The following is a 47,764-nucleotide window of genomic DNA, read 5'->3' as shown; positions in this document are numbered from 1 at the left end:
TGCAGTTTGCAGTTTGCAGTTTGCAGTTTGCAGTTTGCAGTTTACAGTTTTATAGCTTAGAAGGCTGGGATAATAGCCCCTTTGTATTTTTCATCAATAAATTTCTTGATTTCAGGAGATTCTAATGCTTTTATAAGCTTTTGAATTTCTGGACGGTTTTCATCGCCTGCACGAACAGCTACGATATTAGCATATGGAGAATCTTTGTCTTCAATAAGTAAAGCATCTTTTAATGGATTGAGGCCTGCTTCAAGAGCATAGTTTGTATTGATAACAGCGATAGCTACATCATCAAGGCTTCTTGGAAGTTGAGGTGCTTCAAGCTCTACAATTTCCAAATTGCGAGGATTGTCAGTAATATCAGCTTTAGTTGCGCCAATATCGCTAGCATCTTTTAATTTAATGAGGCCAGCTTTTTCTAGTAGAATTAAAGCGCGTGCACCATTGGTTGGATCGTTTGGAATCGCTACTTTAGAACCATTTGGAAGCGCTGATTTTAAATCTTTATCAGTCACTGTTTTAGAGTAAATGCCCATTGGTTCAACATGTACTTTGCCAGCAGAAGCAAGTTTTAAATTGTGCTCATTAGCAAATTTTTCTAAATATGGCACATGTTGGAAGAAGTTAGCATCTAATTCCTTATCATTTAAGGCAATATTAGGTGTTACATAGTCAGTGAACTCAGTAATTTTTAAGTTGATGCCTTCTTTTTCAAGTAATGGTTTTACTTGTTCTAAAATTTCTGCATGAGGCACAGGGGATGCACCCACTGTAATAGTTACTTTGTCGCCACTGGCAGCACCACCTTTGGCAGAATCATTGCCGCAGCCTGCTAGAAGAAGTGCACTACCTAAGACAACTGTAGCGGCTAGAGAAAAAATTTTTTTCATGGATATACCTCCTTAACACAAAAAAATGATGGCCTCCAGTATATAGCCATCAGTCCTTGTAAGTTATCTCTCGGCCTATACCGCAGGATTTAGCACCATCGAATGGTTGCCGGATTTCATAGGGCCAGTCCCTCCATCACTCTTGATAATGTAATATGTAATTCCTTTGTAAAGTATACCATCAGAGAGGACAAATGTAAAGATGGAGCCCTCTATTTGATGGAGATATTGAGATGTATTCCTACTATTAAGTAAAAGCCTCTTTGCTACTAGCTCGTTAGTTCCTGGATAGCAGAGAGGCTTTTGACTTATAAAGATAGAGTGTTTAGACTATAGTCTAATTATTAAAAGGCAGGAATAATAGCGCCTTTGTACTTATCTTCAATGAATTTTTTAGTTTCAGCAGATTGAAGCGCTTTAATTAATTTCTGCACTTCTGGACGATTTTCATCGCCTTTGCGAACTGTAATAATATTAGCATATGGAGATTTAATATCATCAATAGCTAAGGCATCGCGAAGTGGATTTAAATCAGCACTTAACGCGTAGTTAGCATTAATAACGGCTGCGTCTACATCAGGTAATGTGCGCGGTGTTTGCGCTGCTTCGACTTCGACGATTTGAAGGTTTTTCGGATTAGTGGCAATATCTTCTTTAGTAGAGTAAATATTATTAGGATCTTTTAAGGTAATAAGACCGGCATGCTCTAAAAGAAGTAAGGCGCGCCCTGTATTAGTTGGGTCATTTGGAATAGCAATTTTAGCGCCATTAGGAATGGAGTTCTTTACATCTTTATCCTTGATGGTGTTGGAGTATAAGCCCATTGGTTCAATTTCAACAGGGCCTACAGAAGCTAAGTCCATTTTATGTTCTTGCGTAAATTTATTCATATATGGAATATGTTGGAAGAAGTTGGCATCAAGTTCTTTGTCGTTTAAGGCAATATTAGGTTGCACATAATCATTGAACTCTATAATTTCTAGCTTAACCCCTTCTTTAGCAAGTTGATCTTTTACACTTTCTAAAATTTCTGCATGAGGTACTGGTGATGCCCCCACTTTTAATGTAACTTCTTTTGATGCAGAACTGCTGGCACCATTATCGCTACCACAGCCTGCAAGCAATAAAGCGCTACCTAGAATCGCCGTAGCGGCAATGGATAAAATTTTCTTCATAAATAAATGCCTCCTCTTTTTTCTCAAACTTTGTATAGGTGAAATGTTCACACTATGAAGTCTCTCTCAGACTTGTTTTTGATATGCATGAATTGTAGCACGAAGAGGAGATAAGTGTAAAGTGAGGAGACACAAAAAAGACCTATTTAGCTTATAGGAAATTATATAACTTGTATATAGATTTTACCTATAACTAAAAGTGTAAAAATAAAAAGCCCGATATATCGGGCTTTTTTCGTTTCATTTGTTGTTGTGTGTATTGTATACGATGCAATCCTGATGAAATAGCTTTTTTAAGTTCTTGTAATGTCCTAGTGGACGATATGATTTAGATAAAATAAGCTATAACTATACCGATACTTATTAGCAGATGATATAAGGTGACGCTAATGGAGGTAAATTTCATAGCTTGATTTGTCATGAGTGGATCGGCATAGCGATTTAAAATGGAAGCACTTTTAAATGCTGGGATTAAGGAGATAATCCCAAGTGCACTCGCATAAGGCAAGTAACCTAGGAGTATCCACAAAATAAGCCAAGCTGAGCAGAATAAGAATAAGCTACGCAATAGCTGAATGCCTTTGTCCTTGCCTAATAAAATAACTAAGGTGCGGCGTCCATATTGTTGGTCATTACTAAAGTCACGCAGATTATTAGTCATCATAATATTGCCAATCAGTATGGTGGAGGGAATGGCGGGGATTAAAAAGTCTCCATATACTTGTCCCGTAATTGTATAGGCCGTAATGCATACAATGGAAAAACCCATGGCCACACCTGAAGCGAGCTCACCATAAGGGGTACGCGAAATAGGTTTTGGACCACCAGAGTAAAAAAGGCTAATTAAAATACAAATAGCTCCAATGGGGATAAACCACCAAGTAATGGCGGCAGCCAAGAGTATGCCAAGGACTAGAGGCGCTATAGTAAATATATAGCCTAGTCTTTTTATGTGGGATGGTGAAATGCCTTCCCGCACAATGGCGCCGCTATTACCAATCACTTGGTTCAAGTCGAGACCGGATTTAAAATCAAAATATTCATTCCAAATATTGGCGGCAATTTGCGCGCTCATGACACAGAATAAAATCATTAGCACATAGATTAGCGTTAGCCACCAAGGATGGATGGACTCATGCATAATGCTAGCATAGGCGCTACCTAGGATAACAGGACTAAACGCAGCGGTAAGAGTGCGTGGCCTAGATAAACGATAAAATTGAGCAAATGTCATACCATACTCCTCAAATATATAAAAACGCAGTACATTTTTTAGTTTATTTACTAATATATATATAAATATATGACCTATTTAGCTAGTATTAGAGTAATAGGCACTAACAATTATAAATAAAAATTAGTATAATGTAAATTAAGTAGGTTATTTATTAATATCCGTAGTAATCCCATGAAAGGGTGAGACGATTCCGTGATTAGTAAAGCATTACTAACTGACTTGTATCAATTTACTATGATGCAGGGGTTATTTAAGCAGAATTTACACCGTACAAAATGTGTGTTTGATCGATTTTATAGAAAGAATCCATTTGATGGTGCCTATACTGTTGTAGCCGGGCTTGAACATGTAATTGATTATCTTAAGAATTTATCATTTAATGAAGATGATTTAGCGTATATGCGCAGCACCGGAATATTTGAAGAGGACTTTTTAACATATTTAAAGGACTTTAAGTTCACTGGTACTGTCTATGCGGCGCCAGAAGGGACTATAGCATTTCCTGGAGAAGTTTTACTTCGCGTAGAAGCGCCTAAGGATGAAGCGATGTTAATTGAAACGGCCTTATCTATGTATTTAAATCATGAGTCTTTAATTGCTACTAAAGCGCGACGCATTCGCAGTGTGGCTGGCAAAGATAGTTTGGCAGAGTTCGGTATGCGCCGGGCTCAAGGCACTAATGCTGCTGTATATGGAGCCCGTGCCACTATTATTGGTGGTTTCAATGGCACCAGTAATGTCTATTCAGCGGCACAATATGGCATTAAGCCAGTGGGGACGATGGCGCATAGTTGGATTATGAGTTTTTCTGATGAGGTGAGCGCTTTTAGAGCCTATGCAGAGCAATATGAAGATATGCTCGTTCTTCTTGTGGATACATACGATACCCTTCATAAGGGCATGCCAGCGGCCATTCAAGTGTTCAAAGAGGTGCGCGATCGCCGCGGTGGCACAATGCCAAAGGGGTATGGAATCCGTTTAGATAGTGGTGATTTAGCGTATTTGTCTAAAGAAGTAAAGCAAATGCTTGATGCAGACGGCTTTCACGATGCCACTATTTTTGCATCCAATGATTTAGATGAATATCGTATTGCTGATTTGAAAAATCAACACAGTGCCATTAATGCTTGGGGCGTAGGAACTAAGCTTATTACGGCAGACGAAACACCGGCCTTAGGCGGTGTATATAAATTGGCAGGGCAATGGAATCAAGATGGCACATTCGTACCAGCCATAAAATTCTCCGAAAATATTGAAAAAGTAACCAATCCAGGAATTAAGAAAGTATTGCGTTTGATTAGTAAGCGCAATGGTAAACTTATAGGTGATTTAATTTGTTTAGATGATGAGCAGATTGATGAAACTAAGCCATATACATTTGAAAATGCCATGTATCCTTGGAAATGTACACATTTAGAGGCGAATACATTTAAAGTTGTACCTTTACTCGTGCCTATTTTTGAGGACGGTCAGCTAGTATATGAATTGCCAAGTTTACCGGATATTGTTGCCTATGCAGAGGAACAAATCAAATTGTTGTGGCCAGAATATTTGCGCCTCAATCGTCCACCAGTAGTAAAGGTGAATATTAGTCAACGTTTGTACGAATTGAAAAAAGAATTATTGCTGCGCAAAGCAGGGCGTGATAAGAAGTTTGACGAGAAATCGTAATAGATTACGTTATTGGACAGATTGGTAAAGGAGGACATGTATGAAAGTTAATTATAAAGCAAAACTGGCGGTGGCAGCATTAATTGCTGGTCTATGGGGCCATACTTGGGGCGTAAATGCAGCGGCACTAGGACCTATGGATTTAGTGGCAGCAGATCAAGTCATGGTAAGTGCTCAAACAAATGAAGAACATGGAACAGAGTCCGCAAAAGAGGCATCTTCTGATTCAGCATCACGTCCTGCCTATATGGGGATTTTAGAGGAGAGCAAAAAGTCTGAAGCCTTACATAATGGTGTGCGCCCTGAATTAGTACGCAAAGAGATAGTGACGGCGGACAACAAGCTCATTAAATTGCCAAAGAATATGACTGTATTTGATTTTAAACGCATTGTTACGCCTAGTGGCATTGTAGATGGTAGTCGTTTTATGCCAGGGGCTTCTCAAAATGAGGCCTTTCAAAATCAAATTCGTTATTTAGCAAAATCGAAAGATGCGAATTTGCCTGAATATTTGCAATTTGAAGGGCAAGTATATCGCGATTGGAATGCGTACCAATTGCAAGGTGTAACAAAAGATGCCCATCATACGGCCTATGTAGTAGAGTTTGCTTTAGGCCCTGATTTCATCAGAGGTCAGCGTGCTGAATTAGCCTTACAAGAGTCTATTTATAGAAATGCATTAGCAAAAAATAAGGATCCTCAATATGCAAATACGAGTACAGAGGCTATGGCAGAAAGTGCTGCAGTAGGTTCGGTGGGGACGAGTACAAATTATATCAGTGTATTAGGGGAGCTGAGTAGTATAGGGATTCCATGGGAAGTCCGTCAGCAAATGCTTCGTAATCAAACAAATCGTGAAGCTACAGAGGCAGCTCTTATGACTTTGATGGAGGCTAATTTTAAGCAACGTACTGATTTACTAGCGCCGTACCCAAATACATATACAGCCGAGGGCTTCTATAAAGCCACTGTAGAGAGTTTAGGTCAAGCTGAATATATTAGTGATGCAGCAGCAAGTAATGGCCTTATTAGCATGTATAAAAATACTTTGTCATCCGCTATTTCGTTAGAACTGTCTAATATAATTGCAAACATGGAGGCTAAGCCGTCTTTGACTGCAAAAGAGCAATCTCAATTAGTCAAATTAAAGAAATTTAGCGTAGCTTTTACTAAGTTCTTTAACACATCTCATATTTACTTTGATGAGATTAAGAATGAAGAAGTAAAAAGTGAAATGTTTGGTCCTATGATTCGCTCTATTAGTCGTGGGGGACTTTATTTTGATAGCTATGAAATCCCATTTAATATAGAAAGCTTAGTTCGTTTTGATGAAAAAGGGCCAGTGGTTACTACTATCTTTGCTAATGATGGAGATGCCAAGTACTGGGAAAAACAAGTACAGGATATTTGGCAAATTCAAGATAAAGGCCAACGCATTGAAGCGGCGTCTACAGCTAAATCTGGAGATTCTTCTAACGATGTTAGCAATACAATGGAGCCATCAATTGGCGAGTATTCTAAACTTGTGAATGAACAAATGGCGGCATTAAAATCTACTTCCGTTAAGTTACCTGGTATCAATCCTACAGAGATGACTGTAAAAAAACTATCCTTTACGGTGATTGTGCCCTATCTTTTAGAAGCATATGAAAAAGATATGGAAGAGGCTGTTAAAAAAGGGCCAGAGCTTCGTCATTGGTACACTAATGAATTACTTACTGGTCAAGCGTTAGAACAGAGTCAGAAGGATTATGCTAATGTTGTAAAGCGTTCTCAACAAATAAAGGACTATCGCTTAGGTGAAAAGACTGAAGTATATCAATGGCAAATAGAGGATAAAGAAGGTCGTAAAACGGCGACTGTATTGGCCTTGGCTTTAACGCCAGAGACAACTAAGAAATTAGCTGGTATGTGGCAAGAGTCAGTGTTAGACAGTCAACTTCCGGTACTAAATGAACAATGGCTACAAAGTGAAGGGCGTTTAAATAAAAAAATCACAGAGTGGGCATCTTTGGTTCGTGCGAATGAACATGTATATCATGATGTGAAACTTGAAAAGCAAACACCATTGCGCAAATTGACTCAAAGTAAGGCCCCTGTGTATACGGCAAGCACTAAAGTGTATGTAAATATTAATGGCTTTGAATTGCCTTATTATTTACAAGGTGCCATAGTTTTATCTAAGGACATGCCAGTAGCTTATGTGATGTTTACATCGGATAAAGAAGGCCATACCTTTGCAGAAAAATTTGAAGACTTTGTAAAAGCTATAAAATAAATTGGTACAGTTTTTTAATATAGTAATGAAAGGAGTATGTGTATGAAGTGGAATAAAGCAAGAGTCTTTTTGGCAGCTTCGGCAGTAACATTGGGGCTATCTTTGGCACCAGGGATGGCACAAGGTGCAGTAATGACTGGAGATTACCAAAGTAATAGTGCCATGAATATGAATCAAGTTATGGATACGCAAGCTATGGGCGCAGCGTCTGTAGATCATACGATGTTAGGCAATTCTATGCCTATGTCAAAGGCACCGTATAATGAGCAAGTATTTACTACTATAGAGGGTCAGTCTGTTACTTTGCCAGCAGGGATTAAAACACGGGATTTAAAACATGTGGCTTTCTCTAAAGGCTATGTAGATGGGCAAGGTGAATTCCACCGCACAGAAACCTTGACTGGTAATGCGTTAGCAGTGGGCATTACACCAGCTGATTATAATGAATTGTTAAATAGTCAGATTCGCAGCATAGCCAGTGCAGAGAAGCTTAATGTTCCTGAATTGCAGAATTTTAATGCTCCTGTATGGCGTGATTGGAATGTACATCAATGGACTAAGGTTGATGCTAAAGGGTGGCACTCTGCTTATGTGGTAGAATTAGCTTTATCATCTCAATATTTAGAGTTTGGCAATGCAATGCGTATATTAAATGAGAAGGGCAAAGCTCAAGCTACACCAGATAAGCCATTTAATTTGCAAGCTGCCTTGATGGAAGAGACCCAAGCGCGCATTGAGAGTCAGATTTCAAACACCACTGAAGTGAGAAAACCAGTGAATGATCGGGAAAATGTAAAAATGCATGATTTGATGTCTAATATGCAGACTCTTAATTCCTATTGGACCGATAAATTAGAAGCTGATTTAGATAAATTAGACGCTGACCTAAAAGAGTATGGAGATACTACGTATTCACCAGAGCGTGAATACGCGCGACTTCAAAAACAATTTGCTGATAAAACATATCCTAGAACTATTGAATCTATCAATAAAGAAGTTAGAGATTACAAGGCAAAATTGCTGGTAGCGTTAGGCAAAGATTTGGCACTAGATGAAATCTATTTAGGGCCAAAGAAAGTCCGCTCTTATAAGGTAGTAGCTGAACGCGAGGCACAAACCAATGCAATTCTTAAGTTTATGATGAATTCTAATTTAATTGTAGATGATGTGACGGATCGCTTAGTAACTACAAAATTTGGTAAAGGCCAATACAGTGAGCTACGTGCGGGCATGGTGATTGATGGATTTGAAGTGCCTGTTACTATATTTAGGCTAGCTTATTATACTGAATTGGGTCCTGTGATGAACACTATAGTAGTAAATGATTCAGACTATGATACTTGGAAACCAGTGATTAATGATGTTTGGGGCATTCAATAGGAGGTACTGGATGAAACAGTGGAAACAATATATATTAGCAGCTACATTAGTGGCGAGTACAGCTTTTACATCAGTGGCTCTAGGTGCTGATGGGACGGCGCAACAACAAAAAGCTATAATTGGTGGCTCAGCCACTTTGCCAGCAACTGTTAAAATGGTAGAATTGTCTAAAACCAATATGGTGCCATATTTACTAAAAGACTTTGAACAGCATGTGAAGACTATGGATACTAAATCATCAGCTAAAGGCGTAGCCGCTGGTACGGCGATGACTGGAGAAGAAGCTTATAAACAGGCTCAAGCAGATAAAGCTACATCGCAAGCTATTTTAGCTTGGCTCGATGCGTATCGTTTAGGCGAGAAATCTGATGTGTATCAATGGCAAGTAAAGGATGCTGAGGGGAGAAAAACAGCGCAAATCATAGCCGTTAAACTAGATGATGTGGCAGCGCTAATCCCTGGCATTCCGCTTCAACTTAATGGTGTTAAGCCTAAAGTTGATGAGTCAACAGTTGATGCGGGTATGTTTATGTTAAACATGCAAATCAATGAAAGTCGTAAAAATGGGCAACCATTTTTGTATAAATCAGGAACTTTAGGTGATAGCATTGTAGAGGAACAGATTGATTATACGGTGCAGGTTGATAATCTTATGCCATTACAAAAGCTCACGAGCAGTCGCTACCCAACATATACAACTAGCGCCAATGTTTTGTATGGCGTAGGTGGTTTTGAGCAAGCTTATTATGTACAACCAACGGTCGTGTTAACAAAAAATGAGCCAGTTCTATATGTTATGATTACCTCTGATATAGAAAAAACAACATTTGCACCGATCTTTACTAGCTTTATAGGCTCTTTAAAATAAAATACTAAAAAGTGCTTATCGTATTGCTGTAAGGTGGTTGTATGGTGCATTGACGTGATTTGCTTTGCAGAGTAGTGTTTATACTATATGGTGAAATGCTCATACTGTAAGATAAAGTACTGATACTTTAGACGAGAGTTTTTGCTATAAAGTGAAACGTTTATGCTGAAAGGTAACGCATTGATACTTTAGGCTGAGTGTTTTGTTATATAGTAAAGGGGTTATCCTTTTACTGTAAAATAATTATATTATAAATAAGGACTGTGAATCTTCCGGAATATATTCCGTAGGCTCACAGTCCTTTGTTTTAATTTGTATTATTTTGTTCACTCGTAATCAAATTGTCTTATTTTATGTAGGTCTAATAATAGGACAGTGTTGAGTAGTCCTAATAATACTGTTTTGTGTAGTCTAATAGGTAGACATTATAGATTCGAGTGAGACTTTTTAATCTTTATAGTCTTCAACTGGTATGCCTTCTATAGTTAATAAGGCCTTTTTTATATGTAATCCACCTGTATAGCCCGTAAGATGACGCTGCGTGCCTACAATGCGATGGCAAGGGATAATAATGGGGAGTGGATTATGACCCACCGCACCTCCGATAGCACGAGCTTGCATGCCACGGATTGTATTGGTTTTATATACGATTTTAGCAATTTCTCCATAGGTTGTGACTTCGCCATAGGGGATGTGCACTAAAGCGTGCCAAACTTTTTTTCTAAAATCAGTGCCATATAAATGAATCGGAGGAAGCTCTGATGGTTCATTGCCTTCGACATAGCTATCAAGCCAGGTAAAACCGGCGCGTAGTTCGGGGCGTATTTCTGATTCGGTTAAAGGCACGGCTTTAATTGTGGCTGGCAATACATATTGTTGTGTCGGCATAGTGAGACCAATTAAGGCTTCACCATCGCTATAAAGCGTAATCGTGCCTAGTGAGGCATAGTCTTTAGCTATACTATACACTGTTGATGGCATGTGCGTCATAGATTTTACTTGCGTAGACATATTCGTAGAGGCTCCTTGAAAATAAAAAGTAGAAAACATAAATAAAAGAGTAAAGATGAGAGCGTATCAAATAAAATAGTATAGATATAATAGTATGAATAAATGCGTGAAAATAAAAGCGTATTAAATAAGACTGCATAAATACAACCGGATTAATACAAAAAGAGCTGTTTAATTATTAGTTTAAGTATAAATCTTTAAAATTATATTGTCTAATGGGAGCTTATGAATAATAAGAAACTTATTCCTGGAGAAATTGTATTAGGCATATAACATAGCCCCCGCAAGCATTGTTTGCGGGGGCTATGTTGTGTGTTGTGTGTGTTGTGTGTTTGTGTTGATTGGAAGAGCGATAATGAGTTGTTAGAAATCGTAATCGCCCATATTTGGAGCTTTTGAATCTTTAGGCGCCTCATGAGATTTTTCTGCTGGCATCTTCTTATGATGATTTGAACCTTGCATATGAGGTGGTGGTTCAGGTGGCATCATAGGGCCCTGCTGTTGAGAGTTTGGTCTCATAGGAGGTTGACCATCAAAGTCTTGTCCTTGAGGAGGCATATTGCCATTTGGTCTTATAGGAGGTTGACCATCAAAGTCTTGTCCTTGAGGAGGCATATCGCCATTTGGTCTCATAGGAGGTTGGCCATCAAAGCCTTGTCCTTGAGGAGGCATATCGCCATTTGGTCTCATAGGAGGTTGACCATTAAAGTCTTGTCCTTTGGAGGGCATTTTGCCATTAGATTCTTGTGGAGCCTGGCCTTCATGTTTACGCATAGGTCTTCTTTGATCTAGGCGTGAGGATTCTTTAGAATCCATCTTTTGCCAGTTATCAGAAGGAGCAAATTGACCTCGTCCGCCCTGATTAGGCATTCTCTTAGAATCCCCTACATGATGGAAACCTTGTTGCGGCTCTACTTGGTGATGAGTTCCACGTTGGAATTGATTGGAGCCTTTTCGTTCAGATTGCTCTTGATAGGGCGCTTTTGGTTCATTGCGATTTGTCTCACGAGTATACTCTTGATGACGACGGCGACCTTCTTCGGCTACCTTTACATCTGGTGCTACAGTATTTAAAAAGATAGCGGCATTAGCCTGTGATTGGCTTCGCGCCATTTGTTTTCGTTGCTGTAGCTGATCATAGTATGTAAATGAATTTTCACCATTATCATTTACCATATTATGATTATTTACTCCATTCATTGGTGGTTGTCCAGGAACGGTAGCTTCCTTTTGGACTGTTGGCATTGGTGTTGCTGCTGGGGGCATAGTTGGTTCCGCAGCAAATGCAGAGCCCCAAACAACACCACTTAATACGCCGAGCATAATCAGCTTTTTCATGCGCATTTGCGTATTGCGTTTCATATTAACACTCCTTTTTTATAAGACATAAGGGAGATAGCAACTACACTAGGCTTTTACTTGTTTGGTAGCATTACCTCGTTGCTATGTGTATAGCTTAACGGAGTAAAATGAATCTGGTGTGTGAAAACTGTGAGAGGGCAGTGAAGTTTTCTCATGATTGTTCATCTCTTATTAATCTTAAGATGAATATTAGGTGATTATTTTTGATTAAGTTAGAAAATAAAACTAAATAGAGATAAATTAGGGAATTATACATATATTTTGTAAATATGAGTGGATTATAGCTGGATATAGTAAAAATAAAAAGACACGGTATAAAACCGTGACTTGAAATGTATTAATACTAAATTGATTGATAATCCTTAAGAATTTTTGTATCGCCTGTAGTCTCTACGTAGACAAACTTTTAAGAACTCTTTTTTTTCGTTCCAATCTTCGTCTTGTAGCATCATACCTATTTTGCCCCATAGGCGTTTTTTGCTTACTGTTGGAATTCCGATTTCCTTGGCTATTACTTGTGCTAAGCATTTCGCTGCTAAATGAGGATAGAAGACTGTATCCATCACTAAAGGTGGTAAGTCCTCTATGTTGGGCATCTCTTCTTTTGCTGCATCTATGATAGGTTGTATCATATCTTCGGGAGTACCCCATTCATTACGCAACCAGGTGGCAAACTTTTGCATTACTATGTCTATTTGTTTCATTTTGCACCTCCATAAACATACCTTTATATGGTAAGTGTATATTACCGTTTAATTTAAGGCAAGTAATGAGGTGGTTTTTGATATCTCTTTTTAATTCTGTTAAAGTCGCTTTTTATTATTTGTGATATAAGGGCATATGGCTCTTAGTGTCAAAATTTTTACATCTATAATATCTTATCCCTCTAAATTATGGAAAAATATATTGAATAGTATAGAATAGTTGATTTAAAATTGGGCGTGTTATTCTTTAATAGGAGAGAGGCTAGTCCCTAGGGATAAATTCATTTATATATAAGAAAATCCCCTCTAATAATTGTAGTAACTAGAGAGGTTTTTCGACTGTTTATTTTTTGTTGTATATATAGATAAAATATATTAAAAATAAAGATATTACTCTTTTATTTTTTTTAGTAATTTTTTTAAAGTAGATTTAAGAAAAAGAGCGATTATAAGTAGTATAGATATAATAGCGAGTAAAGAATATTTCTGTATTATATATGCAGGTATTGAACCTATTTGCTCTGAGAGTCTTAGGGGACGTTGAGCTTTTTCACGTTCTTTTTGTTCTGCTAAAAATGCTTGGTATTCTTCATATTCTTTTTGTCTTTTAGCTTTTAACTGATCAAATAAATCTTTACTTATTCTACCTTGGAGAGAATCAGGTTCTACTTTAGTAGGTTCACTTTGACTAGTATCATTAGATACCTCTTTTAATGTTCCAATATGATATAGTTTCATTCCTCTAATTTGAGACCAACCAGAACTATAAAAAGCACTGCTAAAGACTGCATAATAGTCTGTATTGGGTTTAACTGCCTTAACATCTACCCATATTTCATCATCACTTCTAACTTGAATACTATTTGGATTAATATAATATTGTATTCCCTGTGGCCCCGTTTCAAAAAAACTCCATGGTGCGTTATCTTTTTCGCCGGTATAAGCTAATGTATAGCTGAATATGCTAAGAGCAAGTATATATAAACTAAATAGTAATTTTATTCCCCTCATAAAAATTAACCTCCCTAATTATAAAATGGCTCACCTTAATCAAAAGTGTACTATGGTAATTAATAAAATTCAAGTGAATAATAGTCATATCTCTCTATGTAGACTTTTTTGTGTAATAGAGAGAAGGTAAGAAACTCCTTTTTATATTCTATCTGTATCAATAGAGGGATAGATTATATATAAATATGACTATACTTTCAGATGATAAGGAATGACAATTCGATAGTATTAGTATCTTTTTACTAAAAAATAGTATAAAATTAATGCCGTCAATTATATTCCTATATACTTTTATACTTTATTCCGCATTGCTATTAAGCATTAATAAATTTATCTATCATTTCTTAAAGAACATATGATAGGAATATATTCACTGTTAGGGGAGAAATAATTTGTTTGTTTACATAATTATTCTATTACTAGTTTTTTATTAAATAGGTAATGAGTCTAGTAAGAGCTTATGAATGTGAGATTGCTTTGAAGATATATTCTAGTATTACTAAATCGATGGAGAATAAAGCTGTGGAAGCTCTAGACGAAATTGAACTGTAGAAAACTATGTAGATGGAAAATAGCTGGACATATAGGTTGTTTTAGGATGTTGACTCTATAGATGAGAAAAGGAGAAATACAAAAAACCCCTATAAATCTAGATTTATAGGGGTTTTTGAATATTTTAGACTATTATCAGTTGTAGATTAAATGCTTGGCGGAGAAGGAGGGATTTGAACCCCCGCGCCGGTTTTGCCGACCTACCGCATTTCGAGTGCGGACCCTTCAGCCTCTTGGGTACTTCTCCTTATTTTTACGCCGTTCTTTAAAAAAGTCTTTCATTATTTGACTGCATTGCTCAGCTAATACGCCACTTAATATTTCAGGCTCATGATTGAGGCCTGGATGTGTGAGGACATTAAATAAAGACTCTACGGCACCGCCCTTATAATCACTACTACCATATACAACGCGGTCAATACGGCTGTTGATAATGGCACCAGCGCACATGGGACATGGCTCTATAGTAACATAAAGCGTGCACCCGGTCAACCGCCACCGTTCAAGGAGTTGACAGGCTTCGCGAATAACTAAAACTTCTGCATGAGCCGTGGCATCATGGTCACATTCGCGGCGATTGTGATGGCGTGAAATAATTTCTCCTTCATGGACGAGAATAGCACCAATTGGAATTTCACCCATGTCATATGCTTTTTGTGCTTCTTTTAGAGCTTCTGTCATATACTCTTGATCGGTCATAATGGGGCACCTGCTTTCTAAAGATGAGGTCGTGGTGTGATTAAGATTATACATTTTATAATTATGATAAAAATGGGAAATAAGTATTTGTTTTTATCATATCAAAGGCGTATAATTGAAATAAGTTGATTTATATCAATAAATTTTCAGTGATTTTATATAGGCGCAAAATCATTTTGAACAAATAAAAAAGCTCAGCTTCATAAGAACCTGAGCCATTGTTCAAATAGAAAGCCCACGATGGGCACTCCCGAAGGAGCAATGTAGATAAATCTTTATTTGAACTTAGTAGTGTAAAAGTTAGAGTATCTAAAACTAACTTCATGTATATAATAGAAGGATTTTAGAAAAATGTCAATTGCTAAAAATAGATAATTGAGTGATAAAATCAAAAATAAATTAAAATACGTGCATGGTGATTAGATTATCTAGACTTTGTGATATGCGGTTTGTTTTCTTTAATTTTGCTTGTTTGATGTATTTTACAAAGACTATTAAAGGACTTAGTTGCATAGTTGTTCAAATAAAGACTATCTATAGGGGTGCAGGGGGCGCTACTATAGAGGGGAGTGGACTAGAGGAAAAATTTGTAAGTATGTGAGTATATTTAAGGATAAGAATAAGGTGGAGAATATGAAGAATAAGATGGACAAGAAAAAGAAAAATCAAATAGACGAATATTTTGTTGGTCTAGATATTGGTACGAATTCTGTTGGTTGGGCAGTTACTAATGAAAATTATGAATTGCTCAAGGCTAAGGGCAAAGATATGTGGGGGAGCCGGCTGTTTGTAGAGGGCGCGTCAGCTTCAGAACGTCGCATTAAGCGAAGTTCAGGTCGGCGTTCTAATCGACGCAAATTTAGGCTGACATTGCTAGAAGAGTTATTTGATGACGAGATTAAGAAGGTGGATCCGTATTTTTATTTACGTCTCCATGAGAGCCAAGCCCATCAGGAAGATAAGAGTAAAAATACTAAGGGGCAGTATTTTCTATTCAATGACAAAAATTACACTGATAAGGATTTTCATAAAGATTATCCAACAATTTATCATTTGCGTTATGAATTAATGCAAAGACCACCCAAAGATATTCGGGAGCTCTTTTTGGCTATTCATCATATTGTAAAAAGTAGAGGTAACTTTTTATATGAAGGACAAGACTTTAGTGGTAGTGGTAGTTTGACGGAAGCTATAAAGAATGTTATAAAATTAGACTTTATAGAAGCTATTGAGGGCGAAAAAAATATAGAGGATGCTGATATTGAGAAACATATAGAAGAACTTGCTAGTAACATTGCGATAATTTTACAAGATAACTCCTTAAGTAGGAAGGACCGTGTATCTCAAGCTAAAAAGCTTTTTACTGAAGCAAAAAAGAAATCTAGTGAAGCTTTAGTTAATATTATGATTGGTTTGACCGGTAAATTGGCGGATGTTTTTGAAGAACCAGAGTTAAAAGATGAATTGGGGAATGATAAAAATAGCTTTAAGTTTGGTGCAAAAGATTATACTGAACAGAGAAATGAGTATGCAGCATTATTAGGAGATAAGATTACCCTTATTGATAATTGTAAAGTAGTTAATGATATTTTAGTTTTACATAAAATGAAACCTAACGGAAAAGGTTTCTCTGAAAATAAAGTTGATTTATATAAGAAGCATCATAAACAATTAGAAGAAATAAAAAGGGTGTTAAGGGCCAAAGAATATAGAACTATTTATAAACGACTTTTTGTTGATAAACCTAAGAAAAGTGGAACAGCAAAGTCAGTAAAACATTGCAACTATGTGACATATATTAATAAGAATCCTAATGCAGTAGTTTGTTCTCAAGAAGATTTTTATAAAAACTTAAATAAGGAATTAGGCTTTCTTCCAGATTCAGATTTAAAATCTAGAATTCTAAAGGCTATGGATATGAATGAGTATTTGCCATTACAAAAAGGGCCTGAAAATGGAACGGTCCCATTTCAGGTGCATTTGGAAGAATTAGATGCTATTATTGCTCAAGCTAGTAAGAAGTTTTCATTTTTATTAGATACAGATTCAGATGGATATAGTATTGCTGATAAATTAAAAAAACTAGTAGATTTTAGAACACCTTATTATATTGGGCCCCTTAATCCGACCCATAAAGTTGGCAAAAATGGATATTCTTGGGTTGTTCGTAAAGAAGCAGGGCGTGTTACACCGTGGAATTTTAGTGACAAAATCGATGAGGCTGCTTCAGCAGAAGCGTTTATTAATAATTTAACGAATAAGTGTACTTATTTAAGGGGCGAAGATGTATTGCCTAAACAATCGCTCTTATATACAGAGTTTATGCTTCTAAATGAATTAAATATGATTCGTTGTAATAATAAGCCGATTGAAACTAAGAGCAAAATTGCATTAATAGAAACAGTTTTTAAAAAGAACGCACGAAAGATAACTGAAGGACGTTTAAAAGAAGCCTTAAAGTCGCTTGGTGAGTATAAGAATGAGAAAAACTTAGTACTGACAGGTATTAATAAAGAAATTAAAACGGACTTAAAGTCATATCGCGATATGAAGGATATTTTAAAGGATGGTTTTGACATAGTAAAGGCAGAGAAAATAATTTATTATGTGACTTTGTTTGGGGATGCTAAGGGGATATTACGAGAGCGGTTGCAAACGGATGAGTTATTAAAAGGTAGCTTATCAGATAAACAAATTAAAGATATTAGTAATTTAAAATACAAGGACTGGGGGAGATTGTCGTATAAATTTTTACATGGCTTGAATGGTGAAAAGAAAGAAAATGCCACATTTATGCCTATGAATATAATTACAGCTATGAGAGAGCAGCCCCTAACATTGATGGAACTATTAAGCTCTCATTATACTTATATTGATCAAGTAAAGAGTTTTAATGATCAATTTATTGATGAGTCAGAGTTCAGCTTAGAAGATGGATTATCTTATCGTATTGTTGATGAATTATGGATATCGCCAGCCGTTAAGCGGTCTGTTTGGCAAACTCTAAAAATTTTAAGAGAAATTATTCAGATTAAGAATGGAGTACCTAAAAAAGTATTTGTTGAGGTGGCACGGACTAATAAAGCACCAAAAAAGGAAACGAGTTCTAGGAAAAATGCGTTGTTAACTGCATATGAGAATGAAGCAGAAGAAAAAGAAAAATGGAAGGCGGATATTGAATCTCGTAATGTAGGAGAATTTCAATCTAAACGTTTGTTGTTATATTATCAACAAATGGGGCGGTGCATGTATAGTGGAAATCCTATTAATTCTGTAGATGAGATTTTTACAGACTTATATGAAATAGACCATATTTATCCACGAAGTTTAACCAAAGATGATAGTATTAATAATTTAGTTTTAGTTGAAAAAAAGAAAAATGAGGATAAGAAGAATTTTTATCCTGTGTTTTCTGACTGGCAAGAAAAAAATAAAGCACACTGGAAAAGATTATTAAAAAATAATTTAATTTCAGAAGAAAAATATGCTCGCCTTACGCGTACAACACCATTAAGTAATGAAGAGTTAGCTGATTTTATTAATCGACAATTGGTTGAAACTAACCAAGCTATTAAGGCAATAACAGAATTGTTACGTCGCTTACTACCTAATACAGAGATATGTTATGTTAAAGCGGAAGATGTTAGTTGGTTTAGAAATAAATATAATTTTATAAAGTGGCGTACGTTGAACAACCAACATCATGGAAAAGATGCATATCTAAATATTGTAGTAGGTAATGTTATACATGAGAAATTTACCAAGAATCCAGTTAATTTTATTAAAAAGGCAAGGCTACGGATTCAAAAACTTAAAGAAAAACTAAAAGATAAAGATAAAAAGAAAAATAGAGTTTTTTCATTATATAATTTAACTACGGTATTTAAATATGCTGTAAAAGCGAATAATAAAATTGTTTGGAGACCTGATACAAGTCTTAATGTAGTTGAAAACGTAATGAAGAAAAATAGTGTTCTAGTAGTGAAAAAATGGGAAGATGTAAAAGGGGGATTTTATAAAGAAACAATAATAAAAGCGAGTGATGTAAATTTAGATGGCAGTCGACCACTTAAAACAAAATCATATCTAAAAGATATGGCAAAATATGGTGGGTATACAGGAATAGCTACCAAGTATGGGACTGTAGCAAAAATTACTAAAATAAATAAACGTGGTAAAGAAGTAGACGAAGTACATATTGTGTTGGTGCCAGTTATTGATTCACTAAAAATTAAGACTGATGATGATTTAAAAGTGTATATAAAATCACAAATAGAAGGATGTATAAACGTTAAGATTTTATACAAGCATTTATATCGATCTGCGTTAATCCAATATAATGGTTTTTTATATTACTTGGGTGGTAAAGATGGCGCTAGAATGTATTTAAAACAAGCAGTTAGTCTGGTTTTGGATGACAATATTGTTAAAACATTAAAGCAAGCAGAGAGATATCTAGTGAATGTAAAGGGAAATAGTCAATATCAGCCAAACAGAAAGTTGATAAATGATGAACTTCTATTAGATTGCTATGATTCTTTGATTAAAAAATTAAAGACGCCCATCTTTAGAAAACTAAAAGGTAATAATGTGGATGAAGTGTTTACTAGTGCTACTAGACAGCGATTTATTGCTATTGAAGAACTTCAAATGAAGTGTGAAGTTTTGATGTCTTTAGTTGCTTTTATGAATCGGGATATACAGAAAGGTTATGAATTTCCGGGATTAGAAGTAAAGAAATGGACTCAACCAGAAATGTCACGAAATTTGACCCGGGTTAATAGTTTTTCTATTTTTAATCAATCTGTAACAGGTTTATATGAGGAAGAAGTAAAGATTATAGAAAAGAAGAAGTAACTGTAATATTATTGAAGAACAAACAGAGCCTATAGTAAAAGGGGGATTTTTACAAGCAAAAAGAGTTAGCTTTATGGTTAGCTCTTTTTGTTTATATTGTTCAGAGTAGATGAGCAGGGAAAAGTTGAAATAATGTATATAAAAATGAATGGGGTATAGTAGTATGGGATGGCGAACAGTAGTTATAACTAGACGAGCAAAATTAGATTTAAAAATGAATTATTTAGTTATACGTCGTGATTTAAATTTAGAACGAGTATATATTGATGAAATTCAGGTTCTTATGATTGCTTCGACTGCAATAAGTATGACAGCAGCACTACTAAATAGATTAATTCAGGAGAAAGTAAAGGTGATTATATGTGATGAGAAATACAATCCCTCTGGAGAAATAATGCCTTTATATGGAAGTCATAATACATCACTTAGGTGTAGACAACAAATAGGCTGGAATAAAGACCTTCAAAAATTGATATGGACCGAATTACTTAGAGAAAAGATTAATAATCAACGAAGATTATTAAAAACACAAGGAAAAGAAGAACATAAGTTGTTGGAATCTTATGTAAATGAATTACTTTTAAATGATGAATCATCTAGAGAAGGTCATGCTGCAAAGGTATATTTTAATGCGCTGTTTGGGAATTTGTTTTGTAGGGATGATGATAGCAATATCAATGCAGCATTAGACTATGGCTATGCTATACTACTGTCAGCTATAAATAGGGAATTAGTTGCTATGGGATATCTAACGCAGTTCGGTATTGGGCATAGCAATCAATTTAATCCTTTTAATTTTTCAAGCGATTTAATTGAGCCTTTAAGAGGCTTAGTGGATCAGATTGTTGTTAGCATGGATCATAATAATTTTACAAAGGAAGATAAGATATCTTTAGTTGATTTGTTGAATAGAGAAGTAAAAATAGATGGAACCGTCCAACATTTAAGTAATGCTATTCGGATTTATTGTAAAAGTATTTGTGATGCACTTACAGAAAATAATATAGAGATGATTAGGTTAGTAGAATATGAGCTATAGATATATGAGAATATTTGTAATGTTTGATTTACCAGTGTTAACATCTGAAGATAAGAGAGTATATAGAAATTTTAGGAAATTTTTATTATCCTTGGGATTTTATATGTTACAAGAGTCTATATATATAAAGTTAGTCTTGAATAATTCAGAGGCTCAAAAAGTAACTACTCATATTAGAAAAAATAAACCTAGTGAAGGGCTAGTACAGATGTTAGTGATTACGGAGAAACAATTTTTAAAAATGGAGACATTGTCTGGGGAGTCGCATTCTGATTTGGTTAGTTCAACAGATAGGTTGGTAATATTATGAAACTTACGAATACAGGTCTTGACATAACTGTAGAATTATCGAAGGAGAATGTTACGACATTGGTCATTGAAGATGCACTTATATACAGAAACATTATAAATGAGTTAATAAAGAGTATTGAAGGGCATTTCTCCTCTTGGAGTTTATCTGAACACGGAGTAGAGTATGTATGGAAAAAAGATGTATATATGATTACTGACTTTTTCTCTTTAGATTTTTCCAATAGAACATTGTTGACGAAGTTACATCAGAGGCTAACGTTAATTGCACAAGAAAATATGGGTGATTTATTTGAAATTAACAATAAAATACAACAGCTTTTACTTATAATTGAAGATGCGGTTCCACTTAATTTAGTACATAATGAGAATATTTCTGCTGTTGATCTGATTAAAATGGCTGCAGTGAAGATTGATGGGAGTGCGTTTGACTTAATAGAGCAAACTATTTTTTTTGTAGATGTTGTGATGGAATTATTACATCCTAAATTAGTAATTTTGTTAAATGTTAGAAGTATAATGTCTGCTGAAGAAGTAACTCTATTTTTTGAAACATTACTGAGTAAAAAAATACCAGTTTTATGCATAGAAAAAAATAGAGCAGAATTAGTTGAAATTGTGAAATTTACTGAAATCGTATATACTGTAGATAGTGAATATTGCATATTTTAACATGCAAGAATAGAACTCTTATACTTTTACATCTGGTTAGTAGGCCTGAAAATTCTTTCTACCCCAAAGTGTATATCCGTGGATTGATATACACTTTGGGGTTTGAGAGTAGTGTATAAACTAGATATCTAAAATGGAGCTCTTTTCTCATAGGGGCAGCCATAGGTTTGATCGTAGTGCAAAAGTCTAAAACAACAGCAATAGGAGTATGGCTCGAGTGAGTGTTTAAGAGTAGTATATCAGTCAGAGTATTTAGACGACTTTTAAAGCAGAATCTTTAAATACTAGTCTACAAATAGAAATCTAAATAATAGTATTTCCTATTTGTAACATTTCGTCATAGTTTAAAAGTAAAATTAATTTTAGCTTGAATAGGATATGTTAGAGCTTTTTATCGTAGTGTAAACCCCAACTATCCCATTATAGCCAAAACTTTTTATTCCGTATTTTCACTTTATATATTTAGATCCAAAGAAGGGCCAGGCCCTTCTTTATTTTTTATTCATCTTTATTTGTTATAATTAAAATATAGTGAAATTGAATATGTAAGTGAGGGGGTAACTATGATCTATGTAACTGGGGATTTGCATGGTGAGCGTGTACAGATAAATAAGTATAGGGCGACTTTGTCTGAAGGGGATATTTTACTTATTGCCGGCGATTTTGGATTGCCTTGGTGGCCTCGTCAAAGTGCTCGTCATTTTAAGGATGATAAGTTATTAAAACTATTAGCTGATGCGCCATTTACGACTTGCTATGTAGATGGCAATCATGAAAATTATGATATGCTTAAAAAGTTTCCCATAGAAGAAAAATGGGGTGGACGTGTTCAAAATGTTAAGGGTATTTACCATTTAATGCGTGGTGAACTATACAATATTGAGGGGCATAGCATTTTTACTTTTGGTGGCGCTACGAGCACTGACCAAGAGTATCGCAAGCCGCGGATTTCGTGGTGGCCTCAAGAAGTTTGCTCTGAAGAGGAGCGCGCGCATGCTTTGGACACGTTAGAATCTTGTAATTGGACGGTTGATTATGTAATTACTCATACCGCGCCATTACAGTTTAAGCCTATGTATTTGCATACATTATTAGGCCGAGATATGCCTTGCTTGACAGCTAATTTTTTAAGTGAAATTTGGCCAAAGATGACTTATAAAAAATGGTTCTTCGGACATTTTCATGATGAAATTACTCATGAGGAGCTAAAGGCGCGGCTGATTTATGAGGATATTGTGCCTCTAGTCGATTGTTAAATACTAGGATTTGCACTTTGTGCCAATCTTAGTTGAAATATAATTTGTAATCTATTGTTATAAAAAGGAGACGATGCTATGAAATTAGTAAAAGGAATAAAGAAATCCGTTATGGTAGCTGCTGTACTAGGCTTTGCCGCTACAGCTGTAGGGGCGGGCGCAGTAAGTGCTGCAGATACTACAACGGCGCCAATTAGTATGAAACCGGCTGCTGATGGTACGTATAGCCGTGAGCAATTAGAATATTTAGCGAAGTTAATCCAAGATCGCTTTAATAAAAATTTGCCAGCTATTAATAAACAAATTAATGATCAGCTTCAAAAGAATAATGCTGAAGCTGCTCAAAAAGCACTGGGTAATCGTGAAATGCCAATCGTTTTAACTAATAAGGCAAATCTTCCAGCTTCTTACTCAAAAGAGCATATTAAAGCTAACTTTACTGATGTATCTAAATTTGTACAAAACACAGGCTTTGTTAATAAAAGCTTGCGCATGTATGTAGAGCCAGTTAGTGTAGATGATGGCTTATTGATTCTTACTAGCTATGGCTTCTTAGATAATAAGGACAACAAAGCATTCTCTCGCTACTTAGCGTATGATTTAAATACTGATAAAATGTACTATGCTAAGTATCGTGTAAATTACAATACAAAAACGTTAAAAACTTCTAATGTAGAAACCTTTGATTATGTAGATGTAATGGATTCGCCACAGCTTCATGATACGATGAAACGCTTAGCCGCTTCGATTGGTTATACTAAATAATTACAGCTATAAAAATAAGGTGCCTATATAGGCACCTTATTTAGTCTGTCAAAAAATTAAAGTATGTTACACTTTATGTTCATGTAAGCTAGGCAGTAATAACTAACTACTATTTGCTAGTTATAGTTGTTACGTGTTAGCAGTTAGTGGTTAGTAGTTAGTAGTTAGTAGTTACATATCACTTACTACCCGTTTATTAGTATTGGTTAATTGTTAAATAGTAGCTGTTAGTTGCTAGTAATTAGTAATAGTTACTAGCTCTCAGGGCTGGCTTGAAAGTTAATTTTGATATATTTTTGTTTAAAGGAGTGGATAGTATGGCAGTTGGTAATCGTGTATTTTTGAAAAGACCTTTAGTGAGTAATGAAATTCTTGAAGAGTTTAAGCAAATTCCAACAGCAAATATTGCTGATTGCATGGGACGCTTAAGTGCATTACATCCTCGCATTTCATTGAAATCATCTCCGACTCAACCTATTGCAGTAGGTCGTGCCTTAACCGTAAAAGCGCGTAGTGGTGATAATTTGATGATTCATAAAGCACTGAATATGGCCGAAGAGGGCGATGTGATTATTATTTCCAATGATGGTGGTAATGATTACCGTTCACTTATGGGTGAAATCATGTTTGCCTATGGCATTTACAAGAAAATTGCCGGCGTAGTTATTGATGGTCCTATTCGTGATAGTGATGCAGTTAAATCTTTGACTTTACCTATTTATGCAACTGGGACTAATCCAGCAGGCCCATATAAGGATGGCACTGGTGAAATTAACACACCAATTGCTTGTGGTGGCATTGCTGTAGATCCAGGCGATATTATCGTTATGGACCGCGATGGTGTTATTGTAGTTCCTTACAATGATGCAGACGAAGTTCTTGAAGGGGCAAAAGAAAAGCAAGCGCTAGATGCGGCTAATGTACATGCAGCTTTAACTGGAACTGTTGATCGTGATTGGGTTGAAAAAGCCATTAAAGAGCAAGGCACTGAAATTATTGACGCTGCATATAGTCGATAGGATTCCACCAATGGCGTCGATAGGCCTTGATACCTTCAATCATGACTTTGCTAGCTTCTTGGGCTAATTGTTTTGAGGCTGGTGGAATGCCTTTTAAACGATAGGTAAGGCCCAGCTCATCGTACTTGGAAGCGCCCATAACATGATAGGGTAAACAATCGATGGTTTCTAGATTCTGTAAAGATCCTAAGAAAAAGCCAATGCGATACCAAGAGTCGCGATTGTCGGTTATGGTAGGGACTACTACATGACGAATCCAGAGCGGCACTTTATGAGCATCTACAAAATGGGCAAATTTAAATACAGCGGCATTACTTTGCCCTGTTAATGTGCGGTGCTTCAGGTCGTCAATTTCTTTGATATCTAAAATGACTAAGCTAGTGACGGCCATAAGTCGTTCATAGTCCTCGATTTGTGACTCGTCGAAACAAATTCCACTGGTATCTAAGCAAGTGTGGACGCCACGGTCTCTAAAATAGGAGAATAATTCGATTAAGAAGGGCAGCTGTAATAAGGCTTCACCGCCTGTAACCGTGAGGCCGCCTTGTTTGTAAAAGCTCCTATTTCGCTCAAATTGAGACCATATGTCTTCAATGGTCATATTTTTCCCTTGCTGCTCATCCCAAGTATCGGGATTGTGACAGTATGCACAGCGGAGTGGGCAGCCCTGCAAAAATAGTACCATTCGTACGCCAGGACCATCGACTGTGCCCATGGTTTCTAATGAATGAATTCGTCCAATCATAACCGGCCTTTCTTGTGTAATCGAAAAAGTAAGTTAGAAGCTAAAATGTAAGATGGATAGAAACTAAAAAGAAGTTGGCTAAAAACTAAATAGACGCTAAATAGGCTCCTCATATTTGGGGAGCCTATTGTATTTATTAATCTAAGCCTGTGCATAGATTCTTTAGAACCGAATGGGCACGGAGGCTATAGCATTACATTTGCTCGTGGAAGGTACGAGAAATGACTTCGTCCTGTTGTTGTTTCGTTAATTTATTAAAATGAACGGCATAACCAGACACGCGTACTGTTAATTGCGGATATTTTTCTGGATGATTTTGTGCATCAAGTAACATGTCACGGTCAAATACATTGACATTAAGATGGTGACCACCTTTTTCAGAATAGCCATCTAATAATTCTACTAAATTGTCGATTTGTTGTTGGTTGCTCATATTATTTTTCCTCCTTATCAGTAAGGTTAACATTTGGTTCACGGCAAGCTAGATTTTCATTGTTTACCGGCAAACCAGTAGGCATATCATTAGTTAAGATATCGGTTAAATCTAAGTCTAAATCACTCATGCGAATCATGGTTTCGCCATTTTTACCTAGTGCATCAGGAATGATGGAGAAGGTGTTGGAAATTCCATCGCTACAATCGCGCCACGGCATTTTAGCCACAGAGGCCATAGAAGAGACGGCGCCATGAGAATCGCGACCATGCATCGGATTGGCACCTGGTGCAAATGGTGTACCTTGCTTACGGCCATCTGGCGTAGAACCAGTGGCATTACCATATACTACATTAGATGTAATAGTTAATAAGGACATGGTAGGAACGCTTTCGCGATAGGTTGGATGTTTACGAATTTTGTTCATGAAGGCTGACACAATTGTGGCAGCTAACTCGTCAACGCGATCATCATCATTGCCGTATTTAGGGAAATCCCCTTCTATTTCAAAATCAATAGCGACACCTTGTTCATCGCGGATTGGTTTAACCTTAGCATATTTGATAGCTGATAGGGAGTCAGCTACGACGGATAGACCAGCAATGCCGGTAGCAAACCAACGTTTTACTTGGCGGTCATGGAGTGCCATTTCAAGTTTTTCATAGGCATATTTATCGTGCATATAATGGATGATGTTAAGGGCGTTAACATATACGCCTGCTAGCCATTCCATCATATCGTCGAAGCGCTCCATGACTTCATCAAAGTCGAGAACTTCCGAGGTAATTGGGCGATATTTAGGTCCAATTTGCTTTTTCAATTTCTCATCAATGCCACCATTAATCGCGTAAAGCAAGCATTTGGCTAAATTACAGCGCGCACCAAAGAATTGCATTTCTTTGCCGATCCGCATAGGTGATACGCAGCAAGCAATAGCATAATCATCGCCACTATTAGGACGCATTAACTCATCATTTTCATATTGGATGGAGGAGGTTTCAATGGAGAGTTTCGCGCAGAAACGCTTGAAGCCTTCTGGTAGACGAGGTGACCAGAGTACAGTTAAGTTTGGTTCTGGTGCAGGGCCTAGATTTGTTAAGGTGTGAAGATAACGGAAGGCCATTTTAGAAACTAATGGGCGACCATCAGAGCCCATACCACCGATAGATTCTGTAGTCCATACAGGATCACCAGTAAATAAGTTGTTGTACTCTACAATGCGAGCAAAGCGTACCATGCGAAGTTTCATGATGAAATGATCGACCATTTCTTGGATTTCTTCTTCTGTGTAGCGCCCCGTTTGTAAGTCGCGTTCCGCATAAATGTCAAGGAAGACAGTGTTACGTCCGATGGACATGGCAGCACCATTTTGCTCTTTAATAGCACCGAGATAGCCAAAGTATAACCATTGAATGGCTTCTTTTGTGTCCTCCGCAGGACGGCTAATATCAAAGCCGTAGGAGAGAGCCATTTCCTTTAATTCTTGTAAGGAGCGAATTTGTTCGCGGATTTCTTCGCGATTGCGAATTGTGTCAGCAGTCATATCGCCCATGGTGATACTAAATTCAAGCTCTTTTTCCTCGATTAGGCGGTCTACGCCATAGAGGGCAACGCGGCGATAATCGCCAATAATGCGGCCACGACTGTATGCATCAGGAAGTCCGGTAATAATGTGAGCAGATCGTGCAGCACGCATTTCTGGTGTATATACATCAAATACACCATCATTATGTGTTTTGCGATGCTTTTTAAAGAAATCTTCTAACTGTTGGTCCATTTCAAAACCATATTCCTTTAGGGCCATTTTGGCTGTGCGAAGACCACCATAAGGGAACATGGCGCGTTTAAGAGGTTTGTCTGTTTGAAGACCAACAATTTGCTCTAGGTCTTTAATGATATAACCAGGGCCATGAGAAGAAACCGAGGTAGCCACATCAGTATCAGCGTCTAGAATGCCACCTTTATCTTTTTCTTCTTTATATAGACGCAATACTTCGTCCCAAAGTTTTACCGTACGCTCAGTGGGACCTACTAAGAATGAATCGTCCCCAACATAGGGGGTATAATTTCGTTGGATAAAGTCACGAACATCGATAGCTTTATCCCATACACCTGTAATGAAGCCTTTCCATGCAGCATTTTGCATATTAGCACCTCCACTAAGGATAACTAAGAATAATAATGTACCCTAAGTGTATACTGAAATATTGTATATTACAATATATGTAATGATACTTATTTTCGATTAGATGAATGCTTAAAATAAAAGATTCCATATAGCAACATGTTTTAGAGTATTTTGTTAATAATTTATGTTAAGAAATAAAATGATTTTAAACAATTAACTGTGTAAAGATGTAGGGCACGTGAAGAAGAGATAGTAAAAAGTCGGTAATATTGGTGATTTTACGAATTTATAGATGCCCGATAAGTAGGGCGGGGAAATTATGTTGTAAATTGGCATAAATAAAATTGTCCGAATGGATTATTAATGCGTAATAAGCGAATAAATTGCGAGAAATTGAATGGAGCCAAAAATAACTCTAGACAAAGTAAATGAAATTTGTTATCATTAAAACACAAGGTACATCGATAAAATTAAATATAATTCCAACGTTTTTGTAATTATATGAGTATGTAATTGTATGTAACACTAGATAATAGTAAATTGTTTATTTATATTATCTAAGATTTAAAAGATTATTATATCTATAAAATAGTGTAATATCCCTGCATAGGGAGAAGGAGGCTTATTATGGCTTACACATTACCAGAACTACCTTACGCTTACGAAGCATTAGAACCACATATTGATGCAGAAACAATGCATTTTCATCATGATAAACATCACAACACATATGTTGTAAACTTAAATGCAGCGATTGAAAAACATCCTGAACTTGGCAAACTTGATGTAGAAGCTTTGATCAGTGATTTAAATGCTGTACCAGAAGATATCCGCACAGCAGTGCGTAACAATGGTGGCGGTCATGCAAACCATACATTCTTCTGGAACATTTTAGCTCCAAATGCTGGCGGTGCACCAACAGGTGATATTGCTAAAGCGATTGATGAAGCTTTCGGCAACTTCGATGCCTTCAAAGCTGAATTTGCAAAAGCTGCTACAGGCCGTTTCGGTTCTGGTTGGGCTTGGCTTGTAGTTAACAATGGCAAATTAGAAATTCTTTCTACAGCCAATCAGGATTCCCCATTAAGCGATGGTAAAACACCAGTTCTTGGCCTTGATGTATGGGAGCATGCGTACTACTTAAAATACAAAAATGCTCGTCCTTCTTATATTGAAGCATTCTGGAATCTTGTAAATTGGGACCAAGTTAACGCTCATTTTGCAGCAGCAACTAAATAAGTATAGTAACCTCCATGCCGTGCAAGCTAGATTTGGTCGTAAGGGACAGAACTGCTTGGGCTAATAGGTACTAATAAAAGAGGAGATACCCTCATGCTTAGTCATGGGGGCATCTCCTTTTATTTATCTTAAGGAGTAGGAGTACCTTTGGCTATAGGTCTATGAAGGTAAGTCATATTTAAGATATGGAGAATAAAAGAGACAAAATACTCTATACATGATAAGATGTAATATGAAAATGAAATTATTCGATATAATAGAGTGCAATTTAATAGCCAAAATATTAGCAGAAGTAGAGGCGCAAAGCGCGCAGCTTCAAGATGATCGAGTAAGGCTAGACTCTTGATGTTTGACGGAGAAAGAAACTTCAAGAGCACTGGGGAAAGCTAAAAACTTGCTGTCAGACGTATAAAACTAGAATCTTTAAGATAGATTCTTAGAGATAGAAACATAAATAGATATAGAGGATGTTATATGGACAATGAAAAGAAATTACAAATATTAAAAATAAATCCTTATGCCATTGCTCAAATGGAAAATCCTACGGAAGAGATGAAATTGACTGCTCTTAGAAAAAATGGCATGATTTTGCAATATATTGAAGATCCCACGCCGGAGATGGTTGATTTAGCCCTATCGAACGCACCGCGGGCCATTCAATATTTGAAGAATCCATCTCCAGAGCTATTAAAATCTGTAGTCGCCAAGGGGTGGAATAATTTAGCTCTCATAGACAATCCTTCAGAAGAATTGGTGCGCATTGCGATTGAACAATCAGGTTGGGCCATTCAATATGTGAAGGAACCTAGTGAAGAGCTACAATTAAAAGCCGTTGAATCTAATTATGATGCCATAAAATTTATTCCGCATCCATCGGAAGCGGTGCAATTAATGGCAGTTAAGCAAAATTATCAAGCTTTAAGCTATATTAAAGAACCTACGGCAGCAGCTATTGATTTGGCGGTTTCCATAGACCCACAAGCGGTGCGTTTACTGCCGCATGTACCAGTGGAGCAAGCATTGCATTTTATAAAAATTAGCAGCTTAATTACGAAATATTTACCCCCTGATTACATGATTCCACCTATTTATTTAGAGGAAGCTTTAAAATCTGTACTCGTTGACGATGAAGTAAGTGAGCAATATGTGCGCGACTTAATTAATTGTACGTATATTGGTAAACACAATAATGGTTTTGAGGCAGATGTAATTGGCTTGATTGATCAATACGGTAGTCAGCGCGTAAGACGTATTGCCGTTGATGAGCTTTTAAAATTTTAATTAGGGACTTTGGCGTAATATATAAGAATACAAATATATAAGAGTGCATATAAGAATATATAGAAGTATATATAGGAATGCATATATAAGAATGTATATAAAAGTATATATAAAAAAGTATATAAGTATATATAAGTATACATATAGACGAATATATAAATGAAAAGAGGCTTGAACAATAGATGAATTTTATAGAAACAATGAAAAGTGTGGAGCTCGTATTAGAGGCGGGGCAGGTACCTTTATTGGTCGGTGAAACAGGGATTGGTAAAACATCACTAGCTCATCGCTTAGCAGCTAAGCATGATTGGTCCTTGGTTACCATTGATGGTAATCTATTAAAAGAAGGGGAAATTGGTGGCCTTCCTACTGTTGATAGCTTTACACGCAAACTTGATGATGGCGCTACAGTCACTGAAAAAGTAACAGTGTATGCTATTCATTATAAATTGAAGACTATAGCTGATGAACTAGCCGCTGGCCGTCGCGTGTTGCTATTTATTGATGAAATCAATCGCTGTGAACATGCGGTGCAACAAGAGTTAATGAATTTAATTTTAAATCGTGAAATTAATGGTTTCACCTTAGGAAAAGATGTAAATATTGTAGCTGCCATGAATCCCACAAATAGTTATGACTATCAAACAGTGGAGATGGATGTGGCACAACAAAACCGTTTTGTGTGGTTACAAATGGAACCTGACTACATGCAATGGCTTGACTGGGCTGCAGAAGCTAAGCTTGAGCCAATGGTGATGGAATTTATTAGCACCTATCCTGAGTATTTGCATAAGATGAATGAAAATGATATTTATGCGACTCCTCGTAGCTATGAGCGTGTTTCTGCTTTATATGGCATGTACAAGAAGCAACCTGAAAGCATTAGTAAAGATGTATTCTTTAATGTGATTCGCGGTAATGTGGGCAAGGTGATTGCGCGCGAGTTTGTCAGCTTTGTTGAAGCAGACCATGCACCATTAATTAATTATGATGATGTATTTAAAGGTGAGATGCTAGCTGATAGCGTATTAGAACGCTTGAAAAAAGAAAGTCATACACGCTTATATTTGACGGCTAAAAATTTAATGCGCAGCATTGAGTTGCGCGCTAATCAGCTTTTCGTAAGTGAAGAAGCAGCGCAGCAAATCATAGTGCGCTTTATGGAATTCTTAGCTACTTATCCGGAAGACTTGCAAATGGCTGTTATGAAGGATGTGCGCAATACATTCCCTAAATTGTATAAAGAAGCCATTAAAAGCGATGAATTTGTAAATGCATTCTTCGATTTACAGCGGAGCCTATAATATGAATGGTGAAATTGATATTGTAAGACGCCTTGAAGCCGGGACGGTTAAGGCTGCAGCAGAGACAGGTAAGCTTAAGGCAATGGCTGAAGACAGTACAACAGATTCTGCAGGTGAAGTAAATTCTCTTAAGGTCACTACTGAAGATAGTGCAACAGACTCTGCCGATGGCGTAGGTACTCTTCAGACGTCAACTAAAGATGGTACAATAGATCCTCTAGAAGCAGAGCGTCAGGCCTTACTCGATGAAACTAAAGTATTAGTTGCGGCCTGGCAGAAGAAGCGCGATGCAGCCCAAAGGGAGCAGGAGATAAAAGATAGTGCTTACACAAACTCCTTAGGCTATGCCATTTCAGAAGCGGCGGCTCTTGCGGCAGGTAAGCGTGATTTAGTAGCTGGTACAGCTGATTTTGTAGTGGATGAAGAGTATGAAGCGCGCTTTTTTAAACTCGTGTCAAAGCTTAATTTGCGATTAATTGAGTCAGACTCCTTCTATGGCTATTTTTTCTTACAAGTGGGGCAAGAATTGCGTTTTGCCATGACGAGTGGAACGGGGATTAATTTTAAAGGCAGTCGCTATGTTATGTATTTTAATCCGCTCATCTATTTAGAGATGACCCCAGCGCAGATGATTAGTTCCATAAAACATGAGATTTTACATGTTATTTCCTTGCATCTAGTTCGTGCTAAACGACTCTACCGAAGATACTCACCTTTGGCTATTAACTTAGCTATGGATATAGTAGTTAATAATTATATTACACCATTGCCACCGAATGCGATTGATGTGAATTGGCTAAATCGCAACTTTGGTACCCGCGTAGTAGCGTTTAAACCTTTGGAATATTATGTAGATGAAATTCAGGCTCACATTGATGTAGTTCGCGATACTCCAGGGGAAACAGAGTTGGCTGATAAATTAAGTGAAACGCCTATGACACCTTCTACTGAGCCATCTGTGGCAGATGCTTTTGATGCAGCACGAAGCCATGATATATGGTCTGAGTCAGATCAAGTAGATGGAGATTCACAACAGCAGTTGACGAGTAAAATGGTAGCGAATTCTGAAAAAGGTGAATTAGCAGGCTATTTAACAGGTCTTTTAAGTGAAATGAAGCAGCATGAAGCCACTTTGCCTTGGTCCATGTATTTAAAGCGCTTAATTGGCTCTGTTACATATGGGTATCGAAAGACGACGACGCGGAGAAGTCGCCGTCAACCAGAACGGTTGGAGATTCGCGGCACTTTGCGCAACCGACGTGCTAAGATTGTAGTAGGCCTTGATTGTAGTGGCAGTATTACTGATGGCGCTTTCCGCCAGGCTATGCTCGAAGTCCTTGAGATTACAAAGAGTTATGATTTTGAGATTACTGTGGTGGAATGTGATAGTGAAATACGCCGTGCCTATACGGTGAAGAGTTTGAAAGATGTGGAGCCTCGCGTTACTTCAAGAGGGAGTACACTCTTTACGCCTGTCGTTTCCTATGCCAACCAGGTGCAAGCAGATTTGTTGATTTACTTTACTGATGGTAAGGGCGAGAAGCGCTTGCAGGTGGAGCCAAAGCATTATAAAATCCTTTGGCTACTTGTAGGTGAGGACGCAAAACTATCAGTGCAAAACCCTTGGGGTTTAGTTAAACATATAGAACAAACTGTTAAAGAGGTAGATCCAACAGCAGATTTCGAGCGCGTAGATGGATATTCTATGAATAATCAGGAAGGCTTCTCCATGGCTAACCAAGAAAAAGATTGGTAACATTGTTACCAATCTTTTTTTGTTATAACAGGCTATGAAAAAAGGTGTATTATGATTTTTAGTTATTTATACAATTCGAGATATACATATCATACCTAAAAGTAAGAAAAATATTCTATGTTTATATGTTATAGATACTATATCTATGAGTCATACGATGGAGCTATAATTAGGTCAGTTAACAAGCACAGCTGAAATCGAGAGCTAGCTTAAGAATCAGAGTTGACCCAATGTTCCTAAGCTAAAAGAGACTGTGCACGGAATATAAGAAAAAATATGTAGTAGAATGTTTTTTGTTATGGAGGCTATGAAATGAACACTTCAGTAGACAAGAAAGAACAAGCCCAAGTTGAGGGCTGTGGCTTCATGGATGTGTCCTGCAACGTAAAACGTAAAACATGGGTTCGTTGGGGCATCGTATGGTTACTATTTATTATTACGGCGATTAACTACGCTGACCGCGCAACAATTTCAATTGCAGGTACAGCTATCGCTAAAGAACTAGAATTTAGTAATGTTGATTTAGGTTATGTTTTCTCTGCTTGGGGCTGGGCGTATGTTATTTGTCAGCTACCTGGTGGTTGGTTATTAGACCGTTTTGGTACTAAACGCGTATATGCTTATAGCTTATTCTTCTGGTCCTTATTTACTATGCTACAAGGCGCGGTAGTATTCTTACATGGTTTTATCGCTATGGCAACTTTATTTGCAATGCGTTTCTTACTCGGGGTAGCAGAAGCTCCTTCCTTCCCTGGTAATAGTCGTATCGTAGCTGCCTGGTTCCCTAAACAAGAACGTGGTACTGCATCAGCTATTTTCAACGCAGCACAATACTTTGCCACTGTAGTATTCGTACCAATGATGGGTTGGATTGTTCACACTTTTGGATGGCATCACATCTTCACTGTAATGGGTGCGATTGGTTTAGTATTCGTAATTGTATGGCGTCATTACATTCATGACCCTGCAGAACATCCTCATATTAACCAAGAAGAAATTGATTACATTAAAGCTGGTGGCGGTTTAGTAAGTATCGACAGCGGTAAGAAAAAAGAAGATAATTCTGGTCCAAAACTTGGTTATATTAAACAATTATTCTCCAACCGTATGTGTGTTGGCGTATATGTAGCACAATATTGTATTAATGCTTTAACATTCTTCTTTATCACTTGGTTCCCAGTATATCTAGTGCAAGCTCGTGGGATGACAATTCTTAAAGCTGGTTTCATCGCTTCCTTGCCTGCGATTTGCGGTTTCTTAGGTGGTATCTTAGGTGGTTTATTCTCTGACTTCTTATTACATCGTGGCTATTCCTTATCAGTAGCTCGTAAAGTTCCAATTGTAACTGGTATGATCTTAGCTATGTCCATGATTATTTGTAACTATACTGATAATGACATGGTTGTAGTGGCTCTTATGGCATTAGCTTTCTTCGGTAAAGCGTTTGGTGCTCTTGGTTGGGCCGTTAACTCCGATATTGCACCAAAAGAAATTGTTGGTCTTAGCGGTGGCGTTATGAACATGTGTGGTAACCTTTCTAGTATTGTAACTCCAATTGTTATTGGTTACATTGTAAATACGACTGGTTCCTTCGATATGGCCTTATTATTCGTTGGTATACATGCCTTCGTAGCACTTGCAAGTTATCTTGTTGTGGTGGGCGATATTAAACGCTTTGAAGTTAAACCTATTGAAGAATAATAGTTAAGAAAAGGCAGCTATTTACAGCGCATAGCTGGTAATAGCTGCCTAATTTATTTGGGAGGATTCCAATGAGAGAAGTAATTAAAGTTAATCCAAATGATAATGTAGCAATTGCTGTGGTTGAAACAGGATTGCCAAAAGACCATGTGGTGGAAGAAATTAATGTAACAACTTTAACAGAAGTGCCTTTCGGTCATAAAGTAGCCTTAGAAACGATTAAAAAGGATGCACCTGTTATTCGCTATGGGGTTGCCATCGGTTATGCGAAAGAAGATTTGCCAGCAGGTACTTGGGTGAACGAAACTAATATTTACGTAAAACCAAGTGATGAAATGAATACTTCGGTGGCTCATAAAAAGTTAGACTATCGTTTTGCCGATGCGCCAAAACCTGAGACTCGCTATTTCATGGGCTATCGCAATAGTGATGGCACAGCAGGGACGCGTAATTTATTGACCATTAACACGACTGTACAATGTGTAGAAGGGGTTGTAAACTATGCGGTTGATAAGATTCGCCAAGAGTTATTACCTAATTACCCTAATGTAGATGGTGTAGTAGCAGTAAATCATATTTATGGCTGTGGTGTAGCCATTGATGGTAAAGGCTCTGAAATTCCTCAGCGCACCATTCGTCACATTAGTGAAAATCCGAATATGATCGAAGGTCGTATGGTTGTAGGTTTAGGCTGTGAAAAGTTTAATCCAGAACGAGCATACCCAGATTATCCAATTGAAAATGTTATTATGCTTCAAGATTGCCAAGGCTTTGCGGCCATGGTAGAAACTATCTTGGCGCAAGCTAAGAATATTTTAGAGAAATTAAATCAAAGAAAGCGCGAACCTATTCCTGTTAGTGAATTGTCTGTAGGCATGCAATGTGGTGGCAGTGATGCGTTCTCTGGTTTAACTGCCAATCCATCCATGGGCTATGCTAGTGATTTATTAGTATTACATGGGGCAAAAGTTATTTTCTCTGAAATGTCTGAAGTACGTGATGCAGTGCATATTATGAAAGATCGCATGCTCAATGACGAAGTAGTGAAACAACTTGATGCAGAAGTGGCTTGGTATGATGAATACTTAGCGCAAGGTAAGGTTGACCGTACAGCGAATACCTCTCTCGGCAATAAGGCTGGTGGTTTATCTACCATTGTAGAGAAATCTATGGGTTCAGTAGCTAAATCTGGTACATCTGAAATTGTAGATGTAATTTCTGTTGGTGAAAAGATTAGAAAACCGGGTTTAACTTTTGCTGCCACTCCAGCTAGTGATTTCGTATGTGGTACAGAGCAATTAGCATCTGGTATTACTTTGCAATTGTTCTCTTCTGGTCGTGGTACAACATATAACTTACCATATATTCCCGTATTAAAAGTAAGTACCAATCCAGTATTATCTGCTAAATGGCATGACATTATTGACGTAGATTGCGGCCGTGTTTTAACTGGTGAAGAAAGTATTGAAACCATGGGCGAAGCGATTTTTGAATTAATCATTAAAATTGCCAGCGGTGAAGTGAAAACTAAGTCTGATACCTATGGTATTTATAATGCTCTGGCCGTATTTAATCCAGCACCTATTACCTAATAGGTGAGCGCGAGTAGATTTAATTGATTAAGTGACTAAACTTCTTAGTTATTTAGCAATGACTAGTGATTAAGCGCTTTGATAGCTAACTGAAAGATTTAGTGTTTTGATTATAAAAAGGGACAGAAAGAGCATAGAAAGGATGAAATAGAATGGCAAAAACACCTAAAGTGGTAGAGATGACCGTAATTCCTGTAGCCGGCCATGACAGCATGGAGATGACATTGAGCGGTGCACATGGACCTTACTTTACAAGAAATTTAGTTATCTTAAAAGATGAGTTAGGCCATATCGGTGTAGGGGAAACTCATGGTGGTGAAGATATTGCTAAAAGCCTAGAAAGCTGCAAGCCTTTAGTAGTGGGGCAAGAAATTGGTCGCTACCGCAGCGTAGTAGATGCATTGCGCCGCGGCGCTTGGCAAGCCGGTGGCAATGATGGTGAAGGCCTACAAGGGTTAGATCTTAAGAATTTAAAATTTGTAGTGCGTTCAGAAGGCGCTGTAGAATGTGCCATGCTAGACCTTTTGGGGCAGTTTATGGATGTGCCAGTTTGTGAACTCCTCGGTGATGGCAAACAAAGAGATAGCGTGCCAGTACTAGGTTATTTATTCTATGTATCCGATAAAAATAAAACCGATTTACCATATTTAGATGAGTCGGATAGTTCTGATCCTTGGTTTAGAATGCGCCGCCAAGAAATGGTTACGCCAGAAGCTATTGTTGAGCAAGCTCGTGTATTGCAAGAAAAATATGGCTTTAAAGATTTTAAATTAAAAGGTGGCGTATTTGAAGGGAAAGAAGAAATCAAGGCTGTAAAAGCGTTGAAAGAAGCATTCCCTGATGCGCGCATTAATATTGACCCTAATGGCGCTTGGTCCTTGGCTGAGTCCATTGAGCTCACTAAAGATTTACATGGCATTTTAACATATGCAGAAGACCCATGTGGCCCTGAAAAAGGCTTTTCTAGCCGTGAAATTATGTGCGAATTTAAAAATGCAACGCAACATAAAGTTGCTACTAATATGATTGCTACTGACTGGCGCCAATTCTATCATGCCGTGTCCTTGCGCGCTGTTGATATCGTACTAGCAGACCCTCATTTCTGGACTATGAATGGTTCGGTGCGAATTGCTCAAGTTCTTAATGATTGGGGCTTAACTTGGGGCTCTCATTCCAACAATCACTTTGATATTTCCTTGGCTATTTTCGCTCAATGTGCTGCAGCTGCACCAGGTAATATTACACCAATTGATACGCATTGGATTTGGCAGGATGGTCAAGAGCTTACAAAGGCGCCTTATGAAATTAAGAATGGTCACATTGAAATTCCAAATAAACCAGGTCTAGGTTTTGAAATTGATATGGACAAGGTTATGAAAGCTAATGAATTGTATAATTCCATGGAAACACATGACCGCGATGATAGTGTAGCTATGCAATACTTGATTAAGGATTGGAAGTTTGATCCTAAGAAACCTTGTTTAGTGCGGTAAGCTTGTCATTACGGTACGAAGCAATGACAATGCTTAGGGGATAAACTTATCATTACAGCACAAAGAAAGTGCAAAACTTAGGGATTAAACTTGGCAGAATATGTTATGGAGAACATAGCGAGTCAAGTCCCTACTATTTATAATATAAATATAAACTATACTATAAAGGCATAAGCCTGACACAATTAGTTAAGTTGAAAAGAAAGGGTGTTATTCAATGAAAGTCGGTTTTATCGGTTTAGGCATTATGGGTAAACCAATGTGTGCCAATTTAATAAAAAAAGGTTATGATGTTGTAGTAAATACACTTAATGTAGAAACTATTAAAGAAATGGAAGCTCTAGGTGCTAAAGGCGCAGCTACAGCTAAAGAAGTAGGCGAACAAGTTGATGTATTAATCACTATGGTGCCTAACTCCCCACAAGTAGAAGAAGTATTATTCGGTGAAAATGGTGCTGCTGAAGGCCTTAAAAAAGGTGCTACAGTTATCGATATGAGCTCCATTAATCCTGTAGAAAGCCAACGTTTTGCTAATAAATTAGCTGAACAAGGCGTAGATTTCATGGATGCTCCTGTATCTGGTGGCGAACCAGGCGCTATTGCTGGTACTATCTCCGTAATGGTTGGTGGCAAACAAGAAACATTTGATAAATTCTATGATTTACTAAAAGCTATGGCAGGTTCCGTAGTTCGCGTAGGTGATGTAGGTGCTGGTAATGTAACTAAATTATCTAACCAAATCATCGTAGCTGTTAACATTGCAGCAGTAAGTGAAGCTTTCGTATTGGCTAAAAATGCTAATGTAGATCCTGCTTTAGTATTTGAAGCTATTAAAGGTGGTCTTGCTGGTAGTAATGTAATGAATGCTAAAGGACCTATGATGATTGAACGCAACTTCAACCCAGGCTTCCGCATTGATTTACACTTAAAAGACTTACAAAATGCACTTGATGCAGCTCATTCTTTACATACAGCTGTACCTCTTTGTGCACAAGCTATGGAAATGATGCAAGCAGTTAAGAACGATGGCTTCGGTGATCGTGACCATTCCAAACTTCTTCATTTCTATGAAAAAATGAACAACACTACATTAGATAAATAAGTATCAAATCTTATTTTGCTGATGTAGAGCGAGTACTGCTTTGGCAGTACAGATTGAATTAACTCATGCGCAAAGCATTTGTTATAAGACTTCAATGTCCTAACATGTATCCCTTTATAAGAAGCCCTCGCTTAGACGTAAGCGAGGGCTTCTTCTTTTTGTGATTTGCGTACTAAATAACAATTTTTATATAGAAATATGCTGAAAAAGTGGAGTTTTATTTTATAAATTTGGTATGAGTAACAGTCTTTGCGGATACAGACAATTGTTTTTTGTATCTATGAATGTATCACTTGGAGCATACGAAGTATATAATAAAGGCATAGGTCAACTCGTGTAATCTGTACCCACAGTGAGTAAAGCGGTAAGTATTGAGCCGCTTAAGTGTGATAGGACGTATTGTTGTTAACCACGTCATAGGACGTAAATACCTCCTCTGTCACTATATTATATTGTGCCTACAGATTTTAGTATTAAATGTACAATACTCGTAGTACATTAGGAAGTAAAATAAGGTAAAGGAAGGAAATGACTATGACTAAGATTGTAAAAATGGACGTGTACCCAGTAGCTGGTTATGATAGCATGCTTTTAAACTTAAGTGGTGCTCATGGGGCATTTTTCACTCGTAATATCGTAGTACTCACATCTGATAAAGATGAAGTAGGCGTTGGTGAAGTACCAGGCGGTGAAAAGATTACTAATACGCTTAAAGAAGCTGAAAAGTTTGTAGTAGGCAGTACATTAGGGGAATATAAAAATGTACTTAGCCGCATTCAACGCGAATTTGCTGATCGCGATAAAGGTGGTCGTGGCTTACAGACTTTTGATTTGCGCACTACTGTACATGCTGTAACAGCCTTAGAATCTTGCTACTTAGACTTACTTGGCAAAGAATTAAAAGTGCCAGTGGCCGCTTTACTTGGGGAAGGTCAACAACGTGAATACGTAACAATGCTTGGTTATTTATTCTATGTAGGGAATAAAGATTTAACTGACATGCCTTATATTGATAATGATGATGATAGCGATGATTGGGGCCGCATTCGCCGCAAAGAAGCTGTAACACCTGAATCCATTGTTGAATTAGCTAAAGCAGCTCAAAAACGCTATGGCTTTAAAGACTTCAAGTTAAAAGGTGGCGTGTTCAAAGGGGAAGAAGAAATGAAGGCTATTGTTGCTCTTCACAAAGAATTCCCTGATGCGCGCATTACACTTGACCCTAATGGCTGTTGGTCACTAGAAGAAGCTGTAGCTCTTTGCAAAGATAAACATGGCATCTTAGCTTATTGCGAAGATCCTTGTGGTGCAGAAGAAGGCTTCTCCGGTCGCGAAATTATGTCTGAGTTCCGCAAACGCACAGGCCTTCCAACAGCGACTAATATGATTGCTACTGATTGGCGTCAAATGCAGCATTCTGTATTATTACAAAGCGTATCCATTCCATTAGCCGATCCTCATTTCTGGACTATGTCTGGTTCCGTACGAGTATCTCAAATGTGTCATGAATTTAACTTGACTTGGGGCTGTCATTCCAACAACCATTTCGATATTTCCTTAGCTATGGTTGCCAATGTGGCCGCTGCTGCTCCTGGTGAAATTACAGCTATTGACTCTCACTGGATTTGGCAAGATGGTCAAGATTTAGCAACTAATGCACATAAGATTGTAGATGGCAAAATCCATGTTAAACCAACTGATATCGGTTTAGGTATTGATGTTGATATTAAACGTGTAGAAGAAGCACATCGTTTATATGTAGAAAATGGTTGTGGCGCTCGCGATGATGCGAAAGGCATGCAATACTACATTAAAGATTGGAAATTTGATCCTAAGAAACCATGTATGGTTCGCTAGGCATAAAGTAGTAGCCACCAGGGCTGTTTCTTAAATAGAAGTGGTCCTGGGGTGACTTTTCGTATAATTCATTAAAAGAAAAGAAGGTCAACTATGATTAACTTAGAAAATATAAAAGGTATTATGGTGCCGATTATTACACCGGTAACTAAAGAAGAAGAAATCGATTTACCAAAACTTGATGAAATCATTGATCGCTGTATTAATGGTGGTGTAAGTGGCATTTTACTCTTTGGTAGCAATGGCGAATTCTATATGTTCAGCGAAGAAGAAATGGAAGCTACATTACAGCATGTTTTAGAATATGTAAATGGTCGCGTACCAGTGCTCTTTGGCATCGGTGCTATTCGTACAAAAACTTGTGTGCGCTTAGCTAAAATGGCAGAACGCCATAAAGCATTTGGTATTTCTATTTTACAGCCAATGTTCTTAAAATTAACTGAACAAGAGTTAACTTTACATTTTGATACAATTGCTAAAGCTGTGAGCAAAGATTTCCCAGTGCTCTTATACAATAATCCTGGTCGTTGTGGCTATTCTATTTCTCCAAATGTGGTAGAAACAGTGGCTAAGAACAATGAAAATATCGTAGGTATGAAGGACTCCAGTGGGGATATCTCCTTACTTCAAGAATTCCTTCGCCGCACTAAATTTAAACCATTCAAGATTTTTGGTGGCAAAGATACATTAGTATATGCTAGCCTTTGTGTAGGTGCTGACGGTGGTGTTTGCTCCATTGCACAAGTAATGCCAGAAGAGACTGTACGCATTTATAAAGAATTTGCAGCAGGCAATATGCAGGCATCTCGCGAAGCACAAGAGTTTATCAATCCAATTCGCTTAAGCCAAGATAAGGCAAGTTTCCCAGTTGCCACTAAAGTAATGTGTAATATGGTAGGTCTTGAAGTAGGTGACTCAGTTCGTCCTAGCTTGCCATCACCAGAACCAGTAGTTAGCTTATTTGAGAAGGAATTAACTGAAGCTGGAATTTTACCTAAAAAATAAACGCGGAATAGGAGACGATGAGAATGACAAAAAAAGTAGTTTTGGCCATTGACTCCTTCAAGGGAAGTGCTTCTAGTATCGATATTGCTGCGGCAGTGCAAGAGGGCATTGAAACAGTGGTGCCTGAGGTGGACTTTACGACCATTCCCATTGCCGATGGCGGGGAAGGAACGGTAGATGCCATTGTCATTGCTCGTAAGGGTGAATATCATACTTCACAAGTAAAAGGCCCTTTAGGTGATCCAGTGGATGCTAAATATGGCATGATTGATGGAGACATTGCGATTATTGAAATGTCTGCTGCTTCAGGAATTACCTTAGTGCCTAAAGAAAAACTCAATCCTTTGAAGGCGTCTACATTTGGTACTGGCCAATTGGTATTAGATGCTATAGATAATGGTGCTCGTGAAATTTATATGGGTATTGGCGGCAGTGCTACTAATGATGGCGGTATGGGCTTAGCTTGTGCTTGGGGCGTTCGCTTTTTAGATGAAGACGGCCAAGAGTTGCCACCAGCAGCTGAATCCTTAGGGCGTTTGGCGCGCATTGATGCCTCGCAAATGGACGAGCGAATTAAATCAGTGAAATTTACTATTTTATGTGACGTAAATAATCCGCTTTGTGGACCACAGGGGGCGTCTTATATCTTTGGCGGCCAAAAAGGGGCTAATGAAGAAATGAAAGCTCAATTAGATGGATATTTACATCATTATGCAGATTGCTTATTGCGTGACCTTGGTGCAGACGTTTTAGAAGTTCCTGGTGCTGGCGCAGCTGGTGGCTTAGGCGCGGGCATGATGGCTTTTGCTAAGGCACATAAGAAGAGTGGCATTGAAGCCGTTATGGAGCTTATACAGTTAGATGAGCACCTTAAAGGCGCAGATTTAGTTATTACCGGTGAAGGCCGTATGGATAATCAAACAGCCTTTGGTAAGGCTCCCATCGGTGTGGCTTTGGCCGCGCAGGCCTATAATATCCCCGTAATTGCAGTAGTAGGCGGTGTAGCCTTGGAGACGGAAACTGTGTACGAAAAAGGGATATCCTTAGTATTAGATATTATAAATGAACCAATGCAATTAGAGTATGCTATGGAACAGGTTATACCATTGGCAGCCGGTGCGGGCCGCTCCATTGGACGAATCATGAAATTAGCAGCTATTAGCTGAGGGGATTGTTCGGAGCAATTTCGTCTTAGCTAAGCAGGAGTATGCACGGTGTATCGGACCGGACATACAATAATAAAGCGGTTTGAAGAGAATATCTTCAAACCGCTTTATTGCTGTTAATTTATTATTTATTACGATTCGTCATAGGGCTGCTATTAGTTTTAATGTTTTAAGTTTGTCTTAATTTAGTCTAATGCTGTGAGTAAGTCCCCTGACGCAGAAAATTGGAGTTCTAAAGGTTCGCTTAGGGCTTCTAAGTTTTCGTAGGCACCAGCCTTAACATCTTCATAATAGGCTTCAGATAACATAATATGACCAATGTGCAAGCTGTTAGGAATACGAATGATGCGGGCCTTAGTTTTATCCACTTTGTTGAGCGTCCGAATACAACCTTGAATGACATCTTTGTCGGAACCTAAAATCATAGGAATAACAGAGGAGCGCAGTACTGTGCTCGTCAAGGAATTAGGATACATAGCACCTAGATCGAGTTTATCGAAAATGCGCTTAGTAATGAAATCGGCTAGGCCTATGCCTAAACCATTGCCATGAGATTGTGGGGATAAATCTAAGAAACAAGTGCGCTGCACTTTGACGCCGCCAGTGGCATAAGGGGTGGAGAAGGTTCCCGTAATATTAGGATCTACGCCGGTACCACTAAAGTTTTTACCGATTTGGTCCACGATGAGTACATCGCCTTCATTTACTAAAATTTTAGGCATATGTTGACTGGCAAAGCGGAGCAACTCGGGTTCACGTGTTAAAATATCATCGCGATGAATCGCTTCAATTCGGCAGGTTTCATCATAGGCATTTTCCATACAAGGAATGGCCAATAAAATAGGTGCCTTGTCTAAAATTACCTTTGCGTTGGCCGGAAGGTTTTGGGCAATTCGATCCATCCCATCAGCGTGAACGCTCTCGGCCCCCATTTGTTTGCCTAGGCCGACCACCATCATTTTACAAGGACCACTTTCATAAGCACCGCGAAACGCGTTGTGCATTTTTAAGCGACAGGACACGATAATGCCGTCCGATTCATAGGCGATTTTATCTATATAAACGGGGCGATTATGCTCTGAATAGCCTAAAAATACAGTGTCCATGGATGAATGGATTGGGCAGCCCATGGTCTCTTCAGTAATATTGTAACTCGCTAGGAGCTCTACTTGACCTTCTGCGGTGGCTCCACCATGGCTACCCATAGCAGGTACAATAAAAGGCTTAGCACCGCGCATTTTACAGTAGTCTACAATAGCTTTAGTAATGATATCTACATTGGCAATACCGCGGCTACCAGCAGTAATCGCCAAGGACGCATGTTCTTTGATTAAAGGGGCAATATGGGGCTTTGATAATTCCTCGAAGACGACTTTAGGAATATCTTCTGGCTTGATACAAGGGCGTGGAAACGTTTGCTTCGCATAGAACATGCGCGGAATTTTAATATCTTTGAGTAAATTTTGGATAATAGGAGTATCGCCCAGTTTCATATAATCAAATCCTTTCATATTGCTTAAGATACATCGCTTTTTTTGATTTGTATAAGCGAATGGCACATATTAAAATAAATATAATTATGACAATAACTCACTATAACTATATCACTTTCGCAACAATGAAACTATTTTATAGAGACTAAGTTTTAGTCTTTCTCGGTGATGACTTATAGTCTTGGGACTAAGTTTTTTTGTAAGGTTTGTTGGGGGTATATACTGGGTAGAGACAGTGAAAATGTTCAAATAGGTGAAATTGATGTATATATGATAAGGATTTTGAGGAAATATAGTCTAGGTACTAAATAAAATGCATAAAACTGTGAAAAAGTTTGATATTATTCGGTTCCTAGTCTATAATCATACATATAGCTAGTGGTACGTTTTATCCTGAAGTAGGAAAGGGAGATGCACATGAAAGTCTCAATACAATTAGCGCAAAATATCGTGGAGAGCATGAAGTCTATTATCAAGCAAGATATTAATTTTATAGATACAGATTGCATGATTATTGCTAGTACGGACCCTAAACGGGTAGGGACTTTTCATGCTGGGGCCAAGACTGTTGTAGAGAAAAATCAAATGCTTATTGTTTCGCCTGATGACACATATGAAGGCACGCGTCCAGGCATTAATGTGCCTGTTCATGTAAATGGGGAAATGATTGCTGTAATTGGCATTACAGGGGATCCGCAGCAAGTGACGATTTATGGTAATATTTTGCGTAAAATGACTGAGATTTTAGTGCTGGAAGATGAAGTAAGTGCGCTTCGTCAGCGCGAAGTAGACCGCAGTCGTATGCTCTTAGAAGATTTAATTTTCTATCCAGAAAATTTTAAGGAGCGCTGGGAAGAGAATACCCTTGATAATTGGCGCTCTGAAGATGACTACAAGCGGATTGTGTCCATTCGCCCTACGGGGGAATACTTTAACTTTTTTAAAGATTTGCGTCGTCATTTAGAAGTGAAGTTTGCTACTTTGGCAGCACAAAGTCTTAGAAAATCTGTTATTTGGATGGAGCACGAACAGCAATTTGTCATTTTATATAAGAGTAAAATTGAAAGTCTCATTAGTACTTGCTTAGAAGACTGTTTAGACATTGCCGCCCAACATGGCATATTTGTTACTGTTGCTGTAGGTAGTAAAGTGCATCGCAATTTTAAAAAATCCTACAAGGATGCCCTCTTAGTATTAGAGAATACAAGCAGTGGGGAAGAACAGGATAAAAGTTCGATTGTATATTATGATGATTTGACTATTGAGCTTTTATTTAATACAGAGAATACATATCGTCAAGAATTATTCTGCCATAAAGTATTGCAAAATTTATCGCAGAAAGAAGTTCAGGAATTTCATCATATTTTAAAATTATTTGGCGAGCATAATGGCTCCATTGTGGCTATTGCAGGCGCTCTGTTTATTCATAAAAATACTTTACAGTATCAATTGCAAAAGCTAAAGCGTCTGACCGGCTATGACATGAGACGCTATGAAGACTTTATGATTTTGCGCATTGCCTTTTCTCTGTATGAAAAATATAATTATGAATTAATTACTAAAGAACCTGATATTGACGAAGATCAGATTCATTAATTTTAGGAGGATTAGGAATATATTATAGAGAGTAAGCTTTTACATTATAGGACCTAAGTTTTTAATGATGCGAACTGTAAGCTTGAAACGAGCGCGGTAATAAAATATGTATGGGCAAAGAACTCTAGATTAATCGCATAAGGCTAGAGTTGTCAGAGTGAGCATGTATGACTGAATTTCTAGTGTACAGCGCATAAGAGTAGTGATTACAAAATAAAGCGCATAAAAAACGCCCTTTACGACTAGACCATGTGTTTAATCGTAAGGGGCCTTATTTATGTAGCTGTATAACTATTATTCTTTAAAGCTCCAGAAGTTTAAATTGACTGTATCATCATGTTTGCGTTCAATTTCATCAGGCAAAATTGTGAGGATGAGTTCGGCTGTCACACTAATAATACCTTTCTTTAGGTGACCGCCCCACGCATGTCCGTCTTCATCGGCTACAGTGATATGGAAGTGCGAGTAGTAGCCACCTTCATACGAGTCAATGGTGCCGCTGATAGATGTAATTTCAAAATTGCCTGTCATATGATTTTCAAAATATTGTTGCTCCGCTACACGATAGGTTTCTAAGGTAATGTCATTGACGGCACCAAGCCCTTGAATCATAGCAGAGGTAATATTTTCCTTTTCTGCAATTGCTTTAATGGAGCTAATGAGCTCTTCGCCGGGATTTAATTTGATTGCTAGATATTCTTTGCCAAGCCATTTGTATTCCATGGTAGACCTCCTGTTAAGACATGATACTATAGTATTATTATAAAAGTAATTTAATGTTAAATCAGTTAAGAAACACTTAAAAATAGATAATTTAATAAGAATATTTTCAATTAGAACTCTAGATTTAATAGAAATACTTTAAATTAGAAAGCTAGTTAAACAGTCTGAAAAGTGGCGTAATCTTAAGCTATATAATGTTAGCTTTATTATAGTGTATATATGGTGTAGGGAGAAGTATAAAATAAGGAAGAATAAAATAACTAATAGTAATTTAAAAAAATACTTGACGAAAAATTTACTCTCATGTTAATATATGTAAGTACCTGTTAGTTAGGTATCGCGGCCCCGTGGTGTAGCGGTTAACATGTCGCCCTGTCACGGCGAAGATCGTCAGT

36 protein-coding genes, 1 tRNA gene and 1 riboswitch are annotated in these 47,764 nt (G+C 37.5%); of the genes, 23 read left to right on the top strand and 14 right to left on the bottom strand.

The annotated features are described in order from the left end of the window. Positions 1 to 56: 56 nt before the first annotated feature. The 3 genes from QZR90_RS07180 to menA form a co-directional block, all read right to left on the bottom strand. Positions 57 to 890, bottom strand: a complete 834-nt coding sequence (locus QZR90_RS07180) for a MetQ/NlpA family ABC transporter substrate-binding protein (RefSeq protein ID WP_295790276.1) — start codon at positions 888 to 890, stop codon at positions 57 to 59. Between the two features lie 60 nt (positions 891 to 950). After that, positions 951 to 1,042: riboswitch (SAM riboswitch) on the bottom strand. Between the two features lie 192 nt (positions 1,043 to 1,234). Next, a complete protein-coding gene (locus QZR90_RS07175) occupies positions 1,235 to 2,065 on the bottom strand; it encodes a MetQ/NlpA family ABC transporter substrate-binding protein (RefSeq protein WP_295790274.1) in 831 nt (276 codons plus the stop codon). 328 nt (positions 2,066 to 2,393) lie between these two features. Continuing rightward, complete coding sequence (gene menA / locus QZR90_RS07170) at positions 2,394 to 3,299, bottom strand: 1,4-dihydroxy-2-naphthoate octaprenyltransferase (protein WP_295790273.1); 906 nt, start codon at positions 3,297 to 3,299, stop codon at positions 2,394 to 2,396. 195 nt (positions 3,300 to 3,494) lie between these two features. Here menA and QZR90_RS07165 point away from each other — a divergent pair, with 195 nt between their 5' ends. From QZR90_RS07165 to QZR90_RS07150, 4 genes are read left to right on the top strand one after another with little or no spacing between them, the layout of a single operon-like run. Next, positions 3,495 to 4,973 carry a nicotinate phosphoribosyltransferase gene (locus QZR90_RS07165; RefSeq protein WP_295790272.1) on the top strand — a complete coding sequence of 493 codons (1,479 nt, stop codon included), beginning with the start codon at positions 3,495 to 3,497 and terminating at the stop codon, positions 4,971 to 4,973. A gap of 40 nt (positions 4,974 to 5,013) precedes the next feature. Continuing rightward, positions 5,014 to 7,251, top strand: a complete 2,238-nt coding sequence (locus QZR90_RS07160; protein ID WP_295790271.1) for a hypothetical protein — start codon at positions 5,014 to 5,016, stop codon at positions 7,249 to 7,251. A gap of 42 nt (positions 7,252 to 7,293) precedes the next feature. Next, entirely contained in the window at positions 7,294 to 8,631 is a 1,338-nt protein-coding gene (locus tag QZR90_RS07155; RefSeq protein ID WP_295790270.1) for a hypothetical protein, read from the top strand. 10 nt (positions 8,632 to 8,641) lie between these two features. Next, positions 8,642 to 9,499 carry a hypothetical protein gene (locus tag QZR90_RS07150; protein ID WP_295790267.1) on the top strand — a complete coding sequence of 286 codons (858 nt, stop codon included), beginning with the start codon at positions 8,642 to 8,644 and terminating at the stop codon, positions 9,497 to 9,499. Positions 9,500 to 9,946: 447 nt separating this feature from the next. Here QZR90_RS07150 and QZR90_RS07145 read toward each other — a convergent pair whose 3' ends face one another. The 6 genes from QZR90_RS07145 to tadA form a co-directional block, all read right to left on the bottom strand. Then, positions 9,947 to 10,510, bottom strand: a complete 564-nt coding sequence (locus QZR90_RS07145; RefSeq protein WP_295790265.1) for a methylated-DNA--[protein]-cysteine S-methyltransferase — start codon at positions 10,508 to 10,510, stop codon at positions 9,947 to 9,949. Positions 10,511 to 10,873: 363 nt separating this feature from the next. Continuing rightward, positions 10,874 to 11,872 (bottom strand): hypothetical protein, encoded by a 999-nt coding sequence (locus tag QZR90_RS07140; protein ID WP_295790263.1) that lies wholly within the window; start codon positions 11,870 to 11,872, stop codon positions 10,874 to 10,876. A gap of 362 nt (positions 11,873 to 12,234) precedes the next feature. Then, positions 12,235 to 12,576, bottom strand: a complete 342-nt coding sequence (locus QZR90_RS07135) for a hypothetical protein (protein WP_295790262.1) — start codon at positions 12,574 to 12,576, stop codon at positions 12,235 to 12,237. Between the two features lie 390 nt (positions 12,577 to 12,966). Continuing rightward, entirely contained in the window at positions 12,967 to 13,587 is a 621-nt protein-coding gene (locus QZR90_RS07130; protein ID WP_295790260.1) for a hypothetical protein, read from the bottom strand. A gap of 707 nt (positions 13,588 to 14,294) precedes the next feature. Then, positions 14,295 to 14,386 (bottom strand) — tRNA-Ser (locus QZR90_RS07125). Continuing rightward, entirely contained in the window at positions 14,365 to 14,838 is a 474-nt protein-coding gene (gene tadA / locus QZR90_RS07120) for a tRNA adenosine(34) deaminase TadA (RefSeq protein ID WP_295790258.1), read from the bottom strand. The genes QZR90_RS07125 and tadA overlap by 22 nt, the downstream gene beginning before the upstream one ends. 633 nt (positions 14,839 to 15,471) lie before the next feature. Here tadA and cas9 point away from each other — a divergent pair. The 7 genes from cas9 (at position 15,472) to QZR90_RS07085 (ending at position 24,755) form a co-directional block, all read left to right on the top strand. Beyond that, entirely contained in the window at positions 15,472 to 19,695 is a 4,224-nt protein-coding gene (gene cas9 / locus QZR90_RS07115; protein WP_295790256.1) for a type II CRISPR RNA-guided endonuclease Cas9, read from the top strand. Positions 19,696 to 19,858: 163 nt separating this feature from the next. Next, a complete protein-coding gene (gene cas1, locus QZR90_RS07110) occupies positions 19,859 to 20,734 on the top strand; it encodes a type II CRISPR-associated endonuclease Cas1 (RefSeq protein WP_295790255.1) in 876 nt (291 codons plus the stop codon). Then, positions 20,724 to 21,044 (top strand): CRISPR-associated endonuclease Cas2, encoded by a 321-nt coding sequence (gene cas2, locus QZR90_RS07105; protein WP_307984889.1) that lies wholly within the window; start codon positions 20,724 to 20,726, stop codon positions 21,042 to 21,044. Before cas1 ends, cas2 begins: the two co-directional genes overlap by 11 nt. Further along, positions 21,041 to 21,715 carry a type II-A CRISPR-associated protein Csn2 gene (gene csn2 / locus QZR90_RS07100; protein ID WP_295790251.1) on the top strand — a complete coding sequence of 225 codons (675 nt, stop codon included), beginning with the start codon at positions 21,041 to 21,043 and terminating at the stop codon, positions 21,713 to 21,715. Before cas2 ends, csn2 begins: the two co-directional genes overlap by 4 nt. Positions 21,716 to 22,278: 563 nt before the next feature. Continuing rightward, the gene (locus tag QZR90_RS07095; protein WP_295790249.1) at positions 22,279 to 22,971 is read left to right on the top strand and encodes a metallophosphoesterase; all 693 of its coding nucleotides are present in this window, start codon (positions 22,279 to 22,281) and stop codon (positions 22,969 to 22,971) included. A gap of 78 nt (positions 22,972 to 23,049) precedes the next feature. Continuing rightward, positions 23,050 to 23,736 (top strand): hypothetical protein, encoded by a 687-nt coding sequence (locus QZR90_RS07090; protein ID WP_295790247.1) that lies wholly within the window; start codon positions 23,050 to 23,052, stop codon positions 23,734 to 23,736. A gap of 317 nt (positions 23,737 to 24,053) precedes the next feature. Next, complete coding sequence (locus QZR90_RS07085; RefSeq protein WP_295790245.1) at positions 24,054 to 24,755, top strand: RraA family protein; 702 nt, start codon at positions 24,054 to 24,056, stop codon at positions 24,753 to 24,755. On the opposite strand, the gene pflA is transcribed toward QZR90_RS07085, so the two are convergent. The 3 genes from pflA to pflB all read right to left on the bottom strand — a co-directional run bounded on the left by pflA (position 24,730) and on the right by pflB (position 28,079). Further along, on the bottom strand, positions 24,730 to 25,500 hold the full coding sequence (gene pflA / locus QZR90_RS07080) for a pyruvate formate-lyase-activating protein (protein WP_295790244.1): 771 nt from the start codon (positions 25,498 to 25,500) through the stop codon (positions 24,730 to 24,732). The genes QZR90_RS07085 and pflA overlap by 26 nt on opposite strands. 193 nt (positions 25,501 to 25,693) lie before the next feature. Then, complete coding sequence (gene grcA3 / locus QZR90_RS07075) at positions 25,694 to 25,933, bottom strand: autonomous glycyl radical cofactor GrcA3 (protein WP_295790242.1); 240 nt, start codon at positions 25,931 to 25,933, stop codon at positions 25,694 to 25,696. Position 25,934: 1 nt separating this feature from the next. Next, positions 25,935 to 28,079, bottom strand: coding sequence for a formate C-acetyltransferase (pflB, locus tag QZR90_RS07070; RefSeq protein ID WP_295790241.1), 2,145 nt, complete (start codon positions 28,077 to 28,079; stop codon positions 25,935 to 25,937). 609 nt (positions 28,080 to 28,688) lie between these two features. On the opposite strand from pflB, the gene QZR90_RS07065 reads away from it, so the two are divergent. From QZR90_RS07065 to QZR90_RS07015, 11 genes are all read left to right on the top strand, one after another. Continuing rightward, on the top strand, positions 28,689 to 29,300 hold the full coding sequence (locus QZR90_RS07065; protein WP_295790239.1) for a superoxide dismutase: 612 nt from the start codon (positions 28,689 to 28,691) through the stop codon (positions 29,298 to 29,300). Between the two features lie 474 nt (positions 29,301 to 29,774). Beyond that, positions 29,775 to 30,581, top strand: a complete 807-nt coding sequence (locus QZR90_RS07060; RefSeq protein WP_295790238.1) for a DUF4116 domain-containing protein — start codon at positions 29,775 to 29,777, stop codon at positions 30,579 to 30,581. Positions 30,582 to 30,763: 182 nt separating this feature from the next. After that, positions 30,764 to 31,885 (top strand): AAA family ATPase, encoded by a 1,122-nt coding sequence (locus tag QZR90_RS07055; protein ID WP_295790236.1) that lies wholly within the window; start codon positions 30,764 to 30,766, stop codon positions 31,883 to 31,885. A 1-nt stretch (position 31,886) separates the two neighbouring features. Next, entirely contained in the window at positions 31,887 to 33,641 is a 1,755-nt protein-coding gene (locus tag QZR90_RS07050; protein WP_295790234.1) for a VWA-like domain-containing protein, read from the top strand. A 312-nt stretch (positions 33,642 to 33,953) separates the two neighbouring features. Beyond that, complete coding sequence (locus QZR90_RS07045) at positions 33,954 to 35,342, top strand: MFS transporter (RefSeq protein WP_295790232.1); 1,389 nt, start codon at positions 33,954 to 33,956, stop codon at positions 35,340 to 35,342. Positions 35,343 to 35,413: 71 nt separating this feature from the next. After that, the gene (locus QZR90_RS07040; RefSeq protein WP_295790230.1) at positions 35,414 to 36,934 is read left to right on the top strand and encodes a UxaA family hydrolase; all 1,521 of its coding nucleotides are present in this window, start codon (positions 35,414 to 35,416) and stop codon (positions 36,932 to 36,934) included. A 152-nt stretch (positions 36,935 to 37,086) separates the two neighbouring features. Continuing rightward, entirely contained in the window at positions 37,087 to 38,427 is a 1,341-nt protein-coding gene (locus QZR90_RS07035; RefSeq protein ID WP_295790228.1) for an enolase C-terminal domain-like protein, read from the top strand. A 217-nt stretch (positions 38,428 to 38,644) separates the two neighbouring features. Continuing rightward, on the top strand, positions 38,645 to 39,529 hold the full coding sequence (garR, locus tag QZR90_RS07030) for a 2-hydroxy-3-oxopropionate reductase (protein ID WP_295790227.1): 885 nt from the start codon (positions 38,645 to 38,647) through the stop codon (positions 39,527 to 39,529). A gap of 534 nt (positions 39,530 to 40,063) precedes the next feature. Further along, on the top strand, positions 40,064 to 41,386 hold the full coding sequence (locus QZR90_RS07025; RefSeq protein ID WP_295790226.1) for an enolase C-terminal domain-like protein: 1,323 nt from the start codon (positions 40,064 to 40,066) through the stop codon (positions 41,384 to 41,386). 93 nt (positions 41,387 to 41,479) lie between these two features. Then, positions 41,480 to 42,391, top strand: a complete 912-nt coding sequence (locus QZR90_RS07020; RefSeq protein WP_295790225.1) for a dihydrodipicolinate synthase family protein — start codon at positions 41,480 to 41,482, stop codon at positions 42,389 to 42,391. Positions 42,392 to 42,414: 23 nt separating this feature from the next. After that, entirely contained in the window at positions 42,415 to 43,557 is a 1,143-nt protein-coding gene (locus QZR90_RS07015; protein WP_295790223.1) for a glycerate kinase, read from the top strand. Between the two features lie 185 nt (positions 43,558 to 43,742). Here QZR90_RS07015 and QZR90_RS07010 read toward each other — a convergent pair whose 3' ends face one another. Then, the gene (locus QZR90_RS07010; protein WP_295790221.1) at positions 43,743 to 45,068 is read right to left on the bottom strand and encodes a lactate racemase domain-containing protein; all 1,326 of its coding nucleotides are present in this window, start codon (positions 45,066 to 45,068) and stop codon (positions 43,743 to 43,745) included. A 399-nt stretch (positions 45,069 to 45,467) separates the two neighbouring features. Between QZR90_RS07010 and QZR90_RS07005 the strand changes: the two genes are divergently transcribed. Further along, a complete protein-coding gene (locus QZR90_RS07005) occupies positions 45,468 to 46,646 on the top strand; it encodes a sugar diacid recognition domain-containing protein (RefSeq protein WP_295790219.1) in 1,179 nt (392 codons plus the stop codon). Between the two features lie 294 nt (positions 46,647 to 46,940). Here QZR90_RS07005 and QZR90_RS07000 read toward each other — a convergent pair whose 3' ends face one another. Beyond that, positions 46,941 to 47,369 carry a PPC domain-containing DNA-binding protein gene (locus QZR90_RS07000; RefSeq protein WP_295790217.1) on the bottom strand — a complete coding sequence of 143 codons (429 nt, stop codon included), beginning with the start codon at positions 47,367 to 47,369 and terminating at the stop codon, positions 46,941 to 46,943. Positions 47,370 to 47,764: the final 395 nt, after the last annotated feature.

The sequence above is a fragment of the uncultured Veillonella sp. genome (assembly GCF_900545795.1).
Classification (GTDB): Bacteria; Bacillota; Negativicutes; order Veillonellales; family Veillonellaceae; genus Veillonella_A.
The sequence above is the reverse complement of the archived record's forward strand: the minus strand, read 5'-3'. Positions and strand labels throughout refer to the sequence as shown.

What these genes read in the sequence shown, in the direction of transcription:
- cas9 (WP_295790256.1), top strand. Translation starts at nt 15,472, where the DNA reads ATGAAGAATAAGATGGACAAGAAAAAGAAAAATCAAATAGACGAATAT.
- QZR90_RS07140 (WP_295790263.1), bottom strand. Translation starts at nt 11,872, where the DNA reads ATGAAACGCAATACGCAAATGCGCATGAAAAAGCTGATTATGCTCGGC.
- garR (WP_295790227.1), top strand. Translation starts at nt 38,645, where the DNA reads ATGAAAGTCGGTTTTATCGGTTTAGGCATTATGGGTAAACCAATGTGT.
- QZR90_RS07135 (WP_295790262.1), bottom strand. Translation starts at nt 12,576, where the DNA reads ATGAAACAAATAGACATAGTAATGCAAAAGTTTGCCACCTGGTTGCGT.
- menA (WP_295790273.1), bottom strand. Translation starts at nt 3,299, where the DNA reads ATGACATTTGCTCAATTTTATCGTTTATCTAGGCCACGCACTCTTACC.
- QZR90_RS07065 (WP_295790239.1), top strand. Translation starts at nt 28,689, where the DNA reads ATGGCTTACACATTACCAGAACTACCTTACGCTTACGAAGCATTAGAA.
- pflB (WP_295790241.1), bottom strand. Translation starts at nt 28,079, where the DNA reads ATGCAAAATGCTGCATGGAAAGGCTTCATTACAGGTGTATGGGATAAA.
- QZR90_RS07180 (WP_295790276.1), bottom strand. Translation starts at nt 890, where the DNA reads ATGAAAAAAATTTTTTCTCTAGCCGCTACAGTTGTCTTAGGTAGTGCA.
- QZR90_RS07155 (WP_295790270.1), top strand. Translation starts at nt 7,294, where the DNA reads ATGAAGTGGAATAAAGCAAGAGTCTTTTTGGCAGCTTCGGCAGTAACA.
- csn2 (WP_295790251.1), top strand. Translation starts at nt 21,041, where the DNA reads ATGAAACTTACGAATACAGGTCTTGACATAACTGTAGAATTATCGAAG.
- cas2 (WP_307984889.1), top strand. Translation starts at nt 20,724, where the DNA reads ATGAGCTATAGATATATGAGAATATTTGTAATGTTTGATTTACCAGTG.
- QZR90_RS07150 (WP_295790267.1), top strand. Translation starts at nt 8,642, where the DNA reads ATGAAACAGTGGAAACAATATATATTAGCAGCTACATTAGTGGCGAGT.
- QZR90_RS07175 (WP_295790274.1), bottom strand. Translation starts at nt 2,065, where the DNA reads ATGAAGAAAATTTTATCCATTGCCGCTACGGCGATTCTAGGTAGCGCT.
- QZR90_RS07015 (WP_295790223.1), top strand. Translation starts at nt 42,415, where the DNA reads ATGACAAAAAAAGTAGTTTTGGCCATTGACTCCTTCAAGGGAAGTGCT.
- QZR90_RS07095 (WP_295790249.1), top strand. Translation starts at nt 22,279, where the DNA reads ATGATCTATGTAACTGGGGATTTGCATGGTGAGCGTGTACAGATAAAT.
- cas1 (WP_295790255.1), top strand. Translation starts at nt 19,859, where the DNA reads ATGGGATGGCGAACAGTAGTTATAACTAGACGAGCAAAATTAGATTTA.
- QZR90_RS07130 (WP_295790260.1), bottom strand. Translation starts at nt 13,587, where the DNA reads ATGAGGGGAATAAAATTACTATTTAGTTTATATATACTTGCTCTTAGC.
- QZR90_RS07010 (WP_295790221.1), bottom strand. Translation starts at nt 45,068, where the DNA reads ATGAAAGGATTTGATTATATGAAACTGGGCGATACTCCTATTATCCAA.
- QZR90_RS07145 (WP_295790265.1), bottom strand. Translation starts at nt 10,510, where the DNA reads ATGTCTACGCAAGTAAAATCTATGACGCACATGCCATCAACAGTGTAT.
- grcA3 (WP_295790242.1), bottom strand. Translation starts at nt 25,933, where the DNA reads ATGAGCAACCAACAACAAATCGACAATTTAGTAGAATTATTAGATGGC.
- QZR90_RS07060 (WP_295790238.1), top strand. Translation starts at nt 29,775, where the DNA reads ATGGACAATGAAAAGAAATTACAAATATTAAAAATAAATCCTTATGCC.
- QZR90_RS07000 (WP_295790217.1), bottom strand. Translation starts at nt 47,369, where the DNA reads ATGGAATACAAATGGCTTGGCAAAGAATATCTAGCAATCAAATTAAAT.
- tadA (WP_295790258.1), bottom strand. Translation starts at nt 14,838, where the DNA reads ATGACCGATCAAGAGTATATGACAGAAGCTCTAAAAGAAGCACAAAAA.
- QZR90_RS07160 (WP_295790271.1), top strand. Translation starts at nt 5,014, where the DNA reads ATGAAAGTTAATTATAAAGCAAAACTGGCGGTGGCAGCATTAATTGCT.
- QZR90_RS07020 (WP_295790225.1), top strand. Translation starts at nt 41,480, where the DNA reads ATGATTAACTTAGAAAATATAAAAGGTATTATGGTGCCGATTATTACA.
- QZR90_RS07005 (WP_295790219.1), top strand. Translation starts at nt 45,468, where the DNA reads ATGAAAGTCTCAATACAATTAGCGCAAAATATCGTGGAGAGCATGAAG.
- QZR90_RS07050 (WP_295790234.1), top strand. Translation starts at nt 31,887, where the DNA reads ATGAATGGTGAAATTGATATTGTAAGACGCCTTGAAGCCGGGACGGTT.
- QZR90_RS07090 (WP_295790247.1), top strand. Translation starts at nt 23,050, where the DNA reads ATGAAATTAGTAAAAGGAATAAAGAAATCCGTTATGGTAGCTGCTGTA.
- QZR90_RS07055 (WP_295790236.1), top strand. Translation starts at nt 30,764, where the DNA reads ATGAATTTTATAGAAACAATGAAAAGTGTGGAGCTCGTATTAGAGGCG.
- QZR90_RS07085 (WP_295790245.1), top strand. Translation starts at nt 24,054, where the DNA reads ATGGCAGTTGGTAATCGTGTATTTTTGAAAAGACCTTTAGTGAGTAAT.
- QZR90_RS07025 (WP_295790226.1), top strand. Translation starts at nt 40,064, where the DNA reads ATGACTAAGATTGTAAAAATGGACGTGTACCCAGTAGCTGGTTATGAT.
- pflA (WP_295790244.1), bottom strand. Translation starts at nt 25,500, where the DNA reads ATGATTGGACGAATTCATTCATTAGAAACCATGGGCACAGTCGATGGT.
- QZR90_RS07040 (WP_295790230.1), top strand. Translation starts at nt 35,414, where the DNA reads ATGAGAGAAGTAATTAAAGTTAATCCAAATGATAATGTAGCAATTGCT.
- QZR90_RS07035 (WP_295790228.1), top strand. Translation starts at nt 37,087, where the DNA reads ATGGCAAAAACACCTAAAGTGGTAGAGATGACCGTAATTCCTGTAGCC.
- QZR90_RS07045 (WP_295790232.1), top strand. Translation starts at nt 33,954, where the DNA reads ATGAACACTTCAGTAGACAAGAAAGAACAAGCCCAAGTTGAGGGCTGT.